53 protein-coding genes and 3 pseudogenes (2 of these 56 only partly in view) are annotated in these 53,899 nt (G+C 74.2%); 32 read left to right on the top strand and 24 right to left on the bottom strand.

The window, feature by feature from the left end; genetic code table 11:
* Positions 1 to 225, top strand: the 3' portion of a protein-coding gene (locus DQ392_RS30660; protein ID WP_245982157.1) for a M28 family metallopeptidase. Its footprint begins 774 nt before the window's first position; the window shows 225 of its 999 coding nt (coding positions 775–999); the start codon falls outside the window, past its left edge; it ends in the stop codon at positions 223 to 225.
* Positions 226 to 285: 60 nt separating this feature from the next.
* Here the strand turns inward: DQ392_RS30660 and DQ392_RS30655 are convergent, their stop codons facing one another.
* Positions 286 to 606 (bottom strand): type II toxin-antitoxin system Phd/YefM family antitoxin, encoded by a 321-nt coding sequence (locus tag DQ392_RS30655; RefSeq protein ID WP_114018959.1) that lies wholly within the window; start codon positions 604 to 606, stop codon positions 286 to 288.
* Positions 607 to 864: 258 nt separating this feature from the next.
* Here DQ392_RS30655 and DQ392_RS30650 point away from each other — a divergent pair, with 258 nt between their 5' ends.
* From DQ392_RS30650 to DQ392_RS30640, 3 genes are all read left to right on the top strand, one after another.
* Positions 865 to 1,503 (top strand): ATP-dependent Clp protease proteolytic subunit, encoded by a 639-nt coding sequence (locus tag DQ392_RS30650; RefSeq protein ID WP_114018958.1) that lies wholly within the window; start codon positions 865 to 867, stop codon positions 1,501 to 1,503.
* Positions 1,504 to 1,510: 7 nt separating this feature from the next.
* Positions 1,511 to 1,858 (top strand): hypothetical protein, encoded by a 348-nt coding sequence (locus tag DQ392_RS30645; protein ID WP_114018957.1) that lies wholly within the window; start codon positions 1,511 to 1,513, stop codon positions 1,856 to 1,858.
* Between the two features lie 121 nt (positions 1,859 to 1,979).
* The gene (locus DQ392_RS30640) at positions 1,980 to 2,279 is read left to right on the top strand and encodes a hypothetical protein (protein ID WP_425470641.1); all 300 of its coding nucleotides are present in this window, start codon (positions 1,980 to 1,982) and stop codon (positions 2,277 to 2,279) included.
* Positions 2,280 to 2,427: 148 nt separating this feature from the next.
* Here DQ392_RS30640 and DQ392_RS30635 read toward each other — a convergent pair whose 3' ends face one another.
* Positions 2,428 to 2,859 carry an ATP-binding protein gene (locus tag DQ392_RS30635; RefSeq protein ID WP_114018956.1) on the bottom strand — a complete coding sequence of 144 codons (432 nt, stop codon included), beginning with the start codon at positions 2,857 to 2,859 and terminating at the stop codon, positions 2,428 to 2,430.
* Between the two features lie 307 nt (positions 2,860 to 3,166).
* Positions 3,167 to 3,416 (bottom strand): annotated as a pseudogene (locus tag DQ392_RS30630) (8-amino-7-oxononanoate synthase); the annotation flags it as partial.
* 282 nt (positions 3,417 to 3,698) lie between these two features.
* Between DQ392_RS30630 and bioB the strand changes: the two are divergent.
* The 3 genes from bioB (at position 3,699) to bioD (ending at position 7,097) form a co-directional block, all read left to right on the top strand.
* A complete protein-coding gene (gene bioB / locus DQ392_RS30625) occupies positions 3,699 to 4,916 on the top strand; it encodes a biotin synthase BioB (protein WP_114018988.1) in 1,218 nt (405 codons plus the stop codon).
* The gene (locus DQ392_RS30620) at positions 4,909 to 6,261 is read left to right on the top strand and encodes an adenosylmethionine--8-amino-7-oxononanoate transaminase (protein ID WP_114018955.1); all 1,353 of its coding nucleotides are present in this window, start codon (positions 4,909 to 4,911) and stop codon (positions 6,259 to 6,261) included. Before bioB ends, DQ392_RS30620 begins: the two co-directional genes overlap by 8 nt.
* Before the next feature lie 68 nt (positions 6,262 to 6,329).
* Positions 6,330 to 7,097 carry a dethiobiotin synthase gene (gene bioD, locus DQ392_RS30615; RefSeq protein ID WP_114018987.1) on the top strand — a complete coding sequence of 256 codons (768 nt, stop codon included), beginning with the start codon at positions 6,330 to 6,332 and terminating at the stop codon, positions 7,095 to 7,097.
* Between the two features lie 63 nt (positions 7,098 to 7,160).
* On the opposite strand, the gene DQ392_RS30610 is transcribed toward bioD, so the two are convergent.
* Together DQ392_RS30610 and DQ392_RS30605 are read right to left on the bottom strand one after the other, a co-directional pair.
* The gene (locus DQ392_RS30610) at positions 7,161 to 7,532 is read right to left on the bottom strand and encodes a fic family toxin-antitoxin system, toxin component (protein WP_114018954.1); all 372 of its coding nucleotides are present in this window, start codon (positions 7,530 to 7,532) and stop codon (positions 7,161 to 7,163) included.
* Positions 7,529 to 7,792 (bottom strand): toxin-antitoxin system HicB family antitoxin, encoded by a 264-nt coding sequence (locus DQ392_RS30605; RefSeq protein WP_245982155.1) that lies wholly within the window; start codon positions 7,790 to 7,792, stop codon positions 7,529 to 7,531. Before DQ392_RS30605 ends, DQ392_RS30610 begins: the two co-directional genes overlap by 4 nt.
* Positions 7,793 to 7,969: 177 nt before the next feature.
* Here DQ392_RS30605 and DQ392_RS30600 point away from each other — a divergent pair, with 177 nt between their 5' ends.
* The 6 genes from DQ392_RS30600 (at position 7,970) to mug (ending at position 14,738) form a co-directional block, all read left to right on the top strand.
* Positions 7,970 to 8,875, top strand: a complete 906-nt coding sequence (locus DQ392_RS30600; protein WP_114018953.1) for a TIGR03621 family F420-dependent LLM class oxidoreductase — start codon at positions 7,970 to 7,972, stop codon at positions 8,873 to 8,875.
* Between the two features lie 445 nt (positions 8,876 to 9,320).
* Positions 9,321 to 10,682, top strand: a complete 1,362-nt coding sequence (locus tag DQ392_RS30590) for a hemolysin family protein (protein ID WP_114018952.1) — start codon at positions 9,321 to 9,323, stop codon at positions 10,680 to 10,682.
* A complete protein-coding gene (locus DQ392_RS30585; RefSeq protein WP_114018986.1) occupies positions 10,679 to 11,689 on the top strand; it encodes a hemolysin family protein in 1,011 nt (336 codons plus the stop codon). Before DQ392_RS30590 ends, DQ392_RS30585 begins: the two co-directional genes overlap by 4 nt.
* Before the next feature lie 73 nt (positions 11,690 to 11,762).
* Positions 11,763 to 12,560: an SGNH/GDSL hydrolase family protein gene (locus DQ392_RS30580; protein ID WP_114018951.1), complete on the top strand. Its 798-nt coding sequence runs from the start codon at positions 11,763 to 11,765 to the stop codon at positions 12,558 to 12,560.
* 160 nt (positions 12,561 to 12,720) lie between these two features.
* Entirely contained in the window at positions 12,721 to 14,160 is a 1,440-nt protein-coding gene (purB, locus tag DQ392_RS30575; protein WP_114018950.1) for an adenylosuccinate lyase, read from the top strand.
* A 65-nt stretch (positions 14,161 to 14,225) separates the two neighbouring features.
* The gene (mug, locus tag DQ392_RS30570) at positions 14,226 to 14,738 is read left to right on the top strand and encodes a G/U mismatch-specific DNA glycosylase (protein WP_425470640.1); all 513 of its coding nucleotides are present in this window, start codon (positions 14,226 to 14,228) and stop codon (positions 14,736 to 14,738) included.
* 13 nt (positions 14,739 to 14,751) lie between these two features.
* Here the strand turns inward: mug and DQ392_RS30565 are convergent, their stop codons facing one another.
* Complete coding sequence (locus tag DQ392_RS30565) at positions 14,752 to 15,168, bottom strand: hypothetical protein (protein WP_114018948.1); 417 nt, start codon at positions 15,166 to 15,168, stop codon at positions 14,752 to 14,754.
* A 152-nt stretch (positions 15,169 to 15,320) separates the two neighbouring features.
* Between DQ392_RS30565 and DQ392_RS30560 the strand changes: the two genes are divergently transcribed.
* Complete coding sequence (locus DQ392_RS30560) at positions 15,321 to 16,493, top strand: ROK family protein (protein WP_114018947.1); 1,173 nt, start codon at positions 15,321 to 15,323, stop codon at positions 16,491 to 16,493.
* Between the two features lie 27 nt (positions 16,494 to 16,520).
* Here DQ392_RS30560 and DQ392_RS30555 read toward each other — a convergent pair whose 3' ends face one another.
* Complete coding sequence (locus DQ392_RS30555; protein WP_114018946.1) at positions 16,521 to 17,294, bottom strand: GntR family transcriptional regulator; 774 nt, start codon at positions 17,292 to 17,294, stop codon at positions 16,521 to 16,523.
* Positions 17,295 to 17,565: 271 nt separating this feature from the next.
* Between DQ392_RS30555 and DQ392_RS30550 the strand changes: the two genes are divergently transcribed.
* Entirely contained in the window at positions 17,566 to 18,339 is a 774-nt protein-coding gene (locus DQ392_RS30550) for an SDR family oxidoreductase (RefSeq protein WP_114018945.1), read from the top strand.
* Here the strand turns inward: DQ392_RS30550 and sigJ are convergent.
* Positions 18,297 to 19,274 carry an RNA polymerase sigma factor SigJ gene (gene sigJ / locus DQ392_RS30545; protein ID WP_114018944.1) on the bottom strand — a complete coding sequence of 326 codons (978 nt, stop codon included), beginning with the start codon at positions 19,272 to 19,274 and terminating at the stop codon, positions 18,297 to 18,299. The genes DQ392_RS30550 and sigJ overlap by 43 nt on opposite strands.
* A gap of 127 nt (positions 19,275 to 19,401) precedes the next feature.
* Here sigJ and DQ392_RS30540 point away from each other — a divergent pair, with 127 nt between their 5' ends.
* Positions 19,402 to 20,298: an alpha/beta fold hydrolase gene (locus DQ392_RS30540; protein ID WP_114018985.1), complete on the top strand. Its 897-nt coding sequence runs from the start codon at positions 19,402 to 19,404 to the stop codon at positions 20,296 to 20,298.
* Between the two features lie 69 nt (positions 20,299 to 20,367).
* Here DQ392_RS30540 and DQ392_RS30535 read toward each other — a convergent pair whose 3' ends face one another.
* Together DQ392_RS30535 and DQ392_RS30530 are read right to left on the bottom strand one after the other, a co-directional pair.
* Complete coding sequence (locus DQ392_RS30535) at positions 20,368 to 21,276, bottom strand: YceI family protein (protein ID WP_114018943.1); 909 nt, start codon at positions 21,274 to 21,276, stop codon at positions 20,368 to 20,370.
* A gap of 213 nt (positions 21,277 to 21,489) precedes the next feature.
* Positions 21,490 to 24,546: a hypothetical protein gene (locus tag DQ392_RS30530; protein ID WP_114018942.1), complete on the bottom strand. Its 3,057-nt coding sequence runs from the start codon at positions 24,544 to 24,546 to the stop codon at positions 21,490 to 21,492.
* Between the two features lie 288 nt (positions 24,547 to 24,834).
* On the opposite strand from DQ392_RS30530, the gene DQ392_RS30525 reads away from it, so the two are divergent.
* The 4 genes from DQ392_RS30525 (at position 24,835) to DQ392_RS30510 (ending at position 30,151) form a co-directional block, all read left to right on the top strand.
* Positions 24,835 to 26,418, top strand: a complete 1,584-nt coding sequence (locus DQ392_RS30525) for an alkaline phosphatase D family protein (protein ID WP_114018941.1) — start codon at positions 24,835 to 24,837, stop codon at positions 26,416 to 26,418.
* A 48-nt stretch (positions 26,419 to 26,466) separates the two neighbouring features.
* Complete coding sequence (locus tag DQ392_RS30520) at positions 26,467 to 27,000, top strand: DUF1990 domain-containing protein (protein ID WP_114018940.1); 534 nt, start codon at positions 26,467 to 26,469, stop codon at positions 26,998 to 27,000.
* Between the two features lie 93 nt (positions 27,001 to 27,093).
* Positions 27,094 to 28,317, top strand: a complete 1,224-nt coding sequence (locus tag DQ392_RS30515) for a GNAT family N-acetyltransferase (RefSeq protein WP_114018939.1) — start codon at positions 27,094 to 27,096, stop codon at positions 28,315 to 28,317.
* Positions 28,318 to 28,438: 121 nt separating this feature from the next.
* Positions 28,439 to 30,151, top strand: coding sequence for a DUF885 domain-containing protein (locus DQ392_RS30510; RefSeq protein ID WP_114018938.1), 1,713 nt, complete (start codon positions 28,439 to 28,441; stop codon positions 30,149 to 30,151).
* Positions 30,152 to 30,253: 102 nt separating this feature from the next.
* Here the strand turns inward: DQ392_RS30510 and DQ392_RS30505 are convergent, their stop codons facing one another.
* The 3 genes from DQ392_RS30505 to DQ392_RS30495 all read right to left on the bottom strand — a co-directional run bounded on the left by DQ392_RS30505 (position 30,254) and on the right by DQ392_RS30495 (position 35,708).
* Positions 30,254 to 33,697, bottom strand: coding sequence for an AAA family ATPase (locus DQ392_RS30505; RefSeq protein ID WP_114018937.1), 3,444 nt, complete (start codon positions 33,695 to 33,697; stop codon positions 30,254 to 30,256).
* A complete protein-coding gene (locus DQ392_RS30500; protein ID WP_114018936.1) occupies positions 33,694 to 34,938 on the bottom strand; it encodes an exonuclease SbcCD subunit D in 1,245 nt (414 codons plus the stop codon). Before DQ392_RS30500 ends, DQ392_RS30505 begins: the two co-directional genes overlap by 4 nt.
* A gap of 122 nt (positions 34,939 to 35,060) precedes the next feature.
* The gene (locus DQ392_RS30495) at positions 35,061 to 35,708 is read right to left on the bottom strand and encodes a YigZ family protein (RefSeq protein WP_114018935.1); all 648 of its coding nucleotides are present in this window, start codon (positions 35,706 to 35,708) and stop codon (positions 35,061 to 35,063) included.
* A gap of 127 nt (positions 35,709 to 35,835) precedes the next feature.
* Between DQ392_RS30495 and DQ392_RS30490 the strand changes: the two genes are divergently transcribed.
* Positions 35,836 to 36,243 carry a CoA-binding protein gene (locus DQ392_RS30490; protein WP_114018984.1) on the top strand — a complete coding sequence of 136 codons (408 nt, stop codon included), beginning with the start codon at positions 35,836 to 35,838 and terminating at the stop codon, positions 36,241 to 36,243.
* A gap of 24 nt (positions 36,244 to 36,267) precedes the next feature.
* Positions 36,268 to 36,765 carry a GNAT family N-acetyltransferase gene (locus tag DQ392_RS30485; protein ID WP_114018934.1) on the top strand — a complete coding sequence of 166 codons (498 nt, stop codon included), beginning with the start codon at positions 36,268 to 36,270 and terminating at the stop codon, positions 36,763 to 36,765.
* Positions 36,766 to 36,792: 27 nt separating this feature from the next.
* Here the strand turns inward: DQ392_RS30485 and DQ392_RS30480 are convergent, their stop codons facing one another.
* Positions 36,793 to 37,353 carry a YbaK/EbsC family protein gene (locus tag DQ392_RS30480; RefSeq protein ID WP_114018933.1) on the bottom strand — a complete coding sequence of 187 codons (561 nt, stop codon included), beginning with the start codon at positions 37,351 to 37,353 and terminating at the stop codon, positions 36,793 to 36,795.
* 32 nt (positions 37,354 to 37,385) lie between these two features.
* A complete protein-coding gene (locus DQ392_RS30475; protein WP_242749516.1) occupies positions 37,386 to 37,973 on the bottom strand; it encodes a helix-turn-helix domain-containing protein in 588 nt (195 codons plus the stop codon).
* 89 nt (positions 37,974 to 38,062) lie between these two features.
* On the opposite strand from DQ392_RS30475, the gene DQ392_RS30470 reads away from it, so the two are divergent.
* Positions 38,063 to 38,935 (top strand): DMT family transporter, encoded by an 873-nt coding sequence (locus DQ392_RS30470; RefSeq protein WP_114018932.1) that lies wholly within the window; start codon positions 38,063 to 38,065, stop codon positions 38,933 to 38,935.
* Between the two features lie 48 nt (positions 38,936 to 38,983).
* Here DQ392_RS30470 and DQ392_RS30465 read toward each other — a convergent pair whose 3' ends face one another.
* The 4 genes and pseudogenes from DQ392_RS30465 to DQ392_RS30450 all read right to left on the bottom strand — a co-directional run bounded on the left by DQ392_RS30465 (position 38,984) and on the right by DQ392_RS30450 (position 41,825).
* On the bottom strand, positions 38,984 to 39,715 hold the full coding sequence (locus tag DQ392_RS30465) for an acyltransferase (RefSeq protein WP_114018982.1): 732 nt from the start codon (positions 39,713 to 39,715) through the stop codon (positions 38,984 to 38,986).
* A gap of 70 nt (positions 39,716 to 39,785) precedes the next feature.
* A complete protein-coding gene (locus tag DQ392_RS30460) occupies positions 39,786 to 40,334 on the bottom strand; it encodes a gamma carbonic anhydrase family protein (protein ID WP_114018931.1) in 549 nt (182 codons plus the stop codon).
* Between the two features lie 289 nt (positions 40,335 to 40,623).
* Positions 40,624 to 41,250: pseudogene (locus DQ392_RS30455) on the bottom strand (DedA family protein); the annotation flags it as partial.
* 119 nt (positions 41,251 to 41,369) lie between these two features.
* Positions 41,370 to 41,825 carry a DUF4442 domain-containing protein gene (locus DQ392_RS30450; protein WP_114018929.1) on the bottom strand — a complete coding sequence of 152 codons (456 nt, stop codon included), beginning with the start codon at positions 41,823 to 41,825 and terminating at the stop codon, positions 41,370 to 41,372.
* A gap of 146 nt (positions 41,826 to 41,971) precedes the next feature.
* Between DQ392_RS30450 and DQ392_RS30445 the strand changes: the two genes are divergently transcribed.
* A complete protein-coding gene (locus DQ392_RS30445; protein ID WP_114018928.1) occupies positions 41,972 to 43,117 on the top strand; it encodes a DUF8017 domain-containing protein in 1,146 nt (381 codons plus the stop codon).
* A gap of 50 nt (positions 43,118 to 43,167) precedes the next feature.
* Here DQ392_RS30445 and DQ392_RS30440 read toward each other — a convergent pair whose 3' ends face one another.
* Both DQ392_RS30440 and DQ392_RS30435 read right to left on the bottom strand, forming a co-directional pair.
* Positions 43,168 to 43,959, bottom strand: coding sequence for a spermidine synthase (locus DQ392_RS30440; RefSeq protein WP_114018981.1), 792 nt, complete (start codon positions 43,957 to 43,959; stop codon positions 43,168 to 43,170).
* A gap of 91 nt (positions 43,960 to 44,050) precedes the next feature.
* The gene (locus DQ392_RS30435; protein ID WP_114018927.1) at positions 44,051 to 44,653 is read right to left on the bottom strand and encodes a GTP-binding protein; all 603 of its coding nucleotides are present in this window, start codon (positions 44,651 to 44,653) and stop codon (positions 44,051 to 44,053) included.
* Between the two features lie 414 nt (positions 44,654 to 45,067).
* On the opposite strand from DQ392_RS30435, the pseudogene DQ392_RS30430 reads away from it, so the two are divergent.
* Together DQ392_RS30430 and DQ392_RS30425 are read left to right on the top strand one after the other, a co-directional pair.
* A pseudogene (locus DQ392_RS30430) lies at positions 45,068 to 45,763 on the top strand (TVP38/TMEM64 family protein); the annotation flags it as partial.
* A 255-nt stretch (positions 45,764 to 46,018) separates the two neighbouring features.
* A complete protein-coding gene (locus DQ392_RS30425; RefSeq protein ID WP_114018926.1) occupies positions 46,019 to 46,891 on the top strand; it encodes an undecaprenyl-diphosphate phosphatase in 873 nt (290 codons plus the stop codon).
* A gap of 75 nt (positions 46,892 to 46,966) precedes the next feature.
* Here the strand turns inward: DQ392_RS30425 and DQ392_RS30420 are convergent, their stop codons facing one another.
* Positions 46,967 to 47,281, bottom strand: a complete 315-nt coding sequence (locus tag DQ392_RS30420; protein ID WP_114018980.1) for a DUF6343 family protein — start codon at positions 47,279 to 47,281, stop codon at positions 46,967 to 46,969.
* Between the two features lie 109 nt (positions 47,282 to 47,390).
* Positions 47,391 to 47,678, bottom strand: a complete 288-nt coding sequence (locus tag DQ392_RS30415; protein WP_114018925.1) for a DUF6011 domain-containing protein — start codon at positions 47,676 to 47,678, stop codon at positions 47,391 to 47,393.
* A gap of 136 nt (positions 47,679 to 47,814) precedes the next feature.
* Between DQ392_RS30415 and DQ392_RS30410 the strand changes: the two genes are divergently transcribed.
* The 4 genes from DQ392_RS30410 (at position 47,815) to lnt (ending at position 51,565) form a co-directional block, all read left to right on the top strand.
* Positions 47,815 to 48,024 carry a chaplin gene (locus DQ392_RS30410; protein ID WP_114018979.1) on the top strand — a complete coding sequence of 70 codons (210 nt, stop codon included), beginning with the start codon at positions 47,815 to 47,817 and terminating at the stop codon, positions 48,022 to 48,024.
* A 137-nt stretch (positions 48,025 to 48,161) separates the two neighbouring features.
* The gene (locus tag DQ392_RS30405) at positions 48,162 to 48,437 is read left to right on the top strand and encodes a hypothetical protein (RefSeq protein ID WP_114018924.1); all 276 of its coding nucleotides are present in this window, start codon (positions 48,162 to 48,164) and stop codon (positions 48,435 to 48,437) included.
* A 188-nt stretch (positions 48,438 to 48,625) separates the two neighbouring features.
* Positions 48,626 to 49,699, top strand: a complete 1,074-nt coding sequence (locus DQ392_RS30400) for a DMT family transporter (protein WP_245982152.1) — start codon at positions 48,626 to 48,628, stop codon at positions 49,697 to 49,699.
* A gap of 300 nt (positions 49,700 to 49,999) precedes the next feature.
* A complete protein-coding gene (lnt, locus tag DQ392_RS30395; protein WP_114018923.1) occupies positions 50,000 to 51,565 on the top strand; it encodes an apolipoprotein N-acyltransferase in 1,566 nt (521 codons plus the stop codon).
* 65 nt (positions 51,566 to 51,630) lie between these two features.
* Here the strand turns inward: lnt and DQ392_RS30390 are convergent, their stop codons facing one another.
* Positions 51,631 to 52,836, bottom strand: coding sequence for an FAD-dependent monooxygenase (locus DQ392_RS30390; RefSeq protein WP_114018978.1), 1,206 nt, complete (start codon positions 52,834 to 52,836; stop codon positions 51,631 to 51,633).
* A 92-nt stretch (positions 52,837 to 52,928) separates the two neighbouring features.
* Here DQ392_RS30390 and DQ392_RS30385 point away from each other — a divergent pair, with 92 nt between their 5' ends.
* On the top strand, positions 52,929 to 53,654 hold the full coding sequence (locus DQ392_RS30385; protein WP_181856640.1) for a TetR/AcrR family transcriptional regulator: 726 nt from the start codon (positions 52,929 to 52,931) through the stop codon (positions 53,652 to 53,654).
* A 22-nt stretch (positions 53,655 to 53,676) separates the two neighbouring features.
* Positions 53,677 to 53,899: the beginning of a DinB family protein gene (locus tag DQ392_RS30380; protein ID WP_114018922.1), read on the top strand. It continues 329 nt past the right edge of the window; only the first 223 of its 552 coding nucleotides appear in the window; its start codon is at positions 53,677 to 53,679; the stop codon falls past the right edge of the window.

The following is a 53,899-nucleotide window of genomic DNA, read 5'->3' as shown; positions in this document are numbered from 1 at the left end:
GACCACGCCTCGTTCAAGGACGCCGGGGTCACCGTGGGCGGCAGCTTCACCGGCGCCGGGGAGACCATGACGCAGGCCCAGGCCGACAAGTGGGGCGGCACGGCGGGCGAGCCGTACGACGCGTGCTACCACTCGGCGTGCGACGACCTCTCGAACATCAACGAGGAGGCGCTCGACCTGCACAGCGACGCCATCGCGCACGCGGTGTGGGAGCTCAGCTCCTGAGCGCCGCGCACGCCGTGCGGAAACTCGACTCCTGAACGCGCCGCGTGCGTACGCGCGAGCTCAGCTCCCCTGGCCCGGTCGCCGGTCTCCGGCGGCCGGGCCGCGGTGTTCGGCCGCGATGCCGAACCGCCGGGGCTCGGCGGCCGCGGCACCCGCGCCGACGTCCCGGAACCCGGAGACGGTGCTGATGATCTCCTCCGCCGCCTGTTCGCCGGCCTGCCCGTCAGCGGCCTCCAGCCGCTCCAGGTCAGCGGCCGGAACCAGTCCCACGAGCGGCTTCCCGTGCCGGGTGACGACCACGCGCTCGTTCCCGTAGACGACCCGGTTGATCAGATCCGCCAGCTCGGCCCGCGCCTGCGTCACCGGAATCTCGTAAGCCATGTGCCCCATTCTAAGGGCCGGTGAAGGCCCAGGTCAGAGCGCGGTTGCGGATCGTCGGCGAGCCGTGGTGCCGCCGTGCGCGCGCACGGCGGCAGACGGTGGCGGCGCCATGTCGGCGGCCAGCGCGGTGCGTTGCTTCGCCTTCAGCGGAATCGGGCCCGGGGCACGGGACGCCGGGCGCTGTTCGTGGTGAGATGCTCGACGTACGTTCTGTACAGTCCGTACGTTTCTCACGCGACGACAGTGGAGTGCGACGCCATGCGGAACCAGCCAACGGCCCGGTACGTCCTGCCCGAGTACACGGAGCGCACCAGCAGCGGAACGCGGAGGATGGATCCGTATTCGAAGCTGATGGAGGAGCGGATCGTCTTCCTGGGGACCCAGATCGACGACACCTCGGCCAACGACGTGATGGCCCAGTTCGTGCACCTCGAACACACCGCGCCCGACCAGGACATCTCGCTGTACATCAACTCGCCGGGCGGCTCGTTCACGGCGATGACCGCGATCTACGACACGATGCGGTTCGTCACCTGCGACATCGAGACCATCTGCCTGGGACAGGCCGCGTCGGCGGCCTCCGTCCTGCTGGCCGCCGGCACCCCGGGCAAGCGGCTCGCGCTGCCGGGGGCCCGCGTCCTCATCCACCAGCCGGCCCTCGCCGAGCCCGCGCAGGGCCAGATCGCCGATCTGGAGATCCAGGCCCGGGAGATGCTCAGGACCCGGGAAAAGCTGGAGGAGCTGTACGAACGGCACACAGGCCAGCCCCGCAACCGGATCAGCACGGACCTCGAACGCGACAAGATCTTCACCGCCGAGGAGGCCGTCGAGTACGGCATCATCGACCGGCTCACGGCCAGCCGCAAGACCTCCCCCACGCGCCCCGTACAGGGGTGAGCCGGCCATGGCGAGCCACCCGTGGCCGTCCGACCTGCCGCCACTGCCCGCACTGACGCGCGCCGAGTGCGACGTGGTGGACACCTACCTGGAAGCCCTCGACCTGATGGGCAGGATCAACCCGGCGCGCGGCAGCGACACCTACCGGAGCCTGCGTGCCGCACAGGGACTGGTCAGCAAGGCCGTCCGGCTGCGGGACGCGCTGACGCTGATGCACGAACGGGGCGAGAGCGAGCTGCACGCGGCGACGCTGGAGCGGGCGCTGCGCGTGCTCGACGGGGAGCGGCGTGCGGGACTGGTCGGACCGCCGCCCGCTCCGGGACCGGGCCACGGCCCCGAGAGCGGCACCATTTGACCGGTGCCGCGCCCGAGCGGTCTCCCCCGCCGGCCCTTCGCGCCGCGGGTGGCGACGGGGCTGTGCCTGGCCGTCTTCCAGACGGCCTACTTCGCTGCGGTGCCCCGCCACGAGCGTCGCGGTGGCGACCACCGTGACACTGGGCGCCGGCCCGGTGTTCGTCGCGCTGAGCGTGCGGCTGGTCCTGCGCGAACGGCTCGGCCGGGACGGCGCCCTCGCGCTGACCCGGCGGGCCGGCAGCGCCGGCGTCGGGGAGAGCTCCTGCACGCTGACCGCCTGGTCGTTCGCGGTCGGCGCCGTGGTCCTGCTGCCCTTCGCACTGGTCGAGGGAGCGGTGCCGCACTCCGGTGACCCGCTGCGCGTGGCAGGGCTGATGGCCCGGGCCGAGACGGTTCGGTCCCGCACCACGCGGCCCGCCTGACGTGCACGGCTCCGACGGGCTGCGGCCGTAGCCGCGACTCATCTCAGGTCGTCACCTCCTCAACCGGTGACGTCCGGAACATGCGACCGCTCTCGTGGCCACGGAGGGGAGATCGGGTGCCTGCGTCGACAGAGTGGCCCGACGGGCCTCAGGCCGTCGCCAGAGGCATCCAGGGGATGTCGACCCAGACGGTCTTGCCGCCCTCGCCCGCGGGTGCGACGGTCATCCGGCCGCCCGACTCCGCTGTCAGGGCACGGATGATGGCCAGGCCGCGCCCGTTGTCCTGCTGCACGGAGGCGGGGAGGCGGCGCGGCTTTCTCGGGTGGGAGTCGCTCACGCCCAGGCGCAGCCACTCGGCGCCCTCCAGCCGCAGGTCCACGGTGAAGACGGGCGACTGCCCGCAGGTGTGCTGGACGGCGTTGGTGGCGAGTTCGGAGACGATCAGGCGCAGCGACTCCAGGGCGTCGGTGCCCTCGCCCAGCCCCCAGGAGAGCAACACGTCCGTGACGTGTCTGCGGGCCGCGGTGACGGAGGCGGGCGCGCTCGGCAGGGTGAGCGTCGCTTCCTGGTTGTCTGCCATGGCGAGGGCGTCCCTTTCGCGGGGCCGTGGGCTCCCGCGTCGTGCGGCGGCGGGCGTGGTGCGAGGAGGGCGGGAGACCCAGCGGCCCGGTCGACCGCTGCGCGACAGAGTGCCACTCCGCCGGACACTGTGCGGCGGAACCTGCTGGTTGCACCGTCAACTGTCCCTCGAAGCGGTGAACTTGTCCGCGATGACTCATATCCGTCCGCCGTGGGACGTAACGCGGCGTATCCGTCGGCGCGGCCCCGTCAGCCGCCGCCGGGAGCAGTCGCGATCACGGCGTCCACGGCCCGCGCGGACGGGGCGCGGACGGGGCGCGGACGGCGACAACGGCGGCGTCGGGGCGGGGGCGTCCAGACTCGCGGCGGTGAGCCGGCTGTGCACGGCGGCGGCCGCCGCACGGGGGCGGGCCGCCCGCTGTGGTTCGCGGCGCAGCAGCCGCAGCGCGCCGAGTGCGGCTCCGGCCGCCGCGGGGCCGAGGACCGCGCCGCCCTGGCTGCCAGCGCCTTGGACAGGATGACGGTGGCGACCGTGCCGGGAGTGCCGGCGAGTCCGGCCGTGCGGCGCGACTCCAAGGCGTCGGCCGTCCAGGCGAAGGGGTCGGCGAACGGGGTCGCTGCTGTGCGCCGGGCAGCGTCCCGGGCCGGGTCCGTGGGCATGGGCTCTCTTCGTCCGGGCGGCGTCGCACCCCGGCGAACAGCCAGGGCGTTTGTAGGCAGTCAATAGAACGTAACCTGCCATGCCGGACGTCGAGGTGTGACAACGTCCACACCTCGGACGAGCGGTCTTGTGGACTTCCTCCATATCCCGGTTCGGTGCCGTCGGACAGGATCATGCTCATGGACGACCTGCTGAACGCACTGGCGGACAAGGGCGTGCGGGGCGAGACGCCCACGCGTGACGAAGCACTGGCGGTGCTGCGGACAAGCGATGACGACCTGCTCGACGTGGTCGCCGCGGCCGGGAAGGTACGCCGCAGGTGGTTCGGGCGACGGGTGAAGCTCAACTACCTGGTGAACCTGAAGTCGGGGCTGTGCCCCGAGGACTGCTCTTACTGCTCCCAGCGGCTCGGTTCGCGAACAGGCATCCTCACGTACTCCTGGCTGAAGCCCGACGAGGCCGCCGAGGCCGCGGCGGCGGGCGTGCGCGGCGGAGCCAAGCGGGTCTGCGTCGTGGCGAGCGGGCGGGGACCGACCGACCGCGACGTCTCCCGGGTCTCGGAGACGATCGAGGCCATCAAGGAGCGCGACGAGCAGGTGGAGGTGTGCGCCTGCCTCGGGCTGCTCTCCGACGGACAGGCGGAGCGGCTCCGCCGGGCGGGCGCCGACGCCTACAACCACAACCTCAACACCTCCGAGGCCACCTACGGGGACATCTGCACCACGCACACCTACGAGGACCGGGTCTCCACCGTCGAACGGGCGCGGGACGCCGGGCTCTCGCCGTGCTCGGGGCTGATCGCGGGCATGGGCGAGTCGGACGAGGACCTCGTCGACGTGGTCTTCTCGCTGCGTGAACTGGACGCGGACTCGGTGCCCGTCAACTTCCTGCTGCCGTTCGAGGGCACCCCGCTGGCCGACGAGTGGAACATGACACCGCAGCGGGCGCTGCGCATCCTGGCCATGGTGCGCTTCGTCTGCCCCGACGTGGAGGTTCGCCTCGCGGCCGGGCGCGAGGTACACCTGCGGTCGCTCCAGCCGCTGGCGCTGTACCTGGCCAACTCCCTCTTCCTGGGCGACTACCTCACCAGCGAGGGACAGGCGGGGACGGCCGACCTGGAGATGATCCGGGACGCGGGCTTCGTGGTGGAGGACACCGCGACGGCGACCCTGCCAGCGCACCGGCGCGGTCGGCGTGCGGACGGCGCGGAGAGGGTGAACGGGGCGGAGAGGGTGACCGGGGCGGACGGCACGAACGGTGCGGGCGGCGTGGACGCAGTGCCGGCCGGGGGCGTCGCGGGCGGCGAGCCGGCGGTGGCCGACCGGCCCGCACGTCCGCACGAGCGGGTGGCGGTGCGGCGGCGCGGTGCGGGGACGGAGCTGCCGCCCAATGCCTGAGCAGGCCACCGTGGCAGCGGGCGACTTCGGGGATCGGGGCGCCCCCGCACCCCTGACGCCCACCGAGCTGCTGGCGCTCGACCGGCAGCACGTGTGGCACCCGTACGCCCCGATGCCCGGCGTCGCCGAGCCGCTCGTCGTGGAGTCGGCCTCCGGTGTGCGCCTGCGGCTGGCGCAGGAGGCGTACGGGCGGCGGGAGCTGGTGGACGGCATGTCCTCCTGGTGGTCGGCCGTGCACGGCTACAACCACCCGGTGCTCAACGAGGCGGCCCTCGGGCAACTCGGCCGGATGAGCCATGTGATGTTCGGCGGGCTCACGCACGAGCCCGCCGTGCGGCTGGCGGAACGGCTGGCCCACCTCACACCCGGCGACCTCACACACGTGTTCCTGTCCGATTCCGGGTCGGTCGCCGTCGAGGTCGCGGTCAAGATGTGCCTCCAGCACTGGCGCTCGCTGGGCAGGCCGGGCAAGCGGCGCCTGATGACGTGGCGCGGCGGCTACCACGGCGACACCTGGCAGCCGATGTCGGTGTGCGACCCGGAGGGCGGAATGCACCACCTGTGGTCGGGTGCGCTGCCGGTCCAGGTGTTCGCCGACACACCGCCCCCCGGCTTCGACGCCGCACCCGACGAGGGGTACCTCGCCCGGCTGCGGGGGCTGGTGGAGCGGCACGCGCACGAACTGGCCGCCGTCGTCGTCGAACCGGTCGTGCAGGGCGCCGGCGGCATGCGCTTCCACTCCCCCGCCTACGTGCGGGCGCTGCGCGAGGTCTGCGACGCACACGACGTCCTGCTCGTACTCGACGAGATCGCCACGGGCTTCGGCCGCACGGGCGAGCTGTTCGCCGCCGAACACGCCGGGGTGGTGCCGGACGTGATGTGCGTCGGCAAGGCGTTGACCGGCGGCTACCTGTCCATGGCGGCGACCGTGTGCACCCCGCGTGTGGCGGAGGGGATCGCACGCGGCTCGGTGCCGGTACTGGCACACGGTCCGACGTTCATGGGCAATCCCCTGGCGTCCGCCGTCGCAGGGGCCTCCCTCGACCTGCTGCTGTCCCAGGACTGGAGGGCACAGGTGCGCCGGGTCGGCGGCGGGCTGCGTACCGGGCTCGCGGAGGCGGCCGGAGTGCCGGGCGTGCGGGAGGTGAACGTGCTGGGGGCCATCGGCGTCGTCCGGCTCGACCACGAGGTGGACCTCACCGCCGCAACCCGCGCCGCCGTACGGGCCGGGGTGTGGCTGCGGCCGTTCCGCGACATGGTGTACGCGATGCCGCCGTACGTCACCGCTGACGAGGACGTCGCACGGATCGCCGCCGCGATGTGCGCGGTGGCGCGGGAAGCGTGAGCGGCACGGACGACCCGAGCAGCATGCGATGGATGAGCGGCACGGACGGCACGAGCAGCACGCGATGGATGAACGGCACGGCGAGCGGCAGAGTGGAGAGGAGGGGCGGAGCGGTGCGTGGTGTGCTGTGCGTCTCGGGAGCGGGGACGGAGATCGGCAAGACGGTGACCACCGCGGCGGTGGCGGCGTGCGCGCTGCGCGCGGGGCGGTCGGTGGCCGTGCTCAAGCCGGCGCAGACCGGTGTCGCGGCCGGTGAGCCCGCAGACGTGGCCGAAGTCGGGCGCCTCGTGGGAGTCAACCGGATCACCGGGGCCGAACTGGCGCGCTACCCGGACCCGTTGGCCCCGCAGACCGCCGCCCGGCGTGCCGGCATGGCGTGCCTGCCCGCGCGGGAGATCGCGGACGCGGCGGAGAAACTGGCCGCCTCGCACGACCTCGTGCTGGTGGAGGGCGCGGGCGGTCTGCTGGTGCGGTTCGACGAGGAGGGCTCGACGCTGGCGGACGTGGCCCGGCTGCTGGCCGCTCCCGTGCTCGTCGTCGTCCAGGCGGGGCTCGGCACGCTCAACACGGCGGCGCTGACGGCCGAGGCGCTGCGGGCCCGGCGGGTTGCGGGGGCCGGCATGGTGATCGGCTCCATGCCGGCCGACCCGGGACCGGCCGAGCGCTGCAACGTGGGCGACCTTCCCAGCTACGCGGGCTTTCCGCTGGTGGGCGCCGTCCCCGAGGGGGCGGGCCGACTGGCGCCCGAAGTCTTCAGCGCCGCGGCGCCCGGCTGGCTCGCCCCCTCACTCGGAGGCTGCGCCTCCGAGCCGGTCGGCCCGGCACCGGCGTCCTGATCCCCCCGGGCCGGTGCCGCACCCGGGAACCGGAGCAGGGCCCTCCATGGGAACGCGAGACCCTCACAGGGTCCAGGTGCGCAGTTCGGCGGCGATGGCGGACAGGTCGGCCGTGCCGCTCTTGACCAGGCGCGCCAGGTCACGGATGCGTTCGGGAGAGGTGACGACCTTCAGTCCGCTGGCCACGAGGTAGCCGTAGGCCACGGCGGAGGCGAACAGCGCGTTGGAGCGCTCCAGCGCGGGCACGTGCAGCAGGAGTTGCAGCAGCGCCGCCGCGCGGTCGTGCGGCTCGGCGTAGACGGGACGGTCGAATATGGCGGCTTCGTGGCGGGCGACGGCGGCGACGAGGGCGCCGTAGTCGGCGACGCGCGGGTCCCCGGGGGTCTTCTGCTCGGCGAGGATCAGCAGCCAGGCGAGGTCGATGCGGACGGTCACGCGGTCGGCAGGCCTCCGGTTCCCTTGCCTCCCGGGAGTCCGCCGGCCTCCAGCGCCTCGAACTCGTCGGCGAAGACGGACTCGTAGCTCTTCATGAAGTCGGCGGCGGCGTCCACGAAGGACCGTCCGACCTCGGCCGCGTCCCGCTGGACCAATTCCTCGATGTAGCGGTTCACGCTCACTCCGCGTGCCAGGGCGCGCTCACGGGCCGCCTGCGCGGTCGTCTCGTCCACGCGCACGTTCATCTGCGTCTTGGCCACCCCTCCACGCTAGCACTGTTCCGCTAGCAGTGGAGAGGGCCGTGGACGGGCCGTGAACGGCGCCGCGATCGGGGCGGCGGACGGTGAACGGGGCGTCGACCGGTGGCGCACCCGGCCCTAGGATCGGGGCGTCGGTCCGCTCGCCGCCCCGGAGGCGGCTTTGCCAGGAGGCTTCGGATGTCCGCTCCAGCAGGCCCTGCACGGCGGTTCCGCTTCGGCGTCAACATGCTGGCTTTCGGCTCGGGTGAGGAGTTCCGGCAGCGCTGCCGCCGTGCGCAGGAACAGGGGTACGACGTCATCCACGTGCCCGACCACCTGGGTATGTGCGCCCCGTTCCCCGCGCTGGCGGCCGCCGCACAGGCGACCGAGCGACCGCGGCTCGGCACCTTCGTCCTGAACGCCGGGTTCTGGAACCCCGCGCTGCTGGCCCGCGAGGTGGCCACCCTCGACCAGCTGTCCGACGGACGGTTCGAGCTGGGTCTGGGCGCGGGCTACGTGAAGGCCGAGCACGACGCGGCCCGGCTGCCGTTCGCCTCGCCCGGCGGCCGGGTGGACCACCTGGAGCACACCGTCGCCGAAGTGTCACGCCTGCTGGCCGACCCGGAGCAGCTGCCGCGCCCCGCGCAGGAACAGGTGCCGCTGCTGATCGGAGGCAACGGCGACCGGGTGCTGCGGCTGGCGGCCCGTACCGCCGCTGTGGCCGCCTTCACCGGCGGCCGGCAGGTGCCCGGCGAGCCGGAGGGCACCCTGGAGCTGCTCCCGCCCGCCGAACTGGACGGACGGATCGCGGCACTCCACGGCTTCGCACAGGACCGGGCCGAGCCGCCCGAGCTGAACTTCCTCATCCAGTACGTCGCGGGGGCCGCCGAGCGCCGTGCCGCGCTGGAGCGGCTGCGCCCCCACGGCCCGCGGATGACCGACGACGAACTGCTGGACCATCCGGCGCTCCTGACCGGGTCCCCCGAGGAGATGGCCGAGCGGTTGCGCGCGCACCGGGAGCGTTACGGGCTCTCGTACTTCACGGTGCTCGACCCGTACATGGACGCCTTCGCCCCGGTGGTCGAAGAGCTGCGCGGCAGCTGACCGCCCGCCCGAGCCGTCCCACCACGCCCCCTCGAACCGCCCCACCAGGCAGAACGGCGTGGCGGTCGGCCGGCGGGCGTGGTGGTACCCGCCGCATGGGTGAGTTGGACGACAACGAGCGGTCACACCGCGCCTGGGAGGCCGCGGGTTACGCTCCGCAACCCCTCTGGAGCCGCTGGGTGAAAACCCTCACCGGCTGAGCGGGACCCGGAAACGCCCCGGTCAGCGGGGGAACCAGCGTGCCGTCCGGTCCGTTTACGATGGAAACACCGCCGGGCCCGCACGTGCGCAGGTCCGGCGCCGTCATCACAAGTGAAAGGTGTGAGCGTCCGCCCATGGGCGACCCTCCTAGTTGCATCCCCCCACATGTCGTGCGGCCGATGCCCTCACGACGCCGCGCGTGCCCGCGCCTCCTGGCCCACCATGGGAAGGAGGTGAAGGAGCGTTGATGGAAGTCCTCCTGCTGCTCGTGGCGCTGCTGCTGGCGCTGGCCTGCGGTGGTTTCGTCGCGGCGGAGTTCTCCCTCACGACCGTCGAGCGCAGCGAACTGGAGCGGGCGGAGCAGCGTGGTGAACGCGGCGCGAAGAGCGCGCTGGCGGCCGTGCGGTCCCTCACCTTCCAGCTTTCCGGCGCCCAGCTGGGCATCACCGTCACCAACCTGGTGGTCGGCATGCTCTCCGAGCCGTCCATCGCGGCGCTGATCGCCGGGCCGCTTCGCTCGATGGGCGTACCGTCCTCGGCTTCCTCGTCCGTCGCGCTGGTGCTCGGCACCGCCCTGTCCACGGTCGTGCTGATGGTGATCGGTGAGCTGGTGCCCAAGAACTGGGCGATCTCCAAGCCGCTGCCGGTGGCCAAGCGGGTGGCGACACCGCAGCGCGTCTTCTCCGCCGCGTTCCGCCCGCTGATCCGGCACCTGAACAACACCGCCAACCGCATCCTGCGGCGGATGGGTCTGGAGCCCACCGAGGAGCTGGCCTCGGCCCGCTCGCCGCAGGAGCTGGTCGCGCTGGCGCGGCACTCCGCGAAGGAGGGCGCGCTGGAGGAGGACACGGCCGATCTGTTCGTGCGCACCCTGCATCTGGCCGAGCTGACGGCGGAGAACGTCATGACGCCCCGCGTGCAGGTCACCTCGCTGGAGGTGGCCGCGACGGTGGAGGACGTCGCCAACGCCACCCGTGCCACCGGGCTGTCCCGCTTCCCCGTCTACCGGGGCAATCTCGACACCGTCGTCGGCATCGTCCGGATCAAGGACGTGCTGGCGGTACCCGTAGAGCAGCGGCCGCGGCGCCCGGTGACGGAGCTGATGCGCGAGGCGCTGCTGGTGCCCGAGTCGCTGACGGTCGACCGGCTGCTGGACCAGCTCTCGGGCGGCGACCGCAGCATCGCGGTCGTCATCGACGAGTACGGCGGCACGGCAGGTGTCGTCACTCTGGAGGACATCATCGAGGAGGTCGTCGGCGAGGTCCGCGACGAGCACGACCCGCTGGAGACGCCCGACCTGGCCCCCGCAGGCGAGGACGCCGAGGGCCGGCGGATCTACGACGCGGACGGCGCGGCCCGCACCGACCAGCTGGAGGCCATCGGGCTCCGCGCCCCTGAGGGCCCCTTCGAGACGCTGGCGGGCCTGATAGCGACCGAGCTGGGCCGGATCCCGGCCGCGGGTGACACGGCGACGGTCGCCGGCTGGCTGATCGAGGTGACGGACGCGTCGGGGCGGCGTGCGGCGCAGGTGCGGCTGCACAGCCCCAGACCGGGTGAGGACCCCGCGCAGGCGGACGACGACGAGTGGGCGGAGGCACGGCGATGACGGCGGTCCAGCTCATCATCGGGTTGCTGACGCTGGTGGTCAACGCGTTCTTCGTCGGCGCCGAGTTCGCCATGATCTCGGTGCGCCGCGCCCAGATCGAACCCCTGGCCGAGGACGGCGACAAGAAGGCACGCAAGGTGCTGTGGGGCCTGGAGCACGTGGCGCAGATGCTGGCCGCGGCCCAGCTCGGCATCACCCTGTGCACGCTGGTGCTGGGCGTGGTCGCCGAGCCCGCGATCGCCCACCTGCTGGAGCCGGTCTTCCACGCGATGGGCGTGCCGGACGGCATCGCGCACGGCGTCTCGTTCGTGATCGCCCTGTCACTGGCGACGTACCTGCACATGCTGCTGGGCGAGATGGTGCCCAAGAACATCGCGCTGGCGGGGCCCGAGCGGGCCGCGCTGCTGCTGGGGCCGCCGCTGGTGGCGCTCTCGCGGGCGCTGCGCCCGGTGATCTTCGCGGTGAACTCGTTCGCGAACGGGCTGCTCAAGCTGATCCGTGTGGAGCCCAAGAGCGAGGTCGAGGCGGCGTTCTCGGACGACGACCTGGCGCAGATGGTCGCCGACTCCAGCGAGGCCGGGCTGCTGGACGACCGCTCGACCGAGCGGCTGCGCGATGCCCTGGAGCTGGGCAGGCGGCCGGTCGGCGACGTGGCACAGCCGCTGCCGAAGGTGGTCATCGCGGGCCGGGGGGTGACGCCCGAGGGCCTGGAGCGGCTGTCGACCGAGTCCGGGTTCTCCCGCTTCCCCGTGGTCGACGACGACGGACGCGTACTGGGCTACCTGCACGTCAAGGACGCGCTGGACGCCTCACCGCGCGAGGCCCCGTTCCCGCTGACCGCGATGCGGCCGATCGCCCGGGTGAGGGCCTCTCTGCCGCTGGACGACGTGCTGGGCGCGATGCGGTCCAGCGGTACGCACCTGGCCGCGGTGACGGGCCCGGACGGGCGCGCCACCGGCGTGGTGACGATGGAGGACGTCCTGCGGGAGCTGGTCGGGCGGCCGTAGGCCGCGCGAGGTAGTGCCCGTTGCCCCGAGGGCCGGAGTCGTTGCTCGGGGCAACGGGTTACCATGGGCGACCGTGACCAGCACAGCTTCCTCCCCCGCGGCGTCCTCGCAACCCGCCTCCCCCATCCGCTCGTTCGTGGCCCTGGGAGACTCGTTCACCGAGGGCATGTCGGATGTGCTGCCCGGCGGCGCCTACCGCGGCTGGGCCGACCTGCTGGCGGCCAGGCTGGCCGCGCTTGAGCCCGGCTTCCGCTACGCCAACCTGGCCGTACGCGGCAAGCTCATCGGCCAGATCACCGAGGACCAGGTCAACCCCGCGGTGGCCATGGGCGCCGACCTGGTGACGCTGGTGGGCGGGCTCAACGACGTGTTGCGGCCGCGCTGCGACACGGCACGGGTGTGCGCGCTGCTGGAGGAGGCCGTCGGCAAGCTGGCGCCGTCCTGCGGCACTCTCGTCCTGATGCGCAGCCCCGGCCGCAGCGGCCCGGTGCTGGAGAGGTACCGGGCCCGCATGGAGGAGCTGTTCGCCTTCATCGACGAGCTGGCCGAGCGGCACGGCGCCGTGGTCGTCGACCTGTTCGGGTCCCGGACGCTGTCCGACCCCCGGCTGTGGGCCGACGACCGGCTGCACCTGAGCGCCGAGGGGCACCGCCGTGTCGCCGAGGCCGTCTGGCAGCGGCTCGGGCTGCCCGCCGAGGCGGACTGGGACGCACCGCTGCCGCCCTCCCGGCCGCCGTCCTGGCCCACCCGCCGCCTGGCGGACCTGCGCTTCGCCCGCGTCCATCTGCTGCCGTGGATAGGCCGCCGGCTGACCGGCCGTTCCTCCGGCGACGGGCGCGCCCCCAAGCGCCCCGAGCTGACCCCCCTCTGAGCTGACAGGCGCCCCGAAGGGGCGCGGGGGACCGCGCGACCAGCCACAACGCACCGGCAGACCGCGAGGCACCCACAGGGGCGGCCCGGCCCCCGGCCGGGCCCGGCTCCCAGCAGGTCAGCGGCAGGGCACCGCACAGCGGCCCGTAGACTCGGGCGGCGTGAGTGACAAGCCGCGCATCCCGAACGTCCTGGCGTCCCGCTACGCCTCCCCCGAGCTGGTCCGCATCTGGTCCCCCGAGTCGAAGATCGTGCTGGAGCGGCGGCTGTGGCTCGCCGTGCTGAAGGCCCAGCGGGACCTGGGTGTCGCCGTGCCCGAGGAGGCGCTCGCCGACTACGAGCGGGTGCTGGAGACCGTGGACCTGGCCTCGATCGCGGAGCGCGAGAAGGTCACCCGGCACGACGTGAAGGCCCGCATCGAGGAGTTCAACGCGCTGGCCGGGCACGAGCAGGTGCACAAGGGCATGACCTCGCGTGACCTGACGGAGAACGTCGAACAGCTCCAGATCCGCCTCTCCCTCCAGCTGGTGCGGGACCGCACGGTGGCGGCGCTGAGCCGGCTGGGCACGCTCGCGGGCGAACACGCGGCGCTCGTGATGGCGGGCCGCTCGCACAACGTCGCCGCGCAGGCCACGACGCTGGGCAAGCGGTTCGCGACGTCCGCGGACGAGCTGCTGGTCGCCTTCGAACGGCTGGAGGAGCTGCTGCGCCGCTACCCGCTGCGCGGCATCAAGGGTCCGGTCGGCACCGCGCAGGACATGCTGGACCTGATGGGCGGCGGAGAAGAGGGCGCCGCCAAACTGGCCGACCTGGAGCGCAGGACCGCCGAGCACCTCGGCTTCGGGCGGGTCCTGACCTCCGTCGGCCAGGTGTACCCGCGTTCGCTGGACCACGAGGTGGTCAGCGCCCTGGTGCAGCTGGGTGGCGCGCCCTCGTCGCTGGCCAGGACGATCCGGCTGATGGCGGGACAGGAGCTGGTGACCGAGGGCTTCAAGGAGGGCCAGGTCGGCTCGTCGGCGATGCCGCACAAGATGAACACCCGCTCGTGCGAACGCGTGAACGGCCTGATGGTGATCCTGCGCGGCTACGCCTCCATGGCGGCCGAGCTGGCGGGCGACCAGTGGAACGAGGGCGACGTCTCCTGCTCGGTGGTGCGGCGCGTGGCGCTGCCTGACGCGTTCTTCGCCTTCGACGGCATGGTCGAGACGTTCTTGACGGTGCTGGAGGAGTTCGGCGCCTTCCCCGCCGTGGTGGCGCGGGAGCTGGACCGCTACCTGCCGTTCCTGGCGACGACGAAGGTGCTGATGGGCGCCGTGCGCGCCGGGGTCGGCCGCGAGGTCGCACACGAGGCCATCAAGGAGCACGCGGTGGCCTCCGCGCTGGCGATGCGCAAGGGCGCCGAGCACAACGAACTGCTGGAGAGGCTGGCGGCCGACACCCGCATTCCGCTGGACCGCGCCGCGCTGGACGCGCTGATGGCCGACCGGCTCTCCTTCACCGGGGCGGCGGCGGCGCAGACGGCCGAGGTCGTCGCCCGCGTCCAGGAGGTCGCCGCGCTGCACCCGGACGCCGCCGCCTACCGGCCGGGGGCGATCCTCTGAGCCCGCGCTTCACCCAGGAGGAGCTGGAGGCCGCCCGCGGCACTCCCCCAGACTCCGTCCGGGAGGTGCCCCCAGTGCCCGACGTGGCGGCCGAAGGGCTGCGGGTGCTGTTCTGCGGCATCAACCCGGGGCTGCTCTCGGCGGCGACGGGCCACCACTTCGCCCGTCCCGGCAACCGTTTCTGGCCCGCGCTGCACGCCTCCGGCTTCACTCCGCGCCGACTGCACCCCCATGAGGAGCACGAGCTGCTCTCCTACGGCCTGGGCATCACCAACGTGGTGGCCCGGGCCACGGCGCGCGCCGACGAGCTGTCCCGGGAGGAGTTCACCGAGGGCGGGCGGCTGCTGGAGGAGAAGGTCGCCCTGCTGCGGCCCCACTGGCTGGCCGTCCTCGGCGTGACCGCCTACCGGGCCGCCTTCGACGAGCGCAAGGCCGCGATGGGCCCGCAGGAGCGGCGGATCGGCGGGGTGCCGGTGTGGGTGCTGCCCAATCCCAGCGGCCTGAACGCGCACTACACACCGCCGGCGCTGGCCGCGGAGTTCGGCAGACTGCGCCTGGTCGCCTCACCCGAGGACTGATGGGGCAGTCGCCTCACCCGGGGACTGACGGGGCAGGGGCCTGCCGCCCCCGCTCCCCCACGGCGGCGAGCAGTTGCAGCGGTACCGCCTCGCTGCGGCGGGCCAGGCCGAGCCCGATCCAGCGGCCCTCCACCGTCCAGAACGCGAGCCGCGCGACGCGCCAGCACAGGCTGCCCTCCGGCTCGGGCAGCCCGGCCCCGTCCGCGGCGGCCAGCAGGTGCGGGCCCAGATCCAGCACGTGCGGCTCGCCCCACTGCCGGGACAGCAGGACGAGCAGGGCCTCGTGATCGCCGCGCACCTCCTCCTCGGCCGTGAGGAGTGCGGCCGGATCCCCGTCGGGCTCCGGCTCGGCGGCGCGTAAGACGGCGATGTGGGCGGCGGGCTCCGCCCGCAGGCGGCCGAGCGCTGTGAGGTGGTGCGCGAGGTGCATACGACCAGTCAACCTTCCGGTTCCGACAGCCGGTTGGGCGGCTCTTCCGCTCGCGGATACGCGGCCCCCGCTGACGGGGTACCCGCGCCACTCGCCGTGATCGGCCGGAGCGGTTACGATCCGCCCCACGCGCACAGGCAGGGAGGCGGAGCGTGAGCGGTCTGAGCGGACGGGATCCGTCCCTGCTGCGGCGGATCAATTCCACGGTCGTGCTGCGGGCGCTGCGCGGACCGGCGACGCCGACGGCGCTGACCCTCACCGAACTGGTACACGCGAGCGGGCTGTCGCGCCCCACGGTCGAGGGCGTGGTGGAGGACCTCATCGAGGCGGGCCTGGTGGCCGAGGCCGAGGACGCCCCGGACCCGCCGCGCGGCGCGGCGCGGCGCGGCCGCCCCGCGCGGCGGTTCCGCTTCCGGGCCGAGGCGGGCCACCTGCTGGGGCTGGAGATCGGCCCGCACCGGGTGGCCGCCGTGCTCTCGGACCTGACGGGCCGCATCCTGGGGTCGCTGACCCGGGAGATCGCCGAGACGGCGCCGGCGGACGTGCGGCTGGAGAAGTGCCGGGCCACCCTCGCCGAGCTGCTGCGCCGCACCGGCACCGCGCGGGACACGCTGCGCGCGGTCGGCGTCGGCACGCCGGGCATCGTGGAGGCCGACGGGACGGTGCACCTGGGCACGGCGCTCCCCGGCTGGACGGGTCTCCCGCTCGGTGAGCGGCTGCGGCGCTCGTTCAGCTGCCCCGTGCTGGTGGAGAACGACGCGAACGCCGCCGCGCTGGCCGAACACTGGAAGGGCGCCGCACGGGGCGTGGACGACGTGGTGATGGTGCTCGCCGGGCTGAGCCCCGGCGCGGGGTCGCTGATCGGCGGGCGGCTGCACCGGGGCTTCGGCGGCGCGGCCGGGGAGATCGGCGCGCTGCATCTGCTCGGCAGGGAGGCGACGCCTGAGCGGCTGTTGTCCACCACGGACGAGCCGCTGCATCCGCTCGACGAGGCGGCTGTGGCGCGGGTGTTCGCGCAGGCCAAGGGGGGCGACGACCAGGCGCGGCGCGCCATGGACCGCTTCCTCGCCCGCCTGGTCCACGACGTGGCGGCCCTCGTGCTGGCGCTCGATCCCGAGCTGCTGGTGGTCGGCGGCTGGGCCTCGGGCCTGGACGGCGTGCTGGACCCGCTGCGCGCCGAGTTGGCGCGCTACTGCCTCAGGCCGCCGCGCGTGGCCCTCTCACACCTGGGAGAGACGGCCGTGGCGACGGGGGCGCTGCGGGTCGCCCTGGACCGCGCGGAGAACGAACTCTTCACGCTGGACGAGCCCGAAGCGGCCCACTAGCCGCAGCCGCGGGCGGGAGAGTGGAGGTCAGCTCGCCATCAGGGACATCGCGTCGCCGTCGCTGAACGACAGCCGGCAGGTGTCCGCCCGGTAGGTGGCGAGGGAGACCGCCGCCGTGCGGCCGTCGACGAGGTAGCGCGTGGTGACGAGGAGCACCGGCGCTCCGGGCAGCCGGTCGAGACGGCGCGCGTCGTCGGCGCGTGCGGAACCCAGCTCGACGGTACGGTCCTGACCCCCCAGCTCGCACTGGTGGAGTGCGCGCAGGACGGTGCGGGCGCGGGCCGTGGGGTGCAACGTGCCGCCCGCGCCCTCGGTGCCTTGCTCGTCCGTGGGGACGGCGGGGACCGTGGCGGCGGGGACGTAGAGGGTCTCGGACGCCACCTGCTGGCCGCCGGTCATCCGGCTGCGCCGCACCGCGTGCACGGGCGCTTCGGTGTCCACGTCGAGCAGCTGCGCCACGGTCGAGGGGGCTGCCACGCAGGCGTGGTCCTCGGTGTGCCAGGCGTCGCCCGGGGCGCCCGGCCAGGTGTGGGGGCCGCTCTCCGAACCGACGTCCACGCCGACGCGGGGCGGCGCGACCGTCGTGCCGACGCCGCGGCGGCGCTGGAGGCGGCCCTCCAGTTCGAGCTGTTCCAGCGCCTGTCGGAGCGTCGCGCGGGCGACGCCGAAGCGGGCGGCCAGCTCGCGTTCGTTCGGCAGGATCTCGCCGACCGCGAACTCGGAGTCGAGCGCTTCGGAGAGCACCGTCTTCAGGTGCCAGTATTTGGGCTCCGGCACCGTCTCCAGCTGCGTGGTCCCCACCCTTGCCTCCGCAATCCCCGTTCGCCCAGCGGGCGGTGTGGCGGTGTTTATGTGTCCTTGTTTTTTAAAGGCCCTTGCGTATGTCCCTGACGATAGGACGGCCCCCACCCTTGGTCAAGACCAATCGACGCGGTGGGCCGGCGGCGGTGCGCGCGCCGCCCCGCAGGCTCTTGTGGAGCCGCCGTGCACCGGCTCTTGCGGAGCTTCGGGGGCGCTGAAATGATCGATCATCGATCAGCCGCCCGTCTCGCCCCGCCCCCGGAGGAGCCCCATGTCCGGCCCCGACATCCCCGCCACCCTCCAGCGCGTCACCGTCGTCACGGGCGGGAGCCGGGGCATCGGCGCCGCGACGGCGCTGCGCCTCGCCCGCGCCGGGCACCACGTGGGCATCGGCTACGCACATGACGAGGAGGCGGCCGCCCGGACGGCTGAGGCGGTACGGGCAGCCGGCGGCGACGCGGTCACCGCGCGGGTGGACACCAGCGACGCCGAGGCGGTCGACGGCCTCTTCGACACGGTGCGCTCCGCAATCGGACCGGTCACGGGTCTGGTCAACAACGCGGGGATCTCCGGGCCGCTGGGCCGCTTCACCGAGACGGCGCCCGAGGTGATGCGGCGGGTGGTGGACGTCAACGTGACGGGAGCGCTGCTGTGCGCCCGCCGCGCGCTGCGCGAGATGTCGACCGCGCACGGCGGGCAGGGCGGCGCCATCGTGAACGTCTCCTCCTCCGCCGCCACCCTCGGCTCCCCCGGCGAGTACGTGCACTACGCGGCCTCGAAGGCCGCGGTCGACGCGATGACGGTGGGTCTGGCCAAGGAGTTCACCGGCGAGGGCGTACGGGTCAACTGCGTGCAGCCGGGCTCAGTGCTGACCGGGATGCACGCCGCGATGGGGGACCCGGACCGCGCCTGGAAGAAGGCGAGGACCACACCGGCGGGGCGCCCCGGCGAGCCCGAGGAGATCGCCGACGCGGTCGCCTGGCTGCTGTCGGACGAGGCGTCCTACACCTCGGGGGCCGTACTGCGGGTCGCGGGCGGCCTGTGACCCACCGCGGCTCCGGCCCTCTCCTCGCCCGCACCGGCGGCGGCGCCGTGCAGGTGGGCGAGCTTGTCCGGATTCCGTATGAGGTAGACGGCCTGGATGAGTCCGCCGGCCACGTCGAGGGCGAAAACGGTGTCGGCGCGTCCTTCGTGGGTCGCCAGCAGAGCCTGGGCCCCGTTGAGCTCCAGGAAGCGGAAGCCGAGGGAGAATTCCACGGCCTGCGGTCCGACGGCGGCCAGGAAACGGCCGACCTTGTCCGCACCGTCGATGACCCTGCGCGGCGCCTTCGCCTTGCCCGCGCTGTCGGAGAGCAGCCGCACGTCCGGCGCCAGCAGGCGGAGCAGTCCGTCGAGGTCGCCGTCGACGGCGGCCGCGAGGAAGCGCTCGGTCAGGTCGCGCTGGAGCCCGGGGTCGACGTCGAAGCGCGGCTTGCGCTCGGCCACGTGCCGCCGGGCGCGGCCCGCGAGTTGCCGCACGGCGGCCTCGCTGCGCTCCAGCGTCCCGGCGATCTCGGCGAACGGGAAGCCGAACGCCTCCCGCAGCACGAACACGGCGCGCTCCAGCGGGGAGAGCGACTCCAGGACGACGAGCAGGGCCACCGAGACCGACTCGGCCCGCATCGCGCGCTCGGCACCGTCCTGGTGCTCGCGGGCCGCGGCCGGGGCGAGGTCGGTGACCAGGGGCTCGGGCAGCCAGGAGCCGACGTAGGCCTCACGCCTGGAGCGCACCTGGCGGAGCCGGTCGAGGGCCAGCCGGGTGGTGACGCGGACGAGGTAGCCGCGCGGCTCGCGCACCTGTGCGCGGTCGGCCGCCGACCAGCGCAGCCACGCTTCCTGCACGACGTCCTCGGCGTCGGCCACGCGGCCGAGCATGCGGTAGGCCACGCCGAAGAGCACGGGGCGGTGTCCCTGGAAGACCTCGGTCGCGTCTGCGCTCACCTGGTCATCATGCCATCGGCGGCGCGGCCGCCGTGGTGCGCGGGGCTTCCGTGCCGGGCCCCTTGCTGACATCGTGTCAACCAGCCGCCTGCCGCAGCGAACCGCGCCACAGGAACCAGGAGTGGTCATGCCCGCCGTCTTCACCCCACAGACACCCGCCCGCGTCTCCGCCTCCACCGTCCAGGTCTCCCCGCCCGGGCTGCCCGCGTTCGAGGTCGCCTACGAGCGGCGCGGACAAGGTGAACCGATGCTGCTGCTGCACGGCATAGGACACCACTGGCAGGCGTGGGAGCCGGTGCTCACCGTCCTCGCGGGAAGCTACGACGTGATCGCCGTCGACCTGCCGGGGTTCGGCGCCTCACCCGGGCTGCCCGAAGGTCTCTCCTACGGGATCGACGAGATCGTGCCGCTGCTGGCCCACACGTGCACGGCGCTGGGCGTCGAACGTCCGCACGTGGTGGGCAACTCGCTGGGCGGGCTGCTGGCACTGGAGATGGGCCTGCACGGCCACGCGCGGTCGGTGACCGCGTTCTCCCCCGCCGGCTTCTACACCACACCGGAGCGGCTGTACGCCTTCGCCGTGCTGCGCGGCATGCGGGCGGGGGCGCGGGCGCTGCCGGACGCGCTGCTCGGTCCCGTGGCCCGCTCCGCCGCGGGTCGTGCCGCGCTGACCAGCACCATCTACGCCCGCCCCGGCCGGCGTTCGCCCGACTCCGTGGTCGCCGAGACCCGCGCGCTGCGGCAGGGCAGCGGCTTCGCTCCGGTCCTCGCGGAAGGGCGTCGCCCCGGTTCGCGCTTCGATCACGACATCGCGGATGTACCGGTGACGATCGGCTGGGGCGACCGCGACAGGCTGCTGCTGCGCCGCCAGGGCGTACGGGCCAAGCACACGATCCCTGGCGCCCGCCTGGTGCGGCTGCGCGGCTGCGGACACGTACCGATGAACGACGACCCGGCGGCCGTCGCCCGCGTCGTGACGGACACGGCCGAGGCGGCCGGCCCCGGCCTGAGCGAGGGGCCGTGACCGGCGGCCGCACCCCGCGACCCGATCCGGCGGCGGGCCAGGCCACGGGGTGCGGCGGTCACCGCGGGGTCACTGCGGCGGTGTCGGGGTGTCGTGCGTGCGGTACATGGCCTGCACGTCCATCTCCAGCTGGACCGTGGGGCCGACGATGGCGATACCGCGGGCCAGCATGTTCCGCCAGTTCAAGGTGTAGTCCTCGCGGTGGAGTTCGGCGGTGGCGCGGGCGGCGCACCGCAGCTCCTCGCCGTATCCGCCGTTGACCGCGCCCAGGTAGTTGGTGTCCAGGCTCACGGTGCGGCTGACGCCGTGCAGCGTGAGCGTGCCCTGAACCGTCCACCTGGAGCCCGAGCGGTGGATGAACCGGTTGCTCGCGAAGTGCAGGTAGGGGTGGCGCTCGACGTCCAGGAAGTCCGCGGAGCGCAGATGGTCGTCCCTGGATCTGTTGCCCGTGGCGATGCTCGCCGCCTCGATACTGATCTCCAGATAGCTGTCCTCGACCTGTTCGGCGACGCGTATCCCGCCCTCGAAGCGGGTGAACCTGCCGTGCACGTTGGCCATGCCGACGTGCCGCGCGACGAAGCGGATCGCCGTGTGCGGCGGATCGATGAGCCAGACTCCGGGCTGCGGCAGCTCCGGCGTCTGGCCCGACAGCAGTTGGATGCTCTCCGGCGCGGGCCGGGTGCCCGCGACGACGTCGAGAGTGCGGTGGGCGGGCTGCAAGCCTTCCAGCGTGGCCATGACAGCGTACGTACCGTGTGGCAGCGCGGCCGTGACGAGGCCGTAGGGGTCGCTGGTCGTTCTGACCATGCGGCGACCCGTCTCGCTGGACGTCAGAGTGATCTCGGCATTCGGCAGCGGCTCACCGACCGGATCGGTGATCCGCAGCACGGCGAACCCGGCGTCGGCCGGAAGCCCGGCCATCCACCCACCTCGGTCGGCCTGCTTCGGCCTTCTCCGTAGAAGGGTTCCGAGGCCCATACTGATCGTCCTTCTTTCTTGGCTGTGCTCGTGACGCTCGTTCATCGTGGGGGGTGGGGCTCCTCGGGAGCCGCGCACGATCGTACGGATGTGCCCGCTGCTGCCATGCACCCGGTCGTTGAAATCTGTCCCAACCCACGGAAGAAACGGCGTCCACCACGGCCTCACGCCTGCCGCGTACCGCGCAGGGCCCGACGAGGGCGTGCCCGGGCGTCAGCTCAGCGCGTTCTCGATCCGCACCTCCAGCGCGCCCGCCTCGCTCATGCGCTCGGTGACGGTGCCGTGCGGATCGGGCGTGCCCTCCGGATAGGTGGCGCGTACCCGTGTGAGCCGGACCACGGCCGCTTCGTAGCGGCCCAGGTCGGCTTCGAGCCCGGCCGCCCGCAGCTCCGCGCTGGTCGCCTCGTGCAACCCCGCCTCCCCGCAGGCGCGGAACGCCTCCACGGCACGGTCCGCGTACGCGATGCCCTGCGCGTAGCACGCCAGCGCCGCCTCCGCCTGCTCACCGGAGAGCGGCAGCGGAAGCGGAACCGGCTCGATGAGCAACTCGGCGGTCTGCCGGAAGGTGTGGCCGACCTCCAGCCGCAGGCGGAGCCGCTGCTCCTCGTCGAGCTGCGCCTCCTGGCGGCGCAGCACCGCCGCGATCTCCTCCTGCGCCGCGTCCATGCGGCGCAGCGACTCCGCCACCTCGGCGCCCGACTCCCGCGCGAGCCAGGCACGGGCGTGGATCGTACGGATGACCGCGTGGTGGTCCCCCAGCGCGCGCCACAGCTCCTCGGCCCCCGCGTACAGCTCCTCCGCCTCGGCGAACCTGTGCCCGGCCCGGTGCGTGTCGGCGGCCAGGTGGGTGACGACGGCGCGCCCGTGCCGGTCCTGCCACGGCTGCGGCCCGAGGGCCGCTTTGTGCAGCAGCCTGGCGGCTTCCCGCAGCTGTTCGGGCCTGCCGCTCGCGTGGCCGAGCCAGACGCACGCCTGGACGATGCCCGTCTCGTCGGCGGCTTCCAGCAGCCCGTCCAGGGCACCGACCAGCACGGCAGCTGCTTCGTCCGTCTCCTCCAGCGCGAGCAGGCAGCCGCCGAGACGCAGCATCGCGCGGGGCACGTCCCCCTCCCCCGCCGTCCCGAATTCGTGCACGGCGGACCGCAGGGACGCGGCCTCGTCGGTCAGGAGCCCCTGTGCGGCGTGCACGTCGGCGTGCAGCAGGTGGAGGCGGGCGCGGTCGTGCGCGGTACGGGCCGCGCGGCCCTCGGTGCGGTCCTCCTCCAGGGCGCCGCACAGCACCTCGTCGGCGCGCTTGTGGTCCCCCGTTTCCATGAGCAGGCGGGCGAGCGCGAGTTCGGGCCCTGTGGCGGCCCAGGGCCGCCCGGCCTGGTGGAAGAGCTCGGCCGCCACCGTGAGCAGCTCCGCCGCCCTGGCGGGCGCGCCGCGCTGTGCGGCCAGCCGGCCGCGGGTCTCGGTGGCCTCGGCGATTCGGGCGCGCACCGCCGGCGCCGCACTGTCGGGTTCCGCCAGGGCGATCAGATCGGCCAGCTCGGCGTCGAGCGCGTCCGCGGCCGGGCCCAGCGCGTCGGGTGCCCCCCGTGCGGCGTCGAAGGGTGTGCCGTCCTCCTCGTCGCCGTCCGCCCAGGGGCTCAGTTCGCGCGCCCGCATCCTGGCCCCCGTCAGCAGGACGGCGGTGGCGTGCCGGGTGCCGACGCGCCCTTCGGCGTGCAGCCGCCTGGCCTCGGCGCACAGCGCGCCGATGGGCTCAGGCGGTACGCGCGTGCCCTCCGGTGCGAACGAGGCGGAGAAGACGGCGCGGGCCCGGCAGGCGAGGGCTTCCCCTGGCAGGCCCGCGCCGGCGAACAGGCTCGCCGCCTCGGTGAAGCGGGCCGCCCCCGCCGCCGGGTCACGGCGCGCGAGCAGCATGGCGAGGTGGTCGAGGACCTCGGCCTGCTCGCCCGGGCCGAGGTCCACGCCGCCGCGGGTGACGGCGTCGTCGGCCGCCACCCACGCCGTCGCCGCCGAGGGGTGGCCGAGCGCGCTCAGCCTGCGCGCCTCGGCGAGCATCCCGTGCGGGTCGGGCGCGGCCGGCGCCCCGGGCCACGGCAGCGCGCCGGGGCCCACTCCGAGCGGGAGCCGGGGAGCGCACGGCCGCAGCGCGAGCCGGGCGCGTACGGCCGCACGGTGGTGGTCGGAGGCGGCGCGCGCGTCGAAGCGCGCGGCGGTCTCCAGCGCCTGCGAGGCGGCTTCCTGTTCCAGTGCGGCGGCCGTCAGGGGGCGGCCACCGGGCCCTGGCACGGGCAGGTCCCCGCGGCCGAGCTCGACCAGCCGCCGCGCCAGCAGCGCGACGGAGGCCATCCAGGCGCCGTGCCCCGCCTGGTCGCCGCCCTGCTGCCGGTCCGCGGCGCTCTGCTCGGTGAGGATCTCCAGGCCGCGCGGCTCGTTCCCGGTGCGGGCGCAGAACTCCAGGTGCGGGGCGAGGGCGGCACCCCCCGCGGCGGGCGCGTCCCGCACCAGGAGATACCCGGCGACGTGCCTGGAGCGTGCCTCCTCGATCCTGCCGAGTCGCAGCAGCGGAGGGAGCGAGTCGGCCAGCAGCGCCGACCTGCGGCTCGTGCACGGGTAGTCGCCGCGCAGCACCGGTTCCCACAGCCGCAGCGCCGCCTCGTCGTCCGCCGCGCCCGCTCCCGGCCGTGCGGCGTCGGCTTGCTGGGCGCGCGCGGCGTGGGCCTGTCCGCGCCAGGCGAGTTCGCAGCCCGCGCAGTCCGCGCTCTCATCGCGTCCGGCCTCCAGCCAGGCATCGTAGGCGCGGACGGCGCGGGGACTGTCGCCGAGATCCCGCGCCACCATGAACTCCCGTGCGTGCACGGCGCGCTGGGACAGGCCCGCGCGCGCGTGGCGGCGGGACATCAGCGACAGCCACCCCTCGACGTCCGCCGCCGGGACCGCGGGGTCGCCGAGCACGTCCTCGACGGCCCAGCGCAGCGACCACAGCAGGGCGAACCCGGCGTCCTCGTCGAAGGCGTCCGGATGTGCGTCCTGAAGGTCCAGCACGCGAGCCACCAGGGGGGCGCACGCGCGAGCACCAGTGCCCAACGCGCGGCTCGCGGCAAGATGCAGCAGCGCTTCGGCGAGCGCCGCGCGCCCCTCCGGCGTGTCATGACCCGGCAGCTCTTCGGCCGCCGCGACCAGCTCCTCCGCCCGAGCGACGCGCTCGGGCCCGTGCGGGGCCAGGCCCTGCGCCCGCGTTTCCCCGCGCAGTTGCGCGGGTGTTCGGCTGGTGGTCATCGGGCCTCCCGTGCCGGGGAACGGCGTGCGTGTGGCGTGCGGTCTCGGTTGTCCGTGAAGCGGCATCCTAGGACGATCGCAACGTCCTGACGGTACGTACGCGGGACGTGCCCCTTCTGCCGAGTGTGACGGCGGGTGTTCACTGGGACGTCGGGTGCACGGCATCCGGGCGGGGTAGAGCTGTCACCGCACACCGCCGCCCGGCCCCTTCCGGCGTACCCGGCCGGCACGAGAGACCGACGAGGCGGCAGCGACCGTCAGACATCTCACCGCATCGAGGAGTCGTCCATGGCACAGGCCGATCCGACCACCGGCAGATCCCACGGGCGCCGCGCGGTACTGCGCGGCACGGCGGCAGCGGGAGCCGCGCTCTCCCTTCCCCTGGTGGGCGCGGCGGCGCCCGCGCAGGCCCGCCGCGGCCGCCCGTCGGCCGACTGGGGTGTCCAGGCCGGGGACGTGACCGCGTCCTCCGGGCTGGTGTGGGTGCGCTCGGACCGCCGGGCGCGCATGCTGGTCGAGACGTCGGCGACCGAGACGTTCCGCAACCCGCGCCGGTGGCACGGGCCGCTCGTCGGCCCGGACACGGACTTCACAGGGCGTACGGCGCTGCACGGGCTCCCGGCGGGAGAACAAATCCACTATCGGGTGACCCTGGCCGATCCCGACGATCCGCGGCGCACCGGTGAGCCGGTGTACGGCACCTTCCGCACCGCACCCCACCGCAGGCGGGACGTGCGGTTCCTGTGGTCGGGCGACCTGGCGGGACAGGGCTGGGGCATCAACCCCGACCGCGGCGGCTACCCCATCTTCGCCGAGATGCGCCGGCTGAACCCGGACTTCTTCCTCAACAGCGGCGACGCCATCTACGCCGACTCCCCCATCCAGGAGCGCGTCGAGCTCCCAAACGGCGGCGTGTGGCGGAACGTCACCACCGAGGAGAAGTCGAAGGTCGCCGAGACACTGGCGGAGTTCCGCGGCAACTTCCGCTACAACCTGCTGGACCGCAAGCTGCGCGACTTCAACGCGCAGGTGCCGTGGATCGTGCAGTGGGACGACCACGAGGTGCTCAACAACTGGTACCCGGGCGAGATCCTCGACGACGACCGGTACACGGTCAAGGACGTCTCGACGCTGGCGGCCCGCTCCCTGCGGGCTTTCAGCGAGTACTTCCCGGTCGGAACGCTGCGCCCGGGGGACGACGACGGGCGCGTCCACCGCGTGGTGCGGCACGGTCCGCTCCTCGACGTCTTCGTCCTCGACATGCGTGCCTACCGCAACGCCAATTCGCCGGGACGGCAGCCGGACGACGCGCAGGGCATCCTCGGCGAGCGGCAGCTGGAGTGGCTCAAGCGTGAGCTCTCGCGCTCCCGCGCCACCTGGAAGGTGATCGCCTCGGACATGCCGCTGGGGCTCGTCGTCCCGGACGGCAAGACCGACTACGAGGCGGTCGCGCAGGGCGACCCGGGCGCCCCGCTCGGCCGCGAGTTGCAGATCGCGGAGCTGCTGCGGCACATCAAGCACCGCCGGGTCACCGGCACGGTGTGGCTCACCACCGACGTGCACTACACGTGCGCCCAGCGGTACGACCCGGACAAGGCCGCCTTCAAGGACTTCGCGCCGTTCTGGGAGTTCGTCTCTGGACCGATGAACGCGGGCGGCTTCGCCGCGCTCGAACTGGACGGCACCTTCGGCCCCGACCAGAAGTTCGTCAAGGCACCGACACGCGCGAACACTCCCCCGACGGAGGGCGGACAGTACTTCGGCCAGGTCGACATCGACGCCTCCACCGGCGAACTGACCGTGCGGCTGCGTGAAGAGGGCGGCGCCGTGCTGTTCACCAAGGTGCTCCAGCCCGGCAGGGTGGGGCAGTAGGCTCCAGGCCCCTCCGGGGGATGCCTGGGGTGCGGGAGACTGGGCAACATGGGCGTTCCCTTCACCTACTCCCCCGTCGGCCGCACCGCGCAGGGGGTGACCCCTCCCGGCTTCAACGGCCTGCGCGTGCGCACCCTGCTGGGCGCCGGCGAGCCCGTCTTCGCGGTGGCCTCGCGCGCCCTGCTGGAGTGGCGGATGCACCGTGCGATGGGGGTGCGGGTGCGGGCGGACGCCGAGCGGGCGGCACCCGGGGTGCGGGTCACGGTCGGGCTGGGCGTGGGACGGCTGCGGGTGCAGGGGCCCTGCCGGGTGGTGTGGGCCGTCGAGGAGGAGCGCCACGCCGGGTGGGCGTACGGCACCCTTCCCGGGCACCCCGAGTGCGGCGAGGAGGCGTTCTGGGTCGAGCACGCGGCGGACGGGCGCGTCTGGCTGACCGTGCGCGCGTACAGCAGACCGGCGACGTGGTGGACGCGGGTGGGCGGGCCGCTGGTGCCGGTGCTCCAGCGGCTCTACGCGCACCACTGCGGATGGGCCCTGCGGCGGCTGGCCCGGCAGGCGGTCTCCGCCGGTACGCGCCCATGACGGAAGAAGGACGTGCACCGGTCGAGGTGCCCTGTTACGCACTCGTCACGCACCGTTCGTGGCCGGGCAACACCCGTCCGAGAGGGTGAGCGCATGGCTGACGACTCCGCGGCGAAGAAGACCGGGCACAAGGCCGCCCCTCCGCGTCCCTGGCACCGTGCGCTGCGGGCCGCCCGAGCAGGGTGGCGGGCGTGGTGCCCCGCGGCCGCACCCGAAGTGTGCGTAGGGGAGGCCACGGAGGCGGCCGCCTCGCCAGGGCAGCGGCCCGCGCCGGCCGGGGCGAGGGCGCTGTGGCGGGTGCGGGCCACCGTGCGCGAGGAACCGGGCTCCCTGGCGCGGGTGTGCGCAGCGCTCGCGGCCGGAAGCGTGGACGTCCTCGCGCTCCAGACCCACCCGTTGGGCGACCGCACGGTGGACGAGTTCCTGCTGCGTGCCCCCGCCTGCTTGCAGGCGGAGGACCTTGCGGGAGCGCTCGCCGAGGCGGGCGGCACCGACGTGCACACCGAGCGGGCCGACGCGCACGACCTGGTGGACACCCCCGCACGCGTCCTCGGGCTGGCCACCCGCACAGCGCTCGACAGCGCCGAACTCCCGCTCGCCCTGCGCCGGTTGCTGGGCCGTTGCCGCATCCGTTCGGTCCCCGGAGACACCCCGGCTCAGGGCACACTTGAGGGCACGTCGCTACGCCTGCCCGACCCCGCCGGAGGAGAGATCGTCGTGGAACGCCCCCACGTGCCCTTCACCCCAACCGAGTACGCACGGGCGCACGCGCTGGTGGAGTTCGACGCCTGCCTGGGCCGGCGGACGCCTCGGCACACCGACGCGCTCGCCCTTCCCGAGGGCCTGTCCGTCACCGTCCGCCGCGCCGACGAGGGCGATCTGGAAGCGGCGCTGGCGATGCACGCGCGCTGCTCGCACGAGACCCTCGGCCGCCGGTACCACGGCCCCGTGGGCGACGCCGACAGCTACCTGCGCCACCTGCTCTCGCCCCGGTTCGGCCGCACACTGGCCGTGGAGTCGGCCGCGGGCGAGCTGGTCGCGCTCGGTCATCTGCTGTGGGACGGTGACGAGACGGAGGCCGCGCTGCTGGTCGAGGACGCCTGGCAGCGACGCGGTATCGGCTCAGCCCTCCTGCGCAGGCTCACGAACCTGGCGCGCGAGGGAGGCTGCCACAGCGTCTACGCCGTCACGCAAGCATCCAACACCGGCATGGTCGCCACGATGCGCGGTCTGGGGCTGCCGCTCGACTACCAGGTCGAAGAGGGCACCGTGGTGGTGACCGCCGCGCTGGAGCCCGCCGCCGTCGCACCCCACTGAGCGTCGCCGCGCGCCTGCCCGGCCTCCGCCCCCGCGCCTGCCCGGCCTCCGCGCCGCGCGTTCGCGGCCCGCGTACCGGGGGAGCTGACGCGGTGGGCCCGCCCGTACGAGGATGGGTCCCATGTCCGATGCAAACGCCTCAGCGCCCGCCGCCCCCCTGCCGCGCCAGGTGGCCGACACCTACGTCGACGCGCTCGTCGACCTCGACCCGATCTCCGGCACCTACCTCGGGGTGCCGGAGAGCCACGGAAAACTGCCCGACTTCTCCCCCGCGGGCCAGGAGGCCATGGCCGCCCTCTGCCGCGCCACGCTGGACGAGCTGGCCGCGGCCGAGGCCCGCCCCGGCGGGGACAGCGACGAGGAGCGGCGCTGCGCACGGCTGCTGCGCGAACGTCTCAAAGCCGAGCTGGCCGTCCACGAGGCAGGCGAGAGCCTGCGCGCGGTCAGCAACCTCAGCTCGCCCGTGCACTCGGTGCGCGGCATCTTCACCGTGATGCCGTCCGAGACGGAGGCGGACTGGCAGCAGGTCGCCGCGCGGATGCGGGCGATGCCCGTCGCGCTCGACGGCTACCGCGCCTCACTGGCGGAAGGGCTGTCCCGGAGCCTGTTCGCCGGGCCGCGGCAGGTCTCCACCGTGCTCGGCCAGCTGACGGAGTGGCTCGGCGAGGCGGAAGGGGGCGACAAGCGCGGCTGGTTCGCACAGTTCGCCGGCGAGGGCCCCGACGCCCTGCGGGGCGAACTGGACGGCGCGGCGGCCGAGGCGACCCGCGCCATCCGCGAGCTGCGCGACTGGCTGCGCGACGTCTACCAGCCGGGCGTCGCGGGCGCCGAGGAGACCGTCGGCCGCGAGCGCTACGCGCTCTGGTCCCGCTACTGGAACGGCGCCGACCTCGACCTGGAGGAGGCCTACCGCTACGGCTGGCAGGAGTTCCACCGGCTGCTGGCCGAGATGCGCACCGAGGCGGAGAAGATCCTGCCCGGCGCGGAGACCCCCTGGGAGGCGCTGCGCCACCTGGACACCCACGGCGAGGCCGTCGACGGCGTCGACGAGGTCCGCGAGTGGCTTCAGGGGCTGATGGACCAGGCCATCTCGGAGCTGGACGGCACCCACTTCGAGCTGTCCGAGAAGGTGCGGAGGGTCGAGTCGCGCATCGCCCCGCCCGGGAGCGCCGCCGCGCCCTACTACACCCAGCCCTCGCTGGACTTCTCCCGCCCGGGCCGCACCTGGCTGCCCACCATGGGCGAGACCAGGTTCCCTGTGTACGACCTGGTCACCACCTGGTACCACGAGGGCGTGCCAGGACACCATCTGCAACTAGCGCAGTGGACGTACGTCGCCGACAAGCTCTCCCGCTACCAGACGACCGTCGGCATGGTCAGCGCCAACGCCGAGGGCTGGGCCCTGTACGCGGAGCGGCTGATGGACGAGCTCGGGTTCCTGACCAACGCCGAGCAGCGGCTCGGGTACCTCGACGCCCAGATGATGCGCGCGACACGAGTGGTCGTCGACATCGGCATGCACCTGGAGCTGGAGATCCCCGCCGACTCGCCCTTCCACCCCGGCGAGCGGTGGACCCCCGCGCTCGCGCAGGAGTTCTTCGGCATGCACAGCGGCCGCCCCGCGGAGTTCGTGGAGAGCGAGCTGGTCCGCTACCTGGGCATGCCGGGACAGGCCATCGGCTACAAGCTGGGCGAACGCGCCTGGCTCCAGGGCAGGGCCGCGGCCCAGCGGGCACACGGCGACGCCTTCGACGCCAAGTCGTGGCATATGGCCGCTCTCTCGCTGGGCTCCCTGGGCCTCGACGACCTGGTCGCCGAGCTGTCCGCGCTCTGAGCCCGGGCTCGGGCGTGGCCGGACCGGGGCCCGGTCCGGCCACGCCCGCGGCGCCTGGTCGCCCCTTGCCCGGTTACCCGGCTTCAGCGGCGGGCAGGGGCGTCAGCCCGGGGCGGGTGCCGTGTGGTGGCGCACCGCGGAGCCCGCCCGGGACTTGACGACCTCCAGCTGGGCGGGGATGCGCTGCCGCAGGTCGGCGACGTGGCTGACGATGCCGACACAGCGGTCGCGTTCGCGCAGCGAGTCCAGCACGTCCAGCACCTCGTCCAGCGTCTGCTCGTCCAGGCTGCCGAAGCCCTCGTCGATGAAGAGCGTCTCCAGCCGGGAGCCGCCCGCCTCGTCGGTGACCACGTCCGCGAGCCCCAGGGCCAGCGCGAGGGACGCGAAGAACGTCTCCCCGCCGGAGAGGGTCGCGGTGTCGCGTTCGGCGCCGGTCCAGGCGTCCACCACGTGCAGCCCCAGACCGGACCTGCCGCGCCCGCCGGTCCGCTCCCCCGAGTGCACCAGCGTGTAGCGGCCGTCCGACATCCGGTCGAGGCGGGCCGAGGCCGCCTCGGCGACCTGTTCGAGACGGGCGGCCAGCACGTACGACTCCAGCCGCATGCGCCGCTCGTTCTCGGCGGAGGTGCCCGCCGTCAGCCCCGCGAGCCGGGCGACCCGGTCGTAGGCCGCGCGCAGCGGGGCGACCCGGCGGGCGGTCGCCACCGCGCGCCCGCCCAGCTCGTCCAGCGCCTCGACGCGGCTGCCCGCCGCGTGGTGTGCGGCCTCGGCGGCGCGCAGTCGTCCTTCCGCTTCCTCTGCCGCCGCGCGGGCCGTCTCGGGGTCTGCCGGGGGCCTGGCCGCCGCCGCGGCGAGCGCCGGATCGGCCAGCTCCTCGCGTACGGCTGCTTCCTCGACCCGCCCGCGCTCCAGCCTCTCCCGCAGCTCGCGCTGTTCCGAGGCGGGCAGCACGGCCCGCGCCGCGTCGTCCGCGGAGTCGAAGCCGGCCTGGCGGGCGGCCTCGGAGCGGTACGCGCGGGCCTCGGCAAGGTGCGCGGCGGCGCCCTGCGCCGCCTGTGCCGCCTGGGCTGCCCCGGACAAGAGCGCGGCCTGACGCTCCAGCTGCGCGTAGCGCGCCGCCACACTGGGTGCCTCGCCCCGCGCCCGGTCCAGCCGCTCGATGAGGGAGGCGCGTTCGCGCTGGAGCGCGTCCCGCGTGGAGACGCGCCCCGCGGCGCGGCGCTCGCCCTCCTGGCGTGCGACGCCGCGCTCCTGGAACTCCCGCTCCGCGGCGGCCAACGCCTCGCGGGCCTGATGGGCGGTACCCGCCTGCGCGTGCGCGTGAGCGTGCGCACTCTCCAACTCCTCGACCATGGCCGCCAGTGCCCCGACACTGGGCGCGTCGAGGCGCGGGGCGTCCGTACTGGGGGCGTCGGTGCCGGGAGCGTCGGTACTCGGGGTGCTCCCCGATGTGGGGTGCTCTCTCGTCGGCGTTCTGCCGCCGTGCGGGCTGGTGCGGGCCGCCGGGGCCGGTCTCGTCGCCGGTGCCGCGGCGGCTTCGGGTCCTGACTCGGGCGTCCCGGCGGCTTCGGCCGCACTCGGCGCCACCGCGGCCTCGGTCGCCGCGGTGGCGTGGCTGTCGCGGAGAGCCGCGAGCCGCTGGTGGGCCGATTCGCGCGCCTCCCCCGCACGCTGGGAAGCGGCGAGCGCCTCTTCCTCGGAGGCGCGGTCCACGTGGTCCGCCGCCTCGCGGGCGGGGGCCGGGTGCTCGGGGGAGCCGCACACCGCGCAGGGTTCGCCCGCCGAGAGGCTGGCGGCGAGCTCCGCCGCGATGCCGCGCAGCCGGCGTTCCCGGAGGGCCAGCCAGCGCTCCTTGGCCTCGGCGGCCTGTTCACGGGCGCGTTGGAGGGCCTCAACGGCCGTCTCGATCTCCGCGGCGAACGCGTCGCGGCGGCGGGCCGCCTTCAGGCGGGCACGCGCGGGGTGGAGCCGGCCGGCGAGGCGTTCGGCGCGGGTGGCCGCCTCCTGGGCGTCGTCCACACGGCGCTGGAGGGCGTGCCGGCGATCTTCCCACCCTGCCAGCCACTCCTCCGCCTCGGCGAGCAGTTCCTCGTCGGCGCGGGACTCCGCGTCGAGCCTGCGCACCTCGGCCTCGATCCCGGCGACCCGCGGTTCCTCCTCGCGGGCGGCCCCGAGTGCGCCGAGTTCCTGGCCCGCCTCCCGTTCCAGTGCGGTGAGCCGGTCGCAGGGCGCGTCGGCCAGGGCCTCGGGGAGCAGGGACCGCGCGTCCCGTTCGGCCGCCTCGGCGCGGGTGTGTTCGTCGCGGGCGGTGCGGTGGAGGCGGAGAGCGGGCGCGACCGCCTCGGCCGCGTGGGCGCTCTCCAGCCGCCGCCGCAGCGCGTCGCGCTCGGCCGCGGCCGCGGCGAGCTCGTCGGCGCGCTGCCTGGCCCTGGCGAACCGCTGCTGGGCGCGGGCGAGCTCACGGGTCTCCTCCAGCCGCTGTACGGCGGTGCTGTGCCGCTCGCGGGCCGTCTCGGCTGCGAGGGCCGCCGAGGTGAGGCGTTCTCTGGCGTGGCCGCGGGCCTGTGCCGCCCAGGCCAGGACCGCGTCGGCGAGCCCCGCGTCGCCGGGCGCGAGGGCGGTGCGCTCCGCGTGCTCGGCTCCGCCACCGGCCCTCCTCGCCCCGCGTCCGCCGGACTTCGCGCCGTGCCCGCCGGACTTCGCGCCGCCTGTCGCCTTGGCAGTGGCGGGGGTGCCGACGCCCGGGGACTGGGAGGAGGGGGTGGCCGACATACCGGCTCGCTGGCCGGGCAGGGCCGCGCCGCCGGGCGCGGACACGGGGTCGGTGGTGGCTGCCGTGGCACCGGGTCCCTCGCTCAGCTCCGCCGGGTCTCCGACGGCCTGCCGCATGCGGTGGGCGAGGGCGAGCAGTTCCTCGTCGGCCGTGGCGACGTCGTGCTGCGCGGCCTTGCGCCGTTGGGCCAGTTGCTCCTCGACGGCGGCGAAGCGGCCGGTGTCGAAGAGGCGTCCCAGCAGCTTGGCCCGGTCCTCGGCGCCCGCGCGCAGGAACCGCGCGAAGTCGCCCTGCGGCAACAGGGCGACCTGGCAGAACTGGTCCTTGCTCATACCGAGGGCCTGGCCGATCTCCTCACCGATCTCCTGGTGGGAGCGGCTGAGGCCCCGCCACCGCGCCGCGGCCGCGTCCCAGTCGCGCAGCTCGGAGCGGGCACGCTCGCGCGTGAGTCCGCTGCCCCGGGCCTTGGGCCGCAGCTGTTCCGGCGCGCGGGTGATCTCCAGTCGGCGCCCTGCGACGGTCAGTTCGAGGACGACCTCGGTGAGGGTGTGCCGCGGGGCGTGGTCGCTGCGCAGGGTGGCGCCCGGTTGCTGCCGGGCGCCGGGAACGCTGCCGTAGAGGGCGAAGCAGACGGCGTCCAGCACGGAGGTCTTGCCCGCGCCGGTGGCGCCGTGCAGCAGGAAGAGCCCGGCGGCGGAGAGGGCGTCGAAGTCGACGGTGTGGGTGCCGCCGAAGGGGCCGAAGGCCGTGAGAGTGAGCCGGTGCAGCCTCATCGGGCCCCCTCGGTGCCGGTGGGGTGGCCGTGGGCGGCGGGCCGCGCCGCTGGGGCCGTCCGGGAGGGGGCCGCCGGCTCGTCCTGCTCGCTCTCCGCCACGCGGACGGCCTCCAGCGCCTGGCCCAGCATCGCGCTCTCCTCGGGCGCCGCGGCACGGCCGGGACGTACGTGGGCGACGAAGTCCTCGGCGATCTGCCGGTCGGTACGGCCCTTGAGGCGTACGGCGTAGGAGCGTGTGTCGTCGGTCTCTTCCCGCTCCGGTGCGAAGACCAGGCTGACGGTGTGCGGGAAGCGCTCGGCCAGGCGGGCCATCGGGTCGTGCGGGCGGGCGGCGTCGGTGAGCGTGGCCTCCACCCAGGAGTCGGTGTGCCGTTCGTGTGCCGGGTCCTCCAGCAGCTCCGCCAGGCTGCCGCGCAGCCTGGCGAGGGGGCGCGGGACGGGGCAGCGCAGCCGCTCGGCCGTCACCTCACCGCCAGGACCCAGGTCGATGAGCCACATCGATTTGGGGTGTCCGGCCTCGGAGAACGAGTAGGCGATCGGCGTGCCGCTGTAGCGCACCCGTTCGGTGAGGGTCTGGCAGTTGTGCAGGTGTCCGAGTGCGACGTAGTCGACACCGTCGAAGACGGAGGCGGGCACGGAGGCGACGCCGCCGACGGTGATGTCCCGCTCGCTGTCGCTGACTTCGCCGCCCGTCACGAACGCGTGCGCCAGGACCACGGAGCGCGTGCCCGCGGGCCTGGTGGCCAGGTCGGCCCGCACCCGGTCCATGGCGGCGCGCAGCACGGCGGTGTGGCCGCCCGTCCCGGCGCCGAGCGCGTGCCGCACCAGGGAGGGTTCCAGATAGGGCACTCCGTAGAGCGCGACCTCACCATGCCCCGCACCGTCCGGCAGCAGGACCGGGATGCCGCACTCCTCGGGGTCCGTGCGCAGGTGCACACCGGCGCGGCCCATCAGCTTCGAGCCGACTCCCAGGCGCCGGGCCGAGTCGTGGTTGCCGGAGATCATCACGGTGGTGATGCCGCGTTCGGCGAGGCGGTGCAGGGCGTGGTCGAACATCTCGACGGCGGCCAGTGAGGGCACGGCGCGGTCGTAGATGTCGCCGGCGACGAGGACGGCGTCCACCGCGCGCTCCTGGGCGGTGGCGACCAGGTGGTCGAGGAAGGCGCGCTGGGCGTCGAGGAGGCTCGCGCGGTGGAAGCTCCGGCCCAGGTGCCAGTCCGAGGTGTGCAGCAGACGCATGGTCAACGACCTTAGGACCCGCCACTGACAACGCGGGCCGCCACCCCGCGGACGGGCCGCGTGGAGCGTGCCCGTGGGCCGTGGGTCACGCGCCACGGACCGGGTGCCGCGGGCCGGGCCGCTCATACCGTGCCGAACGCCTCGCCGCCCAACTGGATCCCGGCGCTCCCCGCGGTGGCGTCGGCGAGCCAGCCGCGGAAGGCGTCGACCTCGCGCTCGGGCAGTCCGAGCTCGATGGTGACCTCGGCGCCGTACCGCACCTCGCGCACCTCACGCCCGGTGGCGCGCAGGTCGTTCTCGAGCCGGCCGGCCCGCTCGTGCCCTACGGTGACGGTCACCAGCCGGAAGCGGCGCCGGGTGACCGTACCCACGGCGTCCAGGGCCTCGCCCACGGCGCCGCCGTAGGCGCGGATCAGACCGCCGGCGCCGAGCTTGACGCCTCCGAAGTAGCGGGTGACGACGGCGGCCGCGTAGCGGACCTCCCGGCGCAGCAGCATCTGGAGCATGGGGACGCCCGCGGTGCCACCCGGCTCGCCGTCGTCGTTCGCCTTCTGGATGCCCGCGTCGGCGCCGATGACGTAGGCGGAGCAGTTGTGGTTGGCTCCGGGGTGCTCCTTGCGGACGCGGGCGAGGAACTCCTGTGCCTCGCTCTCGGTGGCGGCGGGCGCGAGGGCGCACAGGAAGCGGGAGCGGTTGACCTCGGTCTCGTGCACGCCCTCGGCTGCGACGGTCACGTACTCCTCGGGCCCCGCGGGCTGCTCCTGACGCATACGGGCAGCCTATGGCCCGCCGGGAGGGAATCCGCGCGGGGCTGCCGCCGTTGCCATGGGCACCGCACGCGATGCGAGACCCGACGAGCCTGACGAACCCGGTGAAACCGAAGAAGGGGACGAGAACATGTACGGCGATTCCGCGACGGTACGGAGCATTCTGGCCGAGCTGGGCGACACCTGGGCGGTCGTCGGCCTGTCGGGCAACACCGCGCGGCCCGCCCACGGGGTGGCCGAGGTACTACAGCGCTACGGCAAGCGGATCGTACCCGTCCACCCGAAGGCGGAGACGGTGCACGGGGAGCGGGGTTACACCTCCCTGAGCGAGATCCCCTTCCCCGTCGACGTGGTCGACGTCTTCGTCAACTCCGACCTGGCCGGGCAAGTGGCGGACGAGGCGGTGGCGATCGGCGCCCAGGCGGTCTGGTTCCAGCTCGGTGTGGTGGACGAGGCGGCCTACGAGCGCACCCGGGCGGCGGGGCTGCGGATGGTGATGGACCGCTGTCCGGCGATCGAGATTCCCCGGCTCGGCTGACCGGGCGTGTGCTGGAATCCCGGCATGATCAGCTCACGCAGGGCGGCACCGGGCGACGCGAGGGAGCTCGTGCGGCTGCGCCGCCTCATGTTCACCGAGATGCACGGAGAGGACGCGTCGGGCCCCTGGGAGGAGGAGGCCGTGCGGGTGGCACGGCGGCAGCTCGCCCAGGAGCCCTCGCCGCTGCTGGCGTTCGTGGTGGACGGCGACGCTGCCGGTGAGTCCGACCACCTGGCGGCGTGCGCGGTGGGGCGGGTCGAGGAGCGGCTGCCCGCCCCGGTGAGCCCGCTGGGGCTGTTCGGTTTCGTCTTCAACGTGTGCACGGACGCGCGTTACCGCGGGCGCGGCTTCGCGCGGGCGACGACGGAGGCGATGCTGGCGGAGTTCGCCCGCCGCGGGGTGACCCGCGTGGATCTGCACGCGTCGCCGGACGCCGAACGGCTGTACCGGTCCCTGGGCTTCGCCGAGCACTCGATCCCGCTCTCGCTGGACGTGAGCACACGCCACACGACCGAGGCCTGAACGGCGCACGCGTGCGGGCGCGGGGGGTCAGACGCGCTGCCCCAGCCCCTCGACGACCTCGGCGCCCGGCAGGGAGGCCAGCGCCTTCCCCGGCACGATCAGCTTGCCTCTGCGGCTGCCGCTGCCGATCAGCACCCACGGCAGCGCGGCGACCTCGGCGTCCACCAGGAGCGGCCAGTCGGCGGGCAGCCCGATCGGGGTGATGCCGCCGTACTCCATGCCGGTCTCCCATACGGCTGTCTCGTGCGGCGCGAAGGACACCTTGCGGGCGCCGAGGCCGCGCCGGGCCGCGCCGTTGACGTCCACGCGGGCCGAGGAGCCGACGAGGCAGGCGGCGAGGGCCCGTTCGCCGCCGCGCTTGGCCGCCACCACGACACAGTTGGCCGAGGTCCCCAAGAGGTCCTTCCCGTACGTCTCGACGAAGACGGCGGTGTCGGCCTTGGCCGGGTCGGTGTCCACGTACAGCAGTTGGCCGGCGGGGACGGGCCCCGGCCAGTCGCGGACGGCCGCGGCCACGGGCGCGGTGAGCCGGTCCAGTGCGTCGGGCGCCGGCACTGCGTTGTCGAAGTCTCCGATGGGGGCTCGCATACCAGGCACCCTAGCGAGGCCGGGGCGGGGTGTCAGCGCGGTTCGGGCACGGAGACGGCCATTGTCATCTCCACGGGTTCGGTGCCGTCGTTGCGGTAGCCGTGCGGGACGTGGGACTCGAAGCAGGCGGAGGTCCCGGTGGGCAGCGCGTGGCCTGTGCCGTCCACATCGAGGGTGAGGGTGCCGGCGGTGACGTGGACGAGTTCGGTGGTGCCGTGCGGATGGGGGTCGGAGGTGCTGGCGTCGCCCGGCATCAGTCTCCAGTGCCACAGCTCCAGCGGCCCTGGCGCCTCGGTGCCGGCCAGCAGGGTGCTGTGGCTGCCGGTGTCGGTGGTCCACAGGCGGATGGCCTGCTCGGGCGGTACGAGCCGGACCTGCGGTTCCTGGTCGGAGTCCAGCAGCGAGGTGATGCTCACGCCGAGGGCGTCACCGATCTTGACGACGGTGCCGACGCTCGGGTTGGTGCGAGCCTGTTCGATCTGGATGAGCATGCCGCGGCTGACGCCCGCGCGTGCGGCGAGGGCGTCGAGGGTGAAACCCCGCTCGGTCCGCAGGCTCTTCAAGTTGCGGGCGAGGGCTTGCGTGAGCTGGTCGAGGTCCGTCACGGCGTTCCGCACCATCCAAAATAATCGATGACAGAGTGCACTGTGTTGAACTACGGTGGGCTGGACTTGAGTGTTCACCACAGTGTACTGCGAGGGATTCCGCCATGACCGCTGTCTTCGCCCTGGCCACCAGCCTGCTGTTGGGGCTGGCCGACTTCGGCGGGGGCCTGCTCAGCAAACGGCTGCGCGAGCTGACGGTGGTCGTCGTCTCCCAGGGTGCCGCCTGCGCGGTGCTCGCGGTCGTCGTGCTGGCCACCGGCGCCTGGAGCGAGCTGGACGCCCGGCTGCTGTGGTGCGCGGTGGCGGCGGGAGCCATCGGCCCCGCGGCGATGCTGTGCTTCTACCGCGCCCTGGCCATCGGCCCGATGGGCGTGGTCTCCCCCGTGGCCACCCTGGGCAGCGTGGCGGTCCCGGTGGCGGTCGGCATGGCGCTGCACGGCGAGCGCCCCGGTCTGGTGCAGGTGATCGGGACCCTCATAGCCGTCGCCGGTGTGGTGCTGGCGGGCGGCGTGGGCGGCGGCGGAGCACCCGTGCGGCAGCGGACGATCCTGCTGACCCTGGTCGCCGCCTTCGGCTTCGGCGCGACGATGAGCCTGGTCGCCGAAGCCTCGCCGACCGTCACCGGACTCTTCCTGACGCTGTTCGTCCAGCGGTTCGTGAACGTCGCCGTGGGCGGCGGAGTCCTCTACGCCTCGGTGCGCAGGGGCACCCCCGCGCTCCCGGAGACCGGCATACGGGCGGTGTGGACGTCGCTGCCCGCGCTGGCCTTCGTCGGGCTCGCGGACGTCGCCGCCAACGGCACCTACGCGGTGGCCGCCCAGTACGGACCGGTCACCGTCGCCGCCGTACTGGCCTCGCTCTATCCGGTGGTCACCGCGCTGGCGGCACGGGGCGTGCTCCAGGAGAGACTGCGTGCCGCGCAGAGCGCGGGTGCCGGGCTGGCGCTGCTGGGCACCGTGCTGCTCGCCTCCGGCTGACGGAGCGGGGCCCCTCCGCCTCGGTTCCCGTCACCGCGCCGCTCGGGCTCAGTACCCCTCGCCGCGCTGTTCGGGCAGGTCGGCCAGCGCCACCAGCTGCTGGGGAGTGACGCCCTCGGGGACGGGCACAGGCGGCGGGGTGCGCAGCGGCGGCTGCCAGCCCGCCTCCGGATCCAGCCGGCGCACCACCTTCGCGGGGGCGCCGGCCACCACGGCGTGGTCGGGCACCTCGCCCCGTACGACGGCGCCCGCCGCCACCACGACGTTCCGCCCCAGCGTGGCACCGGGCAGGATGACGGCTCCGGCACCGATCCAGCTGCCGGAGCCGATCTCCACCGGAGCCGTGCGCGGCCACTGCTTGCCGACGGGGCGTGCCGGGTCGTCGTAGGAGTGGTTCGTCGAGGTGATGTAGACGTACGGACCGCAGAACACGTCGTCCCCGACGCTCACGCGGGTGTCCGCGATGATGTGGCTGCCCCGGCCCAGGACCACGCCGTCGCCGAGCCGCAGGACGGTCTCGGGACCGAGGTCGAGGTCCGGCATCATCCCGGCGGTCAGGGTCACGTCCCGGCCGACGACGCAGTGGTCGCCCAGCTCGATCCACGGCGTACCGAAGAGAGTGCCCTGGGGGAAGGCGAGGCGGGTGCCGGACCCGATCCGGCGGAACGCGTAAGGTCCGGGCCGCCGGGCCGTGACGGCTCCGGCCTCCTGGACGCGCCGCCAGACCCCGTGCAGCGCACGGGAGGTGAGGGACGAGAACGTGTTCTGGATCGAGGGCACGCCGTCACGGTAGCGCCCGCTGGGGCGGCCGCCGCCGGTGAGGTTCCTCACGGGTAACCCCGGGCGCCGCTCAGGAGCCCGCGGGCCTCTCGCCGACGGTGGCCTCGCGGTGCTGCTCGGCGAGGTCGACGTAGGCGGCCGCGTTGAATCTGATGCCCTCGCGCTCCTCGTCGGTCAACTCCCTGCGCACCTTCCCCGGCACGCCGGCCACCAGGGACCCCGCCGGGACGACCATGCCCTGCGGTACCAGGGTCTGGGCCGCGACGAGGGAGCCGGCCTCGATCCGGGCGCCGTTGAGGACGGTGGCGCCCATGCCGATGAGCACCTCGTCCTCGATGGTGCAGCCGTGCAGCACGGCGTTGTGTCCCACGGTGACGCCCGCACCGATGGTGACGGGGAAACCGGGGTCGCCGTGGACGGTGCAGTTGTCCTGCACGTTGCTGCCCTCGCCCAGCACGATCGGCCCCGCGTCGGCGCGCAGCACGGCTCCGTACCAGACGCTCGATCCGGCGGCCATGGTGACCTCACCGGCGACCACCGAGGTGGGCGCCTGGAACGCGTCGGCGTCCACTCGGGGCGTGTGCCCCGCGACGTTCACTCTCAGCCCTCGGTCTGCCACACCGCTCTCCGCTCCGCGTCCTGTTCCACTCGCTGCTGCCGCGCCCTGCCGACGCTCACCCGCCGGGGCCTCAGTCCCCGGCCGGAGCCGGAGCGGGGGCCGCCTTTCCGGCCGCGCCCGCGGCGGGGCCGCCGTCCGGGCCGGGGGTTCCGCCCCCGTCCGCCAGGACCCCGCCGGCGGCGGTCCCGTCCGTGGCCGCCGCCTCGCGCACGGCGACTTCTTGCGCGGTGGCTCCGTCCACCCCCGTGGCCTCGGCCGTGGCGGCCGGCCCTTCGCCCTGCGAGGTGCCGGCCGGGTCCTCCTCGGCCGCGGCGGCCACCTGCGCCGAGCGGCGTTTGACGATGACCATGGAGGCGACGCCGATGAGCACGGCAGCCACCAGACCCAGCCACGAGAAGCGCTTGAGCCACGCCTCGGCGACGATGCCGACGTAGTAGATGACGGCCGTGGTGCCGCCGGCCCACACCGCGCCGCCCAGCACGTTGGCCGTCAGGAACTTCCAGTACGGCATCTTCAGCACGCCCGACAGGGGCCCGGCGAAGATGCGCAGCAGCGCGATGAAGCGGCCGAAGAAGACCGCCCACATGCCCCAGCGCTGGAAGGAACGCTCGGCGGTGGCCACGTGGGCGGGTCCGAAGTGCTTGGGGAACTTGCGGCCCAGCCACTCGAGCAGCGGTTTGCCGCCCTTGCGGCCGATGGCGTAGCCGATCGAGTCACCGATGATGGCGCCCGCGGTCGCGCTCACGCCCAGGACGACCGGGTCGATGTGCCCCTGCTGCGAGGCCAGCAGCGCGGAGCTGACCAGGACGATCTCGCCGGGGAGCGGGATGCCCAGGCTCTCCAGGCCGATGACGACCCCCACCAGGAGGTACACGCTGACGGCCGGGATGTGCTCCAGCCACTCCTGGATGTGCAACTACGGCTTCCTTCCACGGCATTCGGGCTCGAGTTCGGAAGCCTACTCGACAGGCGGCGGGCGTGCGCCGACGGGATCGCGCCGAACGGCGCACGCCCCTGGCGGGGGGCCGCGGGGAGTCAGCCGTTCGGCCGCAGCGTCCACACGATGGTCATCTCGCTGGTGACGGCGCCATCCGCCCGGGTGAGGGCGACCTTCACCGGAAACTCGGGGCGCTCACCGCGGTCCAGCTCGGCCACCACGTCGGCGGCCGGGCGGCCGAGCTCGGCGGTGGCGGTGAGGACGCCCTTGGCGAGCTTCTTGAAGTCCATCTCGACGTGCACCGGCAGCGGCACCGCCCGGGAGAGCTGGTCCGCGAAGGCGGCGAGGGTCACCGCGCCGCTCGCCGACTCGGCGAGGGTGAACATCGCTCCCGCGTGGGGGCCGCCCACGTGGTTGTGGAACTCGCTCTGGTCGGGCAGCGAGACGACGACCCGTTCGGGCGAGGTCTCGAGGTACTCCAGCTTCAGGGTGCGGGCCATCGGCACGGATGCCGTCATCAGTGCGCCTATGTCCGGCTGTGACTCTGTCGTCATACCCGCACGTTACCACCGAGTAACAGACGGGACGGGGCCGTCGGTGACGTCGCCCGTCGCGCTGAGGCCCCTGTCGTGTAGCGGGTCGGTACCGATCCGAGGGCGGCCGTGGCCGGTGCGGTCGTCGCACCATAGGCTTGTCGGCCATGTGGCCAGGACAGCAGCAGCCCGGGGGCGAGCAGAACCCGGGGGAGCCGAACCCGTACCAGCAGCCGGGTTATCAACAGCCGAACCCCTACCAGCAGCCCGGCTACGGGCAGCAGCCGACGGGCCAGCCCGGCTACGGACAACAGCCGGCAGGTCAGCCGGGCTACGGGCAGCAGCCGGCAGGTCAGCCGGGCTACGGACAACAGCCCGCGGACCAGCAGGGCTACGGGCAGCAGGGCCAGCCCCCTTACCCGTACGGCCAGCAGCCCGGCGCGGCCGGTTCAGGCCAGTGGGGTCCGGCCGGCGTCCCGGGAGCCCCCCAGGCGCCCAAGGGCGGCGGGGGCGGTGGCCGGAAGAAGGCGGTCATCATCTCGGCCGTCGTCGCGGTGGCGGTCGCCGCGGCCGCGGTGACGGGCTACCTGGTCATCGGCGGGGACGACGGCGGCAAGAAGGACGAGGCCGACACCTCCACCTCCCCCACCGCCGAGAAGCCGAAGAAGACCGAGAAGGCCGACCCCGGCGGTGGCGGCGGCGAGGACGACGCGAAGGACCCCTCCGATCCCGTCGTCGCCGGCTGGCAGACCGTCATCAACCCCAAGTGGTACTCCGCCTTCGACGTCCCCGACACCGACGACTGGACCGTCGAGAGCCAGGGCACCATCACCGGCTTCGAGGACGACAAGGGCAAGGTCCTGGTCGCCATGTCGGCGCCCGCCTACTACAAGGACGACTGGTGCAAGGAGTCCAGCCGCGCCGCCGTGGGCACGAAGGGCGGGCAGGGCTCGAAGAACACCAAGGAGGCCGCGAAGATAGCCGCGGGCAACTTCGTGATCGCGGGCTACGACCAGAAGCAGAAGGGCACCCTCAAGGTCTCCAAGCCCAAGGCATTCGAGAACGACCACGGCATCAAGGGCCACACCGCCACCGCGACCGTGACAGGGGCGCCCAAGGAGGACAAGTGCTCCACGAGCGCGGGCAAGGCCGTCACGGTCTCCTGGATCAACACAAACGGTGACCTGGCCATCTTCGTCCTCTACACCGACGCGGGCGTCAAGGACGAGCTCTCGGAGGCCACCATCAAGAAGATCACCGGCAGCCTCCGCAACTACGAGGCGCCCGGCGGCGGCGAGGAGCCGCGCGGCTGATCCGCTCCGCCTCCGGCGCCCCGCGGCGTCCGGGCCCCCCGGCGGCGCCCTCAGCCGATGCTGAAGGCGCCGTCCGGCGGTTGCGGGGAGGGCACGGCGTCGCCGTCCTCGACGGGGCGCGCGCCCTCGGTGAGCGACCGCAGCGCCGTCCCGTGCACCACCCGCGCGGGGAAGGGGTCGCCCGCGCAGCGCCGGGCCAGCTCCTCCCAGGGCAGCTCGTGACGGGAGGCGAGCAGCACCACGTTGCCGAACCGCCGCCCGCGCAGTACCGACGGCTCCGCGACGAGCGCCACCCAGGGGAAGACGGCCGCGAAGGTCGCCAGCTGGGAGCCCAGGAAGCGGAACGGCGCGGCGTCGGCGAGGTTGGCCACGTAGTGACCGCCAGGGCGCAGCACCCGCTCCGCCTGCCGGGCGTAGGAGAGGGTGGTCAGGTGGGCCGGCATCCGCGACCCCCCGTAGACGTCGGAGATCACCACGTCGGCGCAGGCGTCGGGGGCGCCTTCGAGCAGCGCCCGCCCGTCGGCGGCTTCCACGCGGACGTCCGCGTCGGCGGGCAGCGGCAGGTGAGCGGTGACGAAGGCGGCCAGCTCCGCGTCCGGCTCGGCCACCCGCTGCCGGGATCCCGGCCGGGTCGCGGCCAGGTAGCGGGGCAGCGTGAGGGCGCCGCCGCCGAGGTGGAGCACGTCCAGCGGTCCGGCCGGGTCCGCGGCCAGGTCGAGCAGATGGCCGACACGGCGCGCGTACTCGAACTCCAGGTGCTCGGGAGCGTCGAGGTCCACGTAGGACTGCGGGGCGCCGTCCACGGTCAGCAGCCAGCCCCTGGGCCGGTCGATGTCGGGCATCAGCTTGGCCGCGCCTGAGGCGACGGTTCGGGTGCGGGGTACGCGTTCGTCGGGCTCGGTCTCCACCGTCCCATTGTGCGGTGGCGCAGGATCACCCGACCGTGCGGGGGTCGCAGGGGCCCCGCCTTCCTCCCCCGCTCCGGGGCAGCGGGACACCTTCCCCGCCACCGGCCAGTGGGACGTAGGTGTCGACGGCGTCGAGCAGGGCTTCGGTGGCGCCTCGCCAGCGCGGGTCGCCCGCCAGTGAGCCGAGCGCCGAGACCCGCACGGCGGGGAGCGTCTCCCCCGCATGACCGTGCGCCGTCAACAGGGCCCGTACGTCGGCCTCCACCAGGTCGCTCAGCTCGTCGCTGCCCTGGTCGGCCTTGGTGAGGGCGACGACGAGCGGCAGGAGGCCCGTCCGGCGGGCGCGTGCCAGGTGAGCGGCGGTACCGGTCCTCGCCCCCTCCAGGACGGAGACGACCAGCAGGGCGCCGTCGAGACGGTCGGGGTCGTCGGCGGGGTCGAGCACGGTGTAGCGCCGGGTGTCGGTGGCGTAGCCGAACCGCCGCCGGCCGAGGTCCGGGCCGGTGCAGGGGGGACAGGGCCCGGCGGCCGAGAGCGCCCTGGCGAGCGTGGTCTTGCCATGCCCTTGGGGGCCGAGCGTGCCGATGGTCAGGTGCGGAAGCGGGTGCGGACGGGTGTACGCGGACACGGGTGCCCTCCTGGGCCGTGGCGGGGTGGTGAGCGGGACCCCGGGAAGGACCGACCCTTCCCCGTGGGGTCCTCGGTGCGGTCCGGGAAGGGTCAGCGTCGGCGGCCGTCGGCGCCGCACGGCAGGGGGCAGGCGGACACGCCCCGCGTCAGGAAGGCGGCAGCCCGCGGGCCGGCCGCGACCGCGGCCGGAGTCGGGATGTCGAGCTGCCGGAACACCGCCCGATCATCCCTGAGCCGGCGGGTGCCCGTCGAACGCTTTTCGACACACTCGCCCCGGCCCGCCGCGGTCGCCTTCCGCACAGGTGGAAGCGGGGGTGGACGGTGGGCGAACACCGTTTTGTGAGGGAATCTTTCGGACTTTCCGCACGCCTTCGAACGGCGGAAGGACCGGTTCGTCGGTTACGCTCCCCACGTGCCCGTCCCCGCCACGCAGCCAGACGGACTCCCCGGCCGTCTCGCTCAGACGCTGCTCTCTCCCTGGTCCCGCCTCGCCCTCCTCGCCGTCCTCCTGTGCGGCGCGGCCACGGCGATGCTGCTGTACGAGCCCCAGCGCCTGCTCTCCCACGGCTGGCCGCCCGAGGTCGCCGGCGGGGCCGCCGTCGCCCTTTTCGGCGCCGCCTACGGGCTGTGCACGGCGGCGTTCGTGCCACGTCCCGTACTCAACGTCGCCGCGGGCGTCCTCTTCGGCGCCCAGGCGGGCACGTTCTCGGCCACGGCCGGGACGGTGATCGGCGCGGGCATCGCGTTCGGACTCGGCCGGCTGCTGGGTCAAGACGCGCTGCGCACCCTGCTGCGCGGCCGCTGGATCACGGCCGCCGACCGGCAGTTGAGCAGGCACGGCTTCCGCTCCATGCTGGTGATCAGGCTGCTGCCCGGCGTGCCGTTCGCGGCCTCCAACTACGGCGCCGCCGTCTCGCGTATGCGCTGGACGGCCTTCCTGAGCGCGACAGCCGTGGGCTCGGTGCCCAACACCGCGGCGTACGTGATCGCCGGCTCCAGCGCGGCCACACCGACCTCGCCCGTCTTCCTGGCCTCCTTCGGCTTCATCGCGCTCTCCGGACTGGCCGGCGCAGCCTTCGCCTGGCGCAAGCGGGCTCAGTTGCGCCGCAGGGAAGGCGCGCGGGACGGAGCGCACGGCGACGCGCCGCCATCCCACCCGACGACGAACGGCCCGTGTCCGGCGGTGACGGGCCTGCCCGGCACGGCGGCCCAGGACACCGCGGGGGCGGCCGCCACAGCGGGAGCCGGGACGACCTGCGCCGCCTACCGGGCGGAGCCCGCCGCCGCGCACGACCGCGCGGCGGCGAGGGCCTCCGCCCACCACCGCTGACACCGACGACCACAGGGACGAGCCCCAGCGCAGATGTCTTGGTTTGAATCCTTCGTCCTCGGACTCGTCCAGGGACTGACCGAGTTCCTCCCGATCTCCTCCAGCGCCCACCTGCGCCTCGTGGCGGCTTTCGCCGGCTGGCAGGATCCCGGCGCCGCGTTCACCGCCGTCACCCAGATCGGCACCGAGACGGCGGTGCTCATCTTCTTCCGCAAGGACATCGGCCGGATCCTGGCCGCCTGGTTCCGCTCGCTCCACAGCCGTCAGGCACGGCGGGACCCCAACGCGCGGATGGGCTGGCTGGTCATCGTCGGCTCGATCCCCATCGGCGTGCTCGGGCTGGCCTTCAAGGACCAGATCGAGGGCCCGTTCCGCGATCTGCGGCTCATCGCCACGACGCTGATCGTGGTCGGCATCGTCCTCGGTGTGGCCGACCGGATGGCGGCCCGCGACGCGCGGGGCGGCCGTCACCGGGCACGGCGGGAGCGCAAGTCGCTGGAACAGCTCAGCGTGCGCGACGGTCTCCTCTACGGTTGCGCGCAGGCGCTGGCGCTGGTGCCCGGCGTCTCCCGCTCGGGCGCCACGATCAGCGGCGGCCTGTTCATGGGCTACCGGCGCGAGGCGGCGGCCCGCTACTCCTTCCTGCTGGCGGTGCCCGCCGTGCTGGCCTCGGGCCTGTTCGAGCTGGCGGACATCGGCGAGGGCCACGTCGCCTGGGGGCCGACCCTGTTCGCGACGGTGCTGGCCTTCGTGGTGGCATACGCGGTCATCGCATGGTTCATGCGATGGATCTCCACCCGCAGCTTCATGCCGTTCGTCATCTACCGCATCGCGCTGGGCCTGGCCTTGTTCGCGCTGATCGCGGCGGGCGTGGTGGGCCCGCACGCGGGCGAGTCCGTGGGCTGAGCCGCGCCGGTACTGCGCCACGCCGCGGTCCGGGGCCGGGGGCACGGGGCCGCCCGGGGCTGGGGGACCGTCGGGTCAGCGGTCGGCGCGCTCCTGCTCGCGGCGGCGGCGCAGCACGACCAGGTCGACGACCGCGCCCAGGGCCAGTACCCCGCACAGCGCAGCCAGCACGCTCAGCACCCGGTCGCTCGGCGAGCTGTGCGGACCCGAGGAGGCCGCCCACCAGGCGAGGAGAGCGGTCGCCGCAGCGAAGACGGGGAGGCCGACGGACGACAGCAGCGTGCGCAGCCGCAGGTCGCTGCGCGCGGTCACCGGCTCGGTGCCCGCGCGGGTCCTGCGGGAGCGGGGGGCGTCTCGTCGGTGACCGCCGGAGTGCGGTGGCTGTGACACGTCAGTCGCCTTTCGCCGGATGGCTCTGGGCACCATGATCACCACTCCCGCCCGGGAAGGTGCGGGGGCGCGCCCGGCGTTTCTCCCCCGACCCGGCGCGGGCCACGGCTCACAGCCCCGGCAGCGTGTCCTGTTCGACCTCGTGTGCGGGCGGCACGGGCGCGGTCCGCACGGCGAGCTTGTGGCGGCAGTCGGGCCCCAGCCCCCACAGGCGGGAAGCACGGTCGCGCAACGGCTGGCCGCACATGCGGCACAGAACGCTCCTGGGGCTTCCGTCCCGGTTGCTCTCCGGCTCTTCGACGGGCTCGCTTCCGGGCAGCGGTGCGACCTGGGCCTGCTGCCCCTCGCCCGCACCGGCGTCCGGTTCGCTCCGCGCGGACCGGCTGTCCCCGCTCATGCGCGCCCCCTTCCTGCGCCTCGGTCAGGCACCGTACCAGCGCGGACACACGCCCGGAGTAGTCCGAAATGCGCGCTATGTGCTCGTACCTCCACGGTGGACATGGAGACAACAGCTACCTCTCATGGGAGCGAACATGCGTATTCGTACCGCTATCGCAGCCAGCCTGCTCAGCGCCGTCGCCGTGCTCGGCGGGACCGCCGGCACCGCGGCGGCCGCCGGCAGCGACCCGCACCCCGGCCAGTACAACGACCCGGACGTCCTGGACCTCGGTCTGAACGTCTGCGGCAACCCGATCGTCGCGCTGCTGAGCCCCGCCTCGCAGAACGCCTGCAAGGCGAACTGACCCACAGCGCACGTCGGCTCGGCCGTCGGACCCCGCCGCCCGCCACCGCGGGCGGCGGGGCTCCGTCGGTTCCGGGGCCTTGCCTGACCCCAGGCGACGGTGGTGCCGGGTGCGGCGCCCGCTGCCACACTGAAGGCATGGACAACTTCTACCGTGGCCCGGCGACCCTGCTGACCGGAGCCGCCGAGGTGCCCGTCGACGCGGCGCTGTTCACGGAGGCGACCGGCCCCCAGAGCGCCTGGTTCGGCACGATCAGACCGGAAGGCAGCCAGCCGCTGTGGACCGAACTGGAGGGGGACACCGCCCGGCTGCGGCTCATCGACGGGCGGGAGGGCCGGATCGCCATCCGCGGCAGCGGCTTCGGCCCGGTCGAGGTCTCCGGCGAGGGGCCGTTGCCCGCGCACCGGCCGTAGGGGCCCGAGCCCGGCGCGGGCTGTGACCTTCGGCCCACCACCGCGTCACCTGGCAGGGGGACATCGAGCGGTGACGTACTCCGCTGGCTGTACGTCAAGACGATCCCGGCAGGTGACGACAGATCCCCCCGCACACGGGATCGTGGTGACATGAACGCGAAGCCCAACCAGGACCGGACGGGACGGACATGAGCGCGCTGACGGCCGCGGCGCTGCTGTCCCTGGTCTCCGCGATCAGCTACGCGCTGGCCGCGATCGTGCAGGAGCGGATCGCCGCGACGACCTCCCCCAGCCGCTGGGGACTCCTGCGCTCGGGCACTTGGTGGACCGCGGTGGGACTCCAGGGGGCGGGCGCGCTGTTGCACGTGGTGGCGCTCGGCCTGGGGCCGCTGACGGTCGTTCAGCCGCTCGGCGTGCTCACGCTCGTCCTCGCCGCACCGATGGCCGCCGTGGTGGGCCGGCGCCGCGTGGCCGCCGCCACCTGGCGCGGCATCCTGCTGGTGTCCGCCGGACTGGCCGGCGTCCTGCTCCTCACCGGCGACGCGGGCGCCGACTCGCTGCACGGGAGCGGTCAACTCTCCCTCGCCGTCGGCGTGCTGGGGGCCCTCGCACTGCTGGTCGGTACGGCCGCCGTGGTCGGACGCCGGGGACGCGCCCGGCCGGGGGGCCGCGCCCCGGCACTGCGGAGCGTGTGCCTGGCCCTGGCCGCGGGGGTGGCCTACGGCGCGGCGTCCGTCTTCGTCAAGACGCTCGCCGACAGGTGGATGTCCGCTCCCCTGCTCATCTCCGTGCCGCTGGCCGTGCTGACGGTCGCGCTGGCCGCCGCGGGGCTGGCCACCTCCCAGGCGTCCTACCGGGGCGGCGGGCTGGCGACGCCGCTGGCGACGGCCACGGTCGCCAACCCCGTGGTCGCGGCGGCCGCCGGCATCGTCCTGCTGGACGAGGGCTTCCGGTACGGCGCGACGGGTACCGTCCTGGCGCTGGTGGCCGGCGCGGTGGCCGCCTGGGGCCTGGTCGCACTGACGATCGACAGTGCGCGCAGGACGCACGGCGCGCCGCCGGGGCACACTTCGCCCGACGAGCCGGGCCGGGCCCTGCCCCCGCCCCGCGACGGGGGGTCGCAGGTCCAGCACGGCGGCGGGACGGGACACACTGCCGACGCGGAGTTCGCCAACCGGAACAGGTCCGACGACGGAGCGCGCCCCGCGGTGCCGCGAACGGGCGGCCGCGCCGTCGCCCGCCGACCGGTCGCGGCGCCGTGACGCCACCGCGCCAGGGACTCGCCCGGACTGGGCGAGCCCCGACCGCCCGCCCCGGCCGTTCGCGCGGCGGGCGGACGCGCGCGGGCGGCGGTCACGCCGAGCGCCGAGGATGCCGGGCGCCGGGCGCGAACGGGCCGGACACCGAGGTTCCGGAGAGGGAGGCCGCCAAACGCGGGGGGCGCCAGGCGCGGTGGCGCCGAACGCGGGGCGCCGGGGGCCGACCGTCTGCCGCGCCGATCTCGTCATCTCCTGTCCCCTCCTTCACACTGGTGAGTGAGCACCGGACGAAGGAGGCGGGGCATGCGTGCCACCCCGGCCGTGCGCGCCGTCCCGGCCGCCCGCTGGGCGCGCCGGGTACTGCCGCTGCCGGCGGGAGCCGTCCCCGCACTGGCGTTCCCCGAGCCCGCGCTGTGGTGGCTGGCGTACGCCGCGCTCGTACCCTGGCTGCTGTTGTTGCGCGCAGCGCCCACTCCCAGGGCCGCCGCGCGGGCGGGCTGGCTCGGCGGTACGGGCTTCATGGTGGCGATGCACCACTGGCTGATGCCGAGCCTGCACGTGTTCATCGTCCTTCTCGCCGCGCTGCTGGGGCTGTTGTGGCTGCCGTGGGGCTGGCTCGTCCACCGGCTGCTCGCCGGCGCGCCCGCCGGAGGCCGGTTCGCCGCCGCGGTGGTGCTGGTGCCGTCCGGCTGGCTGCTGGCCGAACTGATCCGCTCCTGGGAGTACCTGGGCGGCCCCTGGGGGCTGCTGGGCGCGAGCCAGTGGCAGGTGACGCCCGCGCTGCGGCTGGCCTCGGTGGGTGGCGTGTGGCTGGTGAGCTTCGTGGTGGTTGCGGTCAACACCGCGCTCGCCGCGCTGCTCGCGGTCCCCCGCGCCCGCCGGGCCGCGGCGGTCGCCGTACTGGCCACCGCCGTGTCCACGTGCGCGGTCTGGCTGTGGGCGCCGCGCCCGCACCCCGCGGGTGCGACACGTGTCGCCGTGGTCCAGATCGGCGAGACCTCCTCGCGCGCTGAGCGGTTCGCGCGCGGCGAGGAACTGACCCGGCGGCTGGCCGACCGCCGGCCCGACCTGGTGGTGTGGGGCGAGAGCAGCGTCGGGTACGACCTGCGCAGCCACCCGTCCCTGGTGCGCCGGCTGGCCGCGCTCTCCCGGGCCGCGCACGCGCCGCTGCTGGTGAACGTGGACTCCCCGCGCAGCGACCGTCCCGGCATCTTCAAGAGCGCGGTGCTGGTGGACGGGGACGGCCTGACCGGGCAGCGCTACGACAAGATGCGGCTGGTGCCCTTCGGCGAGTACGTCCCGTTCCGTTCGGTGCTGGGCTGGGCCACCTCGGTCGGCAGGGCCGCGGGCGAGGACCGGCAGCGGGGTCGGGAACCGGTGGTGATGCGGTCGGGAGGGGCGCGGTTCGGGCCGCTGATCTGCTTCGAGACGGCGTTCCCCGATATGAGCAGGCACCTGGCCGCCGAGGGCGCGCGGGTGCTGGTGGCCCAGTCCTCGACCTCCACGTTCCAGCACAGTTGGGCCCCCGAGCAACACGCGTCCCTCGCGGCGCTGCGAGCCGCCGAGACGGGCCGTCCCATGGTGCACGCGACACTCACCGGTGTCAGCGCGTCCTTCGGGCCCGAGGGCGAACAGGTCGCAGGCCGCATGGACACGGCGACCAGCGCGGCCACACTGACCGAGGTGCCGCTGGCGCGCGGCACGACGCTGTACGTACGCTTCGGCGACTGGACGACGCGGCTGGCGCTGACCGCTCTCGCGGGGTACCTCGCGATCGAGGCCGCCCGCGCGGTGCGGTCACGGCGGGGCCGACAGCAAGACCGGGACGAGGACGCAAGCCCCGGCCTGAGTGTGCCCGCCCGCTGGTGACCTCCGCTCGCGCCCGCCGCGCCGGGGCGGGTCTCGTCGTCGGCGAGCGGGTGGCCGCGGTTTCCTCATCGTTCGGGTGACCGTGCCCCGTCGGCAGGCGCGGGCTCCGGCGGGCGCCAGTCGGCGATCCCCGCGAGCGCCCGCAACGTGAGTGCGGGCGCCAGGCGGCCGACGGCGGCGAGCGCACCGTTGCGCAGGGCGCAGGCGTGCGCGCTGGTGAGGGTCGTCATCCGGGCGGCGCGCGCCGACCGCCGCACGACCTCGGCCGTGCGGGGCAGCCGCTGCCCGGTGTAGGCCGCCGGCACTCCGCCGACCGGTGCGGCCGGATCGGCGATCCGGCCCAGCACGATGGCGTCCTCGATGGCCTGGTTGCCGCCCTGGCCCAGGCTGGGGGCCATCGCGTGCGCGGCGTCACCGAGCAGGACGGTGCGGCCCGCGTGGTGGGCGGGGAGCGGTCGGGTCATGTGGTGGACGTCGTTGCGCAGCACCGCCTGTTCGGACACGGACGCGATGAGCTGGGGCAGCGGCCTGTGCCAGCCCGCGAACATCCTCGACAGCGCCTCCCGTTCGCCGTCGGGGGTGCTCCACGAGGCGGGGACGGCGGCGGCCGCGTAGGCGTAGATCCTGCCGTCGGGCAGTGACTGGGTGCCCCACATGCGGCCCCGCCCCCAGGTCTCGTGCGGCTCGACCCCGCCTTCGGGGGTCTGGGTGAGGAACCGCCAGGTGGTGAAGCCGGCGTAGCGCGGCCCCGGGTGGGTGGGGAAGAGTGCTCGGCGGGCCCTGGAGTGGATGCCGTCGGCGGCGACCACGAGGTCCGCCTCCATGGCCTGCCCGTCGCCCGTGGTGACCGTGGCCGGCCGGCTCTCGGCCCCCGGGTCGGTAATGCTCGCGGCCGTGCCGGTGCGCAGGGTGACGGTGTCGGGCAACCGGGCGCGCAGCAGGTCGACGAGGGCCGCGCGGGTCATCAGGACGAGGGGGTCGCCGAAGCGTGCGGCCGTGCGGTCACCGGTCGTGGGCACCAGCCAGCGTCCTGAGGGCGAGCGCAGACCGCCGCGTCCGCTCCAGGTGCGCAGGGCGCGTACGTCGTTGCCCACGCCGATGACGTCGAGGGCGCGCAGCGCGTTGGGGGCGAGGGCGATGCCCGCGCCGACGGGTTCGAGCGCGCCGGCGCGTTCGAGAACGGTGACCCTCCAGCCGCGGTCGGCGAGTGCGACGGCCGCGGTGAGGCCGCCGATGCCGGCTCCCACGACGAGGGCGCGCGAGGTGTGCACGAGTACCTCCTGGAAAGGCTGGCCCACTACAGCTGTAGTGGCACCTGGACTCCGAGGGTACTACTCCTGTAGTGCAGGGGTAGATTGCCCCCATGCCCTCTCGCGACACCGCTGTTCCCCCTGTTCCCCGCTCGGAGCTGATCGCCGACACCGCGATCGGACTGCTGGCCGAACGCGGGTCGCGGGGCCTGACCCACCGCGCCGTCGACGAGGCGGCCGGGCTGCCGCAGGGCTCCACCTCCAACCTCGCCCGCACGCGGGCAGCCCTGCTCCGGACGGTGGTGGAACGGCTGACCGTCCTGGAAGGCGCGGCCCTCCTCGCACAGCGCGGGACACCGGCCGACACAGACCTCTCGGGGCCCGGCCCGCTCGCGGACCTCATCGCGGCGGCGCTCCACCGCCATCTGACCCGGCACCGCACCCTGCTGGTGGCCCGTTACGAACTGGCGCTCGAAGCGACCCGGCGCCCCGAGCTGCGCGCCCACTACGACAGCACCGGCAGAAGCGACTTCGCCCAGCCGCTGCGGCACCTGCTCTCGGCCGCCGGCTCCACCGCACCCGAGCGGCACACGCTTCTCCTGCTGGCCTGGTGCGAGGGCATCATGTTCACCTGCACCGCGGGCTCGTTCAACGCCGCCGTTCCCACCGAGGAGGAGCTGCGGACGGGCCTGCGCGAGATGTTGGCCGGCATGCTCGCCCCCACGGCCACAGCCGCAGCCACACCCGCTGACACAGCCACAGCCGCAGTCCCGGGCACTGCCACAGCCTCGGCCGAGGCGGCCGCCGGGACATCCCGCACGCCCTCCTCCGAGGGCTGACAGAAGTTGGCAGGATGGGCGCATGACAAGCCCGAAAGAAGCATCACCCGAAGGGCCGCCCCTCACCCTCAGCGGAGTTCCGCTCCCCGAGGGCACCGGATCCGAACGGCAGATCCTCCAGCAGTGGCTCGATCTCCAGCGCGCCACACTCGCCGCCAAGTGCGAGGGCCTGAGCGACGAGGAACTGCGGCGGGCCGCCGCTCCACCTTCCGCGCTGACACTGCTCGGCCTGGTGCGGCACATGA

This window comes from Streptomyces reniochalinae, assembly GCF_003323735.1.
In the GTDB taxonomy this organism is placed as follows: Bacteria; Actinomycetota; Actinomycetes; order Streptomycetales; family Streptomycetaceae; genus Streptomyces; species Streptomyces reniochalinae.
Note: the sequence above shows the minus strand (reverse complement) of the source record. Positions and strands in the feature narration are given on the sequence as shown.

What these genes read in the sequence shown, in the direction of transcription:
- lnt (WP_114018923.1), top strand. Translation starts at nt 50,000, where the DNA reads ATGCGTGCCACCCCGGCCGTGCGCGCCGTCCCGGCCGCCCGCTGGGCG.
- DQ392_RS30600 (WP_114018953.1), top strand. Translation starts at nt 7,970, where the DNA reads ATGTCCGCTCCAGCAGGCCCTGCACGGCGGTTCCGCTTCGGCGTCAAC.
- DQ392_RS30550 (WP_114018945.1), top strand. Translation starts at nt 17,566, where the DNA reads ATGTCCGGCCCCGACATCCCCGCCACCCTCCAGCGCGTCACCGTCGTC.
- DQ392_RS30475 (WP_242749516.1), bottom strand. Translation starts at nt 37,973, where the DNA reads ATGGTGCGGAACGCCGTGACGGACCTCGACCAGCTCACGCAAGCCCTC.
- bioB (WP_114018988.1), top strand. Translation starts at nt 3,699, where the DNA reads ATGGACGACCTGCTGAACGCACTGGCGGACAAGGGCGTGCGGGGCGAG.
- DQ392_RS30470 (WP_114018932.1), top strand. Translation starts at nt 38,063, where the DNA reads ATGACCGCTGTCTTCGCCCTGGCCACCAGCCTGCTGTTGGGGCTGGCC.
- DQ392_RS30530 (WP_114018942.1), bottom strand. Translation starts at nt 24,546, where the DNA reads ATGACCACCAGCCGAACACCCGCGCAACTGCGCGGGGAAACGCGGGCG.
- DQ392_RS30410 (WP_114018979.1), top strand. Translation starts at nt 47,815, where the DNA reads ATGCGTATTCGTACCGCTATCGCAGCCAGCCTGCTCAGCGCCGTCGCC.
- DQ392_RS30515 (WP_114018939.1), top strand. Translation starts at nt 27,094, where the DNA reads ATGGCTGACGACTCCGCGGCGAAGAAGACCGGGCACAAGGCCGCCCCT.
- DQ392_RS30450 (WP_114018929.1), bottom strand. Translation starts at nt 41,825, where the DNA reads ATGACGACAGAGTCACAGCCGGACATAGGCGCACTGATGACGGCATCC.
- DQ392_RS30645 (WP_114018957.1), top strand. Translation starts at nt 1,511, where the DNA reads ATGGCGAGCCACCCGTGGCCGTCCGACCTGCCGCCACTGCCCGCACTG.
- DQ392_RS30525 (WP_114018941.1), top strand. Translation starts at nt 24,835, where the DNA reads ATGGCACAGGCCGATCCGACCACCGGCAGATCCCACGGGCGCCGCGCG.
- DQ392_RS30535 (WP_114018943.1), bottom strand. Translation starts at nt 21,276, where the DNA reads ATGGGCCTCGGAACCCTTCTACGGAGAAGGCCGAAGCAGGCCGACCGA.
- DQ392_RS30440 (WP_114018981.1), bottom strand. Translation starts at nt 43,959, where the DNA reads ATGCCCGACATCGACCGGCCCAGGGGCTGGCTGCTGACCGTGGACGGC.
- DQ392_RS30495 (WP_114018935.1), bottom strand. Translation starts at nt 35,708, where the DNA reads ATGCGTCAGGAGCAGCCCGCGGGGCCCGAGGAGTACGTGACCGTCGCA.
- DQ392_RS30510 (WP_114018938.1), top strand. Translation starts at nt 28,439, where the DNA reads ATGTCCGATGCAAACGCCTCAGCGCCCGCCGCCCCCCTGCCGCGCCAG.
- DQ392_RS30385 (WP_181856640.1), top strand. Translation starts at nt 52,929, where the DNA reads ATGCCCTCTCGCGACACCGCTGTTCCCCCTGTTCCCCGCTCGGAGCTG.
- DQ392_RS30650 (WP_114018958.1), top strand. Translation starts at nt 865, where the DNA reads ATGCGGAACCAGCCAACGGCCCGGTACGTCCTGCCCGAGTACACGGAG.
- DQ392_RS30520 (WP_114018940.1), top strand. Translation starts at nt 26,467, where the DNA reads ATGGGCGTTCCCTTCACCTACTCCCCCGTCGGCCGCACCGCGCAGGGG.
- DQ392_RS30620 (WP_114018955.1), top strand. Translation starts at nt 4,909, where the DNA reads ATGCCTGAGCAGGCCACCGTGGCAGCGGGCGACTTCGGGGATCGGGGC.
- DQ392_RS30425 (WP_114018926.1), top strand. Translation starts at nt 46,019, where the DNA reads ATGTCTTGGTTTGAATCCTTCGTCCTCGGACTCGTCCAGGGACTGACC.
- DQ392_RS30540 (WP_114018985.1), top strand. Translation starts at nt 19,402, where the DNA reads ATGCCCGCCGTCTTCACCCCACAGACACCCGCCCGCGTCTCCGCCTCC.
- DQ392_RS30505 (WP_114018937.1), bottom strand. Translation starts at nt 33,697, where the DNA reads ATGAGGCTGCACCGGCTCACTCTCACGGCCTTCGGCCCCTTCGGCGGC.
- DQ392_RS30480 (WP_114018933.1), bottom strand. Translation starts at nt 37,353, where the DNA reads ATGCGAGCCCCCATCGGAGACTTCGACAACGCAGTGCCGGCGCCCGAC.
- DQ392_RS30565 (WP_114018948.1), bottom strand. Translation starts at nt 15,168, where the DNA reads ATGCACCTCGCGCACCACCTCACAGCGCTCGGCCGCCTGCGGGCGGAG.
- DQ392_RS30400 (WP_245982152.1), top strand. Translation starts at nt 48,626, where the DNA reads ATGAGCGCGCTGACGGCCGCGGCGCTGCTGTCCCTGGTCTCCGCGATC.
- DQ392_RS30655 (WP_114018959.1), bottom strand. Translation starts at nt 606, where the DNA reads ATGGCTTACGAGATTCCGGTGACGCAGGCGCGGGCCGAGCTGGCGGAT.
- DQ392_RS30490 (WP_114018984.1), top strand. Translation starts at nt 35,836, where the DNA reads ATGTACGGCGATTCCGCGACGGTACGGAGCATTCTGGCCGAGCTGGGC.
- DQ392_RS30585 (WP_114018986.1), top strand. Translation starts at nt 10,679, where the DNA reads ATGACGGCGGTCCAGCTCATCATCGGGTTGCTGACGCTGGTGGTCAAC.
- DQ392_RS30445 (WP_114018928.1), top strand. Translation starts at nt 41,972, where the DNA reads ATGTGGCCAGGACAGCAGCAGCCCGGGGGCGAGCAGAACCCGGGGGAG.
- DQ392_RS30500 (WP_114018936.1), bottom strand. Translation starts at nt 34,938, where the DNA reads ATGCGTCTGCTGCACACCTCGGACTGGCACCTGGGCCGGAGCTTCCAC.
- DQ392_RS30635 (WP_114018956.1), bottom strand. Translation starts at nt 2,859, where the DNA reads ATGGCAGACAACCAGGAAGCGACGCTCACCCTGCCGAGCGCGCCCGCC.
- DQ392_RS30415 (WP_114018925.1), bottom strand. Translation starts at nt 47,678, where the DNA reads ATGAGCGGGGACAGCCGGTCCGCGCGGAGCGAACCGGACGCCGGTGCG.
- DQ392_RS30405 (WP_114018924.1), top strand. Translation starts at nt 48,162, where the DNA reads ATGGACAACTTCTACCGTGGCCCGGCGACCCTGCTGACCGGAGCCGCC.
- bioD (WP_114018987.1), top strand. Translation starts at nt 6,330, where the DNA reads ATGAACGGCACGGCGAGCGGCAGAGTGGAGAGGAGGGGCGGAGCGGTG.
- DQ392_RS30485 (WP_114018934.1), top strand. Translation starts at nt 36,268, where the DNA reads ATGATCAGCTCACGCAGGGCGGCACCGGGCGACGCGAGGGAGCTCGTG.